Source organism: Cryobacterium sp. TMT2-15-1, assembly GCF_004402345.1.
In the GTDB taxonomy this organism is placed as follows: Bacteria; Actinomycetota; Actinomycetes; order Actinomycetales; family Microbacteriaceae; genus Cryobacterium; species Cryobacterium sandaracinum.
In genome coordinates, this window is record NZ_SOGD01000038.1 from 1 (window position 1) to 57671 (window position 57671).

Annotated in this window: 49 protein-coding genes, 1 tRNA gene, 1 other RNA gene and 1 pseudogene (1 of these 52 running past the window's edge); 33 read left to right on the forward strand and 19 right to left on the reverse strand. The window is 67.6% G+C overall.

Annotation, left to right across the window (positions count from 1 at the left end):
* The coding region (locus tag E3O62_RS16585) for a PxKF domain-containing protein (protein ID WP_194085921.1) at nucleotides 1–1141 on the forward strand (1141 nt) is incomplete at its 5' end.
* A 112-nt stretch (nucleotides 1142–1253) separates the two neighbouring features.
* Here the strand turns inward: E3O62_RS16585 and E3O62_RS10560 are convergent.
* From E3O62_RS10560 to E3O62_RS10575, 4 genes are all read right to left on the reverse strand, one after another.
* Nucleotides 1254–1928 carry a response regulator transcription factor gene (locus tag E3O62_RS10560; RefSeq protein ID WP_134394889.1) on the reverse strand — a complete coding sequence of 225 codons (675 nt, stop codon included), beginning with the start codon at nucleotides 1926–1928 and terminating at the stop codon, nucleotides 1254–1256.
* Complete coding sequence (locus E3O62_RS10565; protein ID WP_166786465.1) at nucleotides 1922–3439, reverse strand: ATP-binding protein; 1518 nt, start codon at nucleotides 3437–3439, stop codon at nucleotides 1922–1924. The genes E3O62_RS10560 and E3O62_RS10565 overlap by 7 nt, the downstream gene beginning before the upstream one ends.
* A gap of 166 nt (nucleotides 3440–3605) precedes the next feature.
* The gene (locus tag E3O62_RS10570) at nucleotides 3606–4448 is read right to left on the reverse strand and encodes a hypothetical protein (RefSeq protein ID WP_134398472.1); all 843 of its coding nucleotides are present in this window, start codon (nucleotides 4446–4448) and stop codon (nucleotides 3606–3608) included.
* Between the two features lie 349 nt (nucleotides 4449–4797).
* Nucleotides 4798–5688, reverse strand: coding sequence for a hypothetical protein (locus E3O62_RS10575; protein ID WP_134394892.1), 891 nt, complete (start codon nucleotides 5686–5688; stop codon nucleotides 4798–4800).
* 103 nt (nucleotides 5689–5791) lie between these two features.
* Between E3O62_RS10575 and E3O62_RS10580 the strand changes: the two genes are divergently transcribed.
* The gene (locus tag E3O62_RS10580) at nucleotides 5792–6262 is read left to right on the forward strand and encodes a universal stress protein (protein WP_134394893.1); all 471 of its coding nucleotides are present in this window, start codon (nucleotides 5792–5794) and stop codon (nucleotides 6260–6262) included.
* A gap of 28 nt (nucleotides 6263–6290) precedes the next feature.
* Here E3O62_RS10580 and E3O62_RS10585 read toward each other — a convergent pair whose 3' ends face one another.
* A complete protein-coding gene (locus E3O62_RS10585; protein WP_134394894.1) occupies nucleotides 6291–6518 on the reverse strand; it encodes a PLDc N-terminal domain-containing protein in 228 nt (75 codons plus the stop codon).
* A gap of 210 nt (nucleotides 6519–6728) precedes the next feature.
* Between E3O62_RS10585 and E3O62_RS10590 the strand changes: the two genes are divergently transcribed.
* A complete protein-coding gene (locus E3O62_RS10590) occupies nucleotides 6729–7421 on the forward strand; it encodes a ScbR family autoregulator-binding transcription factor (protein ID WP_134398473.1) in 693 nt (230 codons plus the stop codon).
* On the opposite strand, the gene E3O62_RS10595 is transcribed toward E3O62_RS10590, so the two are convergent.
* Nucleotides 7418–7777: a TIGR02611 family protein gene (locus E3O62_RS10595; RefSeq protein ID WP_134394896.1), complete on the reverse strand. Its 360-nt coding sequence runs from the start codon at nucleotides 7775–7777 to the stop codon at nucleotides 7418–7420. The two genes, E3O62_RS10590 and E3O62_RS10595, sit on opposite strands and share 4 nt — an antisense overlap.
* Nucleotides 7778–7957: 180 nt before the next feature.
* Between E3O62_RS10595 and E3O62_RS10600 the strand changes: the two genes are divergently transcribed.
* Together E3O62_RS10600 and E3O62_RS10605 are read left to right on the forward strand one after the other, a co-directional pair.
* The gene (locus E3O62_RS10600; protein WP_241973431.1) at nucleotides 7958–8335 is read left to right on the forward strand and encodes an Hsp20/alpha crystallin family protein; all 378 of its coding nucleotides are present in this window, start codon (nucleotides 7958–7960) and stop codon (nucleotides 8333–8335) included.
* 108 nt (nucleotides 8336–8443) lie between these two features.
* Nucleotides 8444–10579 (forward strand): hypothetical protein, encoded by a 2136-nt coding sequence (locus E3O62_RS10605; RefSeq protein ID WP_304990561.1) that lies wholly within the window; start codon nucleotides 8444–8446, stop codon nucleotides 10577–10579.
* A 73-nt stretch (nucleotides 10580–10652) separates the two neighbouring features.
* Here the strand turns inward: E3O62_RS10605 and E3O62_RS10610 are convergent, their stop codons facing one another.
* The 3 genes from E3O62_RS10610 to arsB are packed head-to-tail and all read right to left on the reverse strand — an operon-like array spanning nucleotide 10653 to nucleotide 13035.
* On the reverse strand, nucleotides 10653–11327 hold the full coding sequence (locus E3O62_RS10610) for a three-helix bundle dimerization domain-containing protein (protein ID WP_134398475.1): 675 nt from the start codon (nucleotides 11325–11327) through the stop codon (nucleotides 10653–10655).
* 12 nt (nucleotides 11328–11339) lie between these two features.
* On the reverse strand, nucleotides 11340–11750 hold the full coding sequence (locus E3O62_RS10615; protein WP_134398476.1) for an arsenate reductase ArsC: 411 nt from the start codon (nucleotides 11748–11750) through the stop codon (nucleotides 11340–11342).
* Between the two features lie 55 nt (nucleotides 11751–11805).
* Entirely contained in the window at nucleotides 11806–13035 is a 1230-nt protein-coding gene (gene arsB, locus E3O62_RS10620) for an ACR3 family arsenite efflux transporter (protein ID WP_134398477.1), read from the reverse strand.
* A gap of 180 nt (nucleotides 13036–13215) precedes the next feature.
* On the opposite strand from arsB, the gene E3O62_RS10625 reads away from it, so the two are divergent.
* Together E3O62_RS10625 and E3O62_RS10630 are read left to right on the forward strand one after the other, a co-directional pair.
* Nucleotides 13216–13596, forward strand: coding sequence for a metalloregulator ArsR/SmtB family transcription factor (locus E3O62_RS10625; protein ID WP_241973440.1), 381 nt, complete (start codon nucleotides 13216–13218; stop codon nucleotides 13594–13596).
* Between the two features lie 416 nt (nucleotides 13597–14012).
* On the forward strand, nucleotides 14013–14864 hold the full coding sequence (locus E3O62_RS10630; protein WP_134398478.1) for a M23 family metallopeptidase: 852 nt from the start codon (nucleotides 14013–14015) through the stop codon (nucleotides 14862–14864).
* 409 nt (nucleotides 14865–15273) lie between these two features.
* Here the strand turns inward: E3O62_RS10630 and E3O62_RS10635 are convergent, their stop codons facing one another.
* The 4 genes from E3O62_RS10635 to xylA all read right to left on the reverse strand — a co-directional run bounded on the left by E3O62_RS10635 (nucleotide 15274) and on the right by xylA (nucleotide 19665).
* Nucleotides 15274–15600 (reverse strand): CHY zinc finger protein, encoded by a 327-nt coding sequence (locus E3O62_RS10635; protein ID WP_134398479.1) that lies wholly within the window; start codon nucleotides 15598–15600, stop codon nucleotides 15274–15276.
* A 120-nt stretch (nucleotides 15601–15720) separates the two neighbouring features.
* A complete protein-coding gene (locus E3O62_RS10640) occupies nucleotides 15721–16593 on the reverse strand; it encodes a thioredoxin domain-containing protein (protein WP_134398480.1) in 873 nt (290 codons plus the stop codon).
* Nucleotides 16594–16729: 136 nt separating this feature from the next.
* On the reverse strand, nucleotides 16730–18154 hold the full coding sequence (xylB, locus tag E3O62_RS10645; RefSeq protein WP_134398481.1) for a xylulokinase: 1425 nt from the start codon (nucleotides 18152–18154) through the stop codon (nucleotides 16730–16732).
* A 305-nt stretch (nucleotides 18155–18459) separates the two neighbouring features.
* On the reverse strand, nucleotides 18460–19665 hold the full coding sequence (xylA, locus tag E3O62_RS10650) for a xylose isomerase (protein ID WP_104169416.1): 1206 nt from the start codon (nucleotides 19663–19665) through the stop codon (nucleotides 18460–18462).
* Nucleotides 19666–20156: 491 nt separating this feature from the next.
* Here xylA and E3O62_RS10655 point away from each other — a divergent pair, with 491 nt between their 5' ends.
* The 4 genes from E3O62_RS10655 to E3O62_RS10670 all read left to right on the forward strand — a co-directional run bounded on the left by E3O62_RS10655 (nucleotide 20157) and on the right by E3O62_RS10670 (nucleotide 25381).
* Nucleotides 20157–21275 (forward strand): sugar-binding protein, encoded by a 1119-nt coding sequence (locus E3O62_RS10655; protein WP_134394906.1) that lies wholly within the window; start codon nucleotides 20157–20159, stop codon nucleotides 21273–21275.
* Between the two features lie 127 nt (nucleotides 21276–21402).
* Nucleotides 21403–22911, forward strand: a complete 1509-nt coding sequence (mmsA, locus tag E3O62_RS10660) for a multiple monosaccharide ABC transporter ATP-binding protein (RefSeq protein ID WP_104169414.1) — start codon at nucleotides 21403–21405, stop codon at nucleotides 22909–22911.
* A gap of 5 nt (nucleotides 22912–22916) precedes the next feature.
* Nucleotides 22917–24104 carry a multiple monosaccharide ABC transporter permease gene (gene mmsB, locus E3O62_RS10665; protein ID WP_134398482.1) on the forward strand — a complete coding sequence of 396 codons (1188 nt, stop codon included), beginning with the start codon at nucleotides 22917–22919 and terminating at the stop codon, nucleotides 24102–24104.
* 59 nt (nucleotides 24105–24163) lie between these two features.
* Complete coding sequence (locus tag E3O62_RS10670; protein ID WP_241973433.1) at nucleotides 24164–25381, forward strand: ROK family transcriptional regulator; 1218 nt, start codon at nucleotides 24164–24166, stop codon at nucleotides 25379–25381.
* Between the two features lie 28 nt (nucleotides 25382–25409).
* Here the strand turns inward: E3O62_RS10670 and E3O62_RS10675 are convergent, their stop codons facing one another.
* A complete protein-coding gene (locus E3O62_RS10675; RefSeq protein ID WP_134398483.1) occupies nucleotides 25410–26684 on the reverse strand; it encodes an endo-1,4-beta-xylanase in 1275 nt (424 codons plus the stop codon).
* Between the two features lie 68 nt (nucleotides 26685–26752).
* Entirely contained in the window at nucleotides 26753–27748 is a 996-nt protein-coding gene (locus E3O62_RS10680) for a LacI family DNA-binding transcriptional regulator (protein WP_134398484.1), read from the reverse strand.
* 198 nt (nucleotides 27749–27946) lie between these two features.
* Between E3O62_RS10680 and E3O62_RS10685 the strand changes: the two genes are divergently transcribed.
* The 15 genes and pseudogenes from E3O62_RS10685 (at nucleotide 27947) to E3O62_RS10755 (ending at nucleotide 46714) form a co-directional block, all read left to right on the forward strand.
* Complete coding sequence (locus tag E3O62_RS10685) at nucleotides 27947–29239, forward strand: ABC transporter substrate-binding protein (protein WP_134394910.1); 1293 nt, start codon at nucleotides 27947–27949, stop codon at nucleotides 29237–29239.
* A 9-nt stretch (nucleotides 29240–29248) separates the two neighbouring features.
* The gene (locus tag E3O62_RS10690; protein WP_134394911.1) at nucleotides 29249–30277 is read left to right on the forward strand and encodes a carbohydrate ABC transporter permease; all 1029 of its coding nucleotides are present in this window, start codon (nucleotides 29249–29251) and stop codon (nucleotides 30275–30277) included.
* A complete protein-coding gene (locus E3O62_RS10695; protein ID WP_198410550.1) occupies nucleotides 30277–31164 on the forward strand; it encodes a carbohydrate ABC transporter permease in 888 nt (295 codons plus the stop codon). The genes E3O62_RS10690 and E3O62_RS10695 overlap by 1 nt, the downstream gene beginning before the upstream one ends.
* 108 nt (nucleotides 31165–31272) lie before the next feature.
* A complete protein-coding gene (locus E3O62_RS10700) occupies nucleotides 31273–33693 on the forward strand; it encodes a glycoside hydrolase family 3 N-terminal domain-containing protein (protein WP_134398525.1) in 2421 nt (806 codons plus the stop codon).
* A 72-nt stretch (nucleotides 33694–33765) separates the two neighbouring features.
* Nucleotides 33766–35271: an alpha-N-arabinofuranosidase gene (locus E3O62_RS10705; RefSeq protein ID WP_134398485.1), complete on the forward strand. Its 1506-nt coding sequence runs from the start codon at nucleotides 33766–33768 to the stop codon at nucleotides 35269–35271.
* The gene (locus E3O62_RS10710) at nucleotides 35268–36326 is read left to right on the forward strand and encodes an NAD-dependent epimerase/dehydratase family protein (RefSeq protein ID WP_134394914.1); all 1059 of its coding nucleotides are present in this window, start codon (nucleotides 35268–35270) and stop codon (nucleotides 36324–36326) included. The genes E3O62_RS10705 and E3O62_RS10710 overlap by 4 nt, the downstream gene beginning before the upstream one ends.
* A 63-nt stretch (nucleotides 36327–36389) precedes the next feature.
* Nucleotides 36390–37060: pseudogene (locus tag E3O62_RS10715) on the forward strand (ThuA domain-containing protein).
* A complete protein-coding gene (locus E3O62_RS10720) occupies nucleotides 37045–38142 on the forward strand; it encodes a Gfo/Idh/MocA family protein (RefSeq protein WP_134398486.1) in 1098 nt (365 codons plus the stop codon). The pseudogene E3O62_RS10715 and the gene E3O62_RS10720 overlap by 16 nt, the downstream one beginning before the upstream one ends.
* Nucleotides 38143–38212: 70 nt before the next feature.
* Nucleotides 38213–38857, forward strand: coding sequence for a sugar O-acetyltransferase (locus E3O62_RS10725; RefSeq protein ID WP_198410547.1), 645 nt, complete (start codon nucleotides 38213–38215; stop codon nucleotides 38855–38857).
* Nucleotides 38858–38923: 66 nt separating this feature from the next.
* Complete coding sequence (locus E3O62_RS10730; RefSeq protein ID WP_134394916.1) at nucleotides 38924–40096, forward strand: ROK family transcriptional regulator; 1173 nt, start codon at nucleotides 38924–38926, stop codon at nucleotides 40094–40096.
* A gap of 236 nt (nucleotides 40097–40332) precedes the next feature.
* Nucleotides 40333–41610 carry a multidrug effflux MFS transporter gene (locus E3O62_RS10735; protein ID WP_241973434.1) on the forward strand — a complete coding sequence of 426 codons (1278 nt, stop codon included), beginning with the start codon at nucleotides 40333–40335 and terminating at the stop codon, nucleotides 41608–41610.
* Between the two features lie 266 nt (nucleotides 41611–41876).
* A complete protein-coding gene (locus tag E3O62_RS10740; protein WP_241973435.1) occupies nucleotides 41877–42590 on the forward strand; it encodes a phosphatase PAP2 family protein in 714 nt (237 codons plus the stop codon).
* 259 nt (nucleotides 42591–42849) lie between these two features.
* Complete coding sequence (locus tag E3O62_RS10745) at nucleotides 42850–44127, forward strand: saccharopine dehydrogenase family protein (RefSeq protein WP_134398487.1); 1278 nt, start codon at nucleotides 42850–42852, stop codon at nucleotides 44125–44127.
* A 229-nt stretch (nucleotides 44128–44356) separates the two neighbouring features.
* Nucleotides 44357–45730 carry an FAD-binding oxidoreductase gene (locus tag E3O62_RS10750; protein WP_134398488.1) on the forward strand — a complete coding sequence of 458 codons (1374 nt, stop codon included), beginning with the start codon at nucleotides 44357–44359 and terminating at the stop codon, nucleotides 45728–45730.
* Nucleotides 45731–45910: 180 nt separating this feature from the next.
* Nucleotides 45911–46714, forward strand: coding sequence for a GNAT family N-acetyltransferase (locus E3O62_RS10755; RefSeq protein ID WP_134398489.1), 804 nt, complete (start codon nucleotides 45911–45913; stop codon nucleotides 46712–46714).
* A gap of 154 nt (nucleotides 46715–46868) precedes the next feature.
* Here the strand turns inward: E3O62_RS10755 and E3O62_RS10760 are convergent, their stop codons facing one another.
* Nucleotides 46869–47051 carry a hypothetical protein gene (locus E3O62_RS10760; protein ID WP_134398490.1) on the reverse strand — a complete coding sequence of 61 codons (183 nt, stop codon included), beginning with the start codon at nucleotides 47049–47051 and terminating at the stop codon, nucleotides 46869–46871.
* Between the two features lie 160 nt (nucleotides 47052–47211).
* A complete protein-coding gene (locus tag E3O62_RS10765) occupies nucleotides 47212–47769 on the reverse strand; it encodes a hypothetical protein (protein WP_134394921.1) in 558 nt (185 codons plus the stop codon).
* Nucleotides 47770–47899: 130 nt separating this feature from the next.
* On the opposite strand from E3O62_RS10765, the gene E3O62_RS10770 reads away from it, so the two are divergent.
* The 3 genes from E3O62_RS10770 to E3O62_RS10780 all read left to right on the forward strand — a co-directional run bounded on the left by E3O62_RS10770 (nucleotide 47900) and on the right by E3O62_RS10780 (nucleotide 50302).
* Complete coding sequence (locus E3O62_RS10770) at nucleotides 47900–49267, forward strand: TrkH family potassium uptake protein (RefSeq protein ID WP_370448914.1); 1368 nt, start codon at nucleotides 47900–47902, stop codon at nucleotides 49265–49267.
* On the forward strand, nucleotides 49260–49958 hold the full coding sequence (locus E3O62_RS10775) for a TrkA family potassium uptake protein (protein ID WP_241973436.1): 699 nt from the start codon (nucleotides 49260–49262) through the stop codon (nucleotides 49956–49958). Before E3O62_RS10770 ends, E3O62_RS10775 begins: the two co-directional genes overlap by 8 nt.
* A 101-nt stretch (nucleotides 49959–50059) precedes the next feature.
* Nucleotides 50060–50302: a ferrous iron transport protein A gene (locus tag E3O62_RS10780; RefSeq protein WP_134398493.1), complete on the forward strand. Its 243-nt coding sequence runs from the start codon at nucleotides 50060–50062 to the stop codon at nucleotides 50300–50302.
* A gap of 473 nt (nucleotides 50303–50775) precedes the next feature.
* Here E3O62_RS10780 and E3O62_RS10785 read toward each other — a convergent pair.
* Nucleotides 50776–50863 (reverse strand) — tRNA-Ser (locus tag E3O62_RS10785).
* Between the two features lie 151 nt (nucleotides 50864–51014).
* Between E3O62_RS10785 and ffs the strand changes: the two genes are divergently transcribed.
* From ffs to E3O62_RS10805, 4 genes are all read left to right on the forward strand, one after another.
* An RNA gene (gene ffs / locus E3O62_RS10790) (signal recognition particle sRNA small type) lies at nucleotides 51015–51111 on the forward strand.
* Between the two features lie 138 nt (nucleotides 51112–51249).
* Complete coding sequence (locus E3O62_RS10795; protein WP_134398494.1) at nucleotides 51250–53718, forward strand: phosphoketolase; 2469 nt, start codon at nucleotides 51250–51252, stop codon at nucleotides 53716–53718.
* A gap of 3 nt (nucleotides 53719–53721) precedes the next feature.
* Entirely contained in the window at nucleotides 53722–55983 is a 2262-nt protein-coding gene (gene pta, locus E3O62_RS10800) for a phosphate acetyltransferase (RefSeq protein WP_134398495.1), read from the forward strand.
* Entirely contained in the window at nucleotides 55980–57194 is a 1215-nt protein-coding gene (locus E3O62_RS10805; RefSeq protein WP_134394925.1) for an acetate/propionate family kinase, read from the forward strand. Before pta ends, E3O62_RS10805 begins: the two co-directional genes overlap by 4 nt.
* Before the next feature lie 425 nt (nucleotides 57195–57619).
* Here E3O62_RS10805 and E3O62_RS10810 read toward each other — a convergent pair whose 3' ends face one another.
* Nucleotides 57620–57671 carry the 3' portion of a type IV toxin-antitoxin system AbiEi family antitoxin domain-containing protein gene (locus E3O62_RS10810; protein ID WP_134398496.1) on the reverse strand. It continues 851 nt past the right edge of the window, so 52 of the gene's 903 nt are visible here — the last part of the coding sequence; its start codon lies beyond the right edge, outside the window — the gene reads right to left on this strand; it ends in the stop codon at nucleotides 57620–57622.

Consider the following 57671-nt stretch of genomic DNA (forward strand, 5'->3'; position numbering starts at 1 on the left):
CCTGACCGACGGTGTGAACAACGTGACCGGCACCGCGACGGACAACGCCGGCAACACCGCCGACGCGACCGCAGCGGTGGTCAACATCGACACCGTCGACCCGACGATTTCGTACACGCTCAACCCGGTCGCCCCCGAGGGCAACGACGGCTGGTACACAACGGACGCGGGCGTCATCGTCCACTTCACGTGTGAGGACGTGGGAGGGTCCGGAATCGCCACGTGCCCAGGCGACACAACCCTGCACGACGGCGCAAACCGGTCGGTGACGGGTACCGTGACCGACAAGGCCGGCAACACGACGACCGTGACGACGACCGGGATCAACATCGACTCCGTCGACCCGACCATCTCGTCCACCCTCGACCCGGCCGCTCCCAACGCCGCCGGCTGGTACGCGGCGGACGTCGTCGTCGACTTCACCTGCCGTGATGCGGGATCCGGCATCGCCACCTGTGCGGGCGACGTGACCCTGGTCGAGGGGGCGGGCCAGTCAGTGACGGGCGCCGCGACCGACCGGGCCGGCAACACCGCGACCGCGAGCGTGTCGGGGATCGACATCGACACGACCGCACCCACCGTTGCTCTCCTGGGCGGCCCCACCGGCAGTTACCAGTACGGAAGCAACCCGGCCGCGCCCAGCTGTTACGCGACCGACGCCCTGTCCGGAATTGCCTCCTGCGTCGTGACCGGCGGCGGCACCACAGTCGGGGATCACTCGTACCTGGCGACCGCCACCGACACGGCCGGCAATACGAGCACGTCGAGGAGCGCGTACACGGTGCTGGCCTGGACCCTGAAGGGCTTCTACGCCCCAGTCGATATGGGAGCCAACGTCTGGAACACGGTGAAGGGCGGCAGCTCCGTCCCACTGAAGTTCGAGATCTTCTCCGGTGCCGAACTCACCAGCGTCTCGGCCGTCAAGAGCTTCACCGCCACGGCCGTGACCTGCCCCGGTTCGTCCGCGGTGACGGATGCGATCGAACTCACCACCACGGGCGGCACGAGCCTGCGGTATGACTCGACGTCGGGGCAGTTCATCCAGAACTGGCAGACCCCCAAGAAGCCGGGTACCTGCGCCGTGGTCACCATGACCGCCCAGGACGGTTCCACGATCAGTGCCAACTTCATGCTGAAGTAAGCACCGAGCGCAAGCGCAAGCGGAACACGGAAGGCCCCGAGCGGAACTCGGGGCCTTCCGTCCTGCGCCCCCAGACACGGGAATTGTGCCGGCCACCGCGGACCGCCAGGCACTACGACCGAGGTGAGCCCCGCTCGCCGCGTTCGTCACGGAGCAGCTCGAAGGCGCTCTCGCGGTCCGTGAGGGCGAGCTTGCGGAGCACAGCCGAGACGTGCACCCGCACCGTCGTCGGCGACACGAACAACCGGGCGGCTACCGCCTTGGTGGAGTTTCCCTCCGCGAGCAACTCCATCACCTCCCACTCCCGCGCGCTGAGCTTGCCCGCGGCCACGGAGCGGCGCAGGAAGCGGCGCCGCGCGGGCGCCCGGAACTCGCCGAGCACCCGCAGCACGAGCTCCGGCGCCATGGCCGCCTCGCCCGCCAGCACGGCCCGCAGGGCACCCGGCAGGGCGCCGGGATCGGTGTCCTTGAGCAAGTAGCCCGAGGCGCCCGCGCGCAGGGAATCGAAGAGGTCGTCGTCGTCCTTCGACATCGTGAGCATCACGATGGGCGTCTCCGGCAGGCTTCGGCCGATCTCCCGGGCTGCGTGGATCCCGTTCCCCGGCATGTTGATATCGAGCAGCACCACGTCGGGGCGGTGATCGAGGGCGAGCCGGATCGCATCCGCTGCGCTTGCCCCCTCGCCGCAGATTTCGCAACCACCGGCCTCGAGGGCCTGGCGGATCAGCGATCGTATCGGGGCATGGTCGTCGGCGATGACGACGCGGATGCCGGTGCCGTCTACCACTGGACCGTCACCACGCTTCCGCCCGCGGGTCGTGCCTCCACCTTGAACGTGCCCGGAAGCGCCCGCGCCCGAGCCTGCATGCTGACCAGGCCGTAACCGGTGGAGACCACGCCGGCCGGCACATCGAACCCCACCCCGTCGTCCGCAATCGCGAGGCGCCGACGGCCCCCGGCCTCGCTGAGCCGGATGTGCACCCCCATGGCTTTGCCGTGGTGCACCGCGTTGGACACCGCCTCCCGGGTGATGCGCATCAGCGCGTGCTGCTGCTCCGAATCGACGGTGATGGCCTCATCGAGGTCGACCCGCAGGTCGATTCCGTACCTCGCGGCCAGCTCCGTGGCCGCCCGGTGAACGGTGAAACTCAGCGGCTCATCGCTCGTGCGTCCGAGCGCCTGCACGGCCGCCCGCGCCTCGTCGAGTGCGCGATCACAGGCGTTGACGATACGGATACCGGATGCGACATCCACGGGAATGGCGTGGCTTTCCGCGCGGATATAGGCGAGCTCCTGGATCACTCCGTCGTGCAGCTCGCGGGCGAGCCGCCGCCGATCATCGAGCACCGCCGCGGTGACCTGCGCCCGCCAGTAGGTGCGGATCTCCCGCGCCGCGCCGACCAGCAGCAGCAGGTAGCAGCCGGTGCGGAGAAGATCCCCGGTGTAGAGCCAGTCCGTGTACAGGGATGGGAAGAGCACGTAGTTCAGGCGGGCGAACGCCCCGAGCGCACAGGCCGGGCCGAGCCAGCGGAGCAGTTCGTCGTCCCGTTTGGCCGACTGTGACGCAAAGGCCACCGAGGCGATGAAGAAACTCACGGCCGCCGCGCCCTGGGCGAGGAGCAGCACGGGATGGCCCGTCAGGAGCGCGTTCTCCGCGGACACCGGGGCGGAACCCGGGTCGAACGCCACGGGGAGCCGGTCCCGGCCGGTCCAGAGGGCGAGGTAGACCGCGGCCACCAGGGGGAGGGGGGCCAGCGCCAGCAGTCGGCGCCGGAGCATCCGTTTCGCCGGTCGCGTGTGCGCCAGGGCGGCGGCCAGGATCAGCAGGGCGCCCACGACTCGGATGGCCAGCGGAAGCCAGATGTCGAGCGTTCCCGCGCGGATTCCGCCGAGCACCTCGGTCAGGTAGGTCAGGCCCAGGCCCGCCGCGGCCAGCAGCACGAGACCCTGGAAGAGCAGCAGATCCTGCAGCCGCCCGTGCCGCAGGAACCGACCGAACACGAGGGACGCCACCAGCAACGCCACGCAGGCGTCGACCGAGTCGAGGACGAGGTGAGCCGAGGGATTGCGGAACCCGAAGACTACGGCGGGGCTCCACAGCAGGGCGCTGGTGACGGCCAGCCCGACGAGCCAGGCGGCGATGGTGAGTCGTGAGCGAGCCGCCCACGCCCCGAGCGCGTGCATCCGCCGGTCAGGCTCTGCGCCGCGGGAGTCGGCCTGCGGATGCCCGGCCGGGGACAGCGGCGGGGCAGCGAAAACCGCGGGGAAGCGAAAACTTCGGGGTCCTGTGGTGCCCATGAGAATTGCCTTGGGAACGCGTTGCCGGAGCTGTCGGGTCAGCCGCTCGGGTGAGGCGAGCATAGCCGCGCCACCTCCGGGCGGCCAGTCCCCGAGTGGGGGATAAGGCAGAACGGATGCCCGAACGCGCACTGCGCGTCCGGGCATCCGTTCTGCTGCGGCGGTGCTAGTTTCCGGCGTGAATGTCCGCGTCGGCACCGGCACCGGCGTCAGCCTCGGCAGCCACGTGCGCCTGGACCCGCTCGGCGATCTTCTGGACCACGCTGCCGTAGTCGCCGCTGAGGGCGGATCCTTCGAGCTTCTGCGCGGAGGCCTCCTGCTCGGCGGCGGGCGCGTTCTTCAGCTCGGCCAGGTCGGCCTGCAGGTCGGCCGGCAGCTCGTCGAGGAGCGCGGGGTTGTCCGCCAGCTTGAGGGCCAGTTCCGTCACCGAGGATCCGGCGTCCGCGGTCGGGTCGGTGTCCGCGGTGCCCGGCGCGGTGCCGAGGTCACTGCCCAGGGCGGCCTCCACGGCGGCGGCCAACGGGTGCTCCGGGTTGTCCCGCACGGCCTCGGCGATCTTCGTGACCTCCTCGCCGTAGCCGCCGGCCAGCGCGGTGGTGCGCACGGTGGCGGCGGCGGCGGCCCGGTCGGTCGCCCCGGTAGCGTCCGTGAGCGCGGTCAGGTCAGCCTGCAGGTTCGCCGGCAGGGTGTCGAACAGCTCGGCGTGCTCGGAGAGGGTGGTGGCCACCTTCTGGGCCTTCACATTGCCGCTCTGCCCGTGGGAAAGGTCTGCGCGAAGTTCGGCCGAAAGCGACGCCAGGAATTCGCCGTGCGCCGTGGCGCCGGAATCCCCGCTCGTGCCGGCACTCGCGCTGAAACTCGTTGTGGGCTCGGCGCTGAGAGGGGCGGCGGTGGCGCCCTGCGCGCCGACGCCGAGAAGGGCCCCGGCGGTCAGCACGGAGGCGGCGCCGAGGGCGACGCGCTTGGTGCGGGAGGTGTCGGCTGTCGGGGAGATCGTGTGCTTGTTCAAAGTGGATCCTTTCGATTGCGGCGGCCGGTCGGCGAAAAACCCGATCGATCGTTCGTAGTCATCGGAGGAGTTTAGGTACCGGGAGTGGGGGGCCGGTCCGTGCGGGCTGGGAATCGGGTTGGCTGCCCAGCCGTTCCGGTCGGGTGTGTCACCGGGCCCCGTCGCCGTCCGGTGCGCGCACATTCAGGCCAGGAATGCCGCCTGACCAGGAGTTGAGAGTGCCAGGTCACGGGTGTTCGCCCGGCCGGGCGACCGGACTCGGCGGAGCCCCGGGGCCTCGGGGCGATTACGCTCTGCGCGGAGAAACCGGCGGAGAAGCCAGCACGGAAACGCGAACCGTCGGGACCGCTCAGGGCGTCGGCAACAGCCCGTGCTTGCGGCAGGGCTGGCCGCCGACGAGGTTCAGGCACGAGTTGAACGCCGTGGGATAGCCCACGGCCTCCGACGCACCGAACCACTGGTTGTAGAACCGCCAGAAGTTCAGGTTGCCGTGCGTCGAGCATCCGTCGCCGTCGGTGCCCGGGCGTGCCAGCGCGGCGGAATTGGGCTGGTACGGCGTGTAGTTGTAGAGGTTCGCGGTGGCCTGGTTCTCGATGGTGATGGAGGACGCCCCGCAACTCGCATCCGGATTGAAACCCACGCGCACGGTTCCGATCTTGTAGGCGCGCTCGGGCTCCTGGGTGTATTGCCGGAACTGCCAGGCGGCACGGTAAACCTGGTTGAATAAGCCGAAGTACGCCGTGTCGCAGTCGGCCGTGTCGGGGCAGCCGTAGCCGGTGGCGCGCAGATAACCGGATGCGCTCGGCCGGGTGAGCAGGGACTGCTCCTTCTGCAGCAGCACGAGCAGCACCTTCGGGCTGATGGAGCAGGCCGCGGATACCTTCGCGATGATGCGGGCGGCCGACTCGTTGCGGCCCCCGGGGTATGTGGTGCAGTGCCCCTCGCCGTGGGCCGGCTGGGAGATCGTGTTCTCCTCGTAGTCGGCCAGGCACGGAGAGCCGTCGCGGGGGATGCAGGAGCGCTCCCTCAGGAACGACTGGATCTCGCCCTCGTTCAGAGAGTCGGCGTTGTAGAAGTTGTAGTCGCTGATGATCGCACCGGGGGCGAATCCGGTAGGCGCGGCGGCTTCGTCGGCGGTGTGCACCGACGCGGCCAGCGCCAGGCCACCGCCCAGCACGGCCAGAGTGACGACCATCGCCAGTGCGGTCAGTCGTCGACGCGGCGTGCCCGGGTACGTCATAGGGGAGACCTTACCGGGGCACTGCGGGAAGGGGCTGGGAGTCGACGGCCGACACGCAGCAGCGCGCGCGTCGCGACCCGGGCCCCCGGAGTAGTTTGGGGTCATGCCTGACACACAGCCAGAACAGACTCCCGTTTCCAGCGACAGCATCGTCGTCGGACACGACGGATCGGGTCACGCCGATCACGCCGTGACCGTGGCGCTCGACCTCGCCGAGCAGCTGCACGCCCCGGTCGTGCTGGTGCGCGCGTGGTCCATCGACACGGCGCCGCGCCCGGCCAACTGGGAATTCGGCTATGTCTCGTCGATCGAGGAGTATGCCGACGCGGTGCGCGTTGAGCTCGGCGAGGCCGTGATGGCCGAGGTGGCCAAGCATCCCGACGTGAAGGTCACCTACCGGGCCATCTACGCCAGTCCGTTGAAGTCCCTGATCGACGTGTCCCGAGGCGCACGGATGCTCGTGGTCGGCTCCCGAGGTCGCGGCGGCCTTAGCGGCATGCTGCTGGGTTCCGTGAGCGAGCAGTGCGTGCGGCACGCCAAGTGCCCGGTCCTGGTCGTGCGCCCGAACACCTGAGCCGACCGCTGGCGGCGGTCGGCTCCAGTCAGCTCTGGTCGGCGTCGATCCGGTTGCCGACCGCGAACCAGGCGACCGCCCCGAAGACCGGCGCGCAGACGACGGCCAGCACCCAGCTCGCCCGCGCTGCCTGCCGAAGGTGGATGGCCCGGCTGATCTGTATCAGGGCGGCGGCGATCAGCGCCGCGCTGCCCAGAACGGCGAGACCGCCGAGTCCGAGTGCTGCCATCTGCACCATGCTTGCACTGTCGATCATTGCGACCTCCCCTGTTGAACCCCCTGAGACGCTATTTTTCCCCTGTCACAGCGTCTCGTCCCTAAACCATACCAAACGGTATCTTCTGTGGGGCCAATTGAGGCGGAGTGGGGCCGATTGAGGCAGAGACGATACAACGGATGCGCGGGGCCGTGTGCGACCCGGTTCGGGCAGTCGCTACGCTGGAAGCCGGAATAACCGAGGAGTGGAATGGCGCAGCAACAACGGGCGATCGGAACGCGGGCCGCGATCATCCGAGGTGCGGCGGTCGCCTTCCGGGAGCACGGGTACGGCAGTACGACCCTGGCCGGACTGGAAGTCGCCGCCGGGGTGAGCAAGGGCGCACTCTATTTTCATTTCGCGTCCAAGGAGGCGCTCGCGCTCGCCGTGATCGAGGCGCAGCACGAGGCCTCGATCGGCTTGGGTCAGAGGCTGCTGGACGGCACGATGCCCGGGTTGCAAGCCCTCATCCTGATGACCTTTGAGCTGGCGGCGCAGGTGCAGGACGAGCCGGTGGTGAGTGCCGGCATCCGTCTCACCATGGAGGCCTCCAATTTCTCGGTGCCGGTGGTCGGTCCGTTCCATGACTGGATCGATGTCTGCGGGAAGGTGCTGCGACGCGCGATCGATGAAGGTGACGTTTCGGCCGATCTGAACGTAGAGGCCGCCGCGCACTTCATCAGCCCCGCCTTCACGGGCGTGCAGACCGTCTCCCAGGTGCTCACCGGGCGGGCGGACCTCTTCCAGCGCGTGGAGGAGATGTGGGCGCTGCTCCTGCCGGGTCTGCTGCCGGCCGGGCTTACGGACGAGCGGCGGGCGAAGCTGACCGCACTGCCGGCCCAGGTGCGAGCGAACTGCGCCGCGGGCCCGGGCGCTGCGGGCGGGGTAGCGGATCGGGCCTAGGACCCAGCCGAAGCGGTCGACCCTCCGGCGGACGCGCGCGCCCGCCGGGAGCGCCACCACGCCCAGACCGTAGTCAGGATGCGCTTGAGGGCCACGGAGATGCGGTGCGCGGTGGGGAATTCCGTGCCCAGGATCGCGATGCCGAGGAAGACGACGAGCCAGCCGGGCCCCGGGAGGGGCACCAGGATGAGCCCGATGACGGCCACCGTGGAGCCGAGTACGCCGACCACAGTGCGGTAGAGCCAACGCAGCCGAGGGTGCTGATCCACCCAGGCGCGGCTCCGGCGCAGGAAGCGCCGGATCGGGTGGGCGGAGCTGCGTCCTTCGTCGATTTCGCGCTGGAGGATGACGGTCATGCGTTCAGGTTAAGCGGGGTCGCTGGGAACCTGCTGCGCGGGCATCCGTCGCCGCTGTCGCCGCCTCTGACCGGAGCGTGACTGCGGCCCCGGGGGTACTGTGTGCGGCATCTGGATCAACATTCGGTATCACGGAGGAGACGAATCATGGCTGCACTTGCAAAACGCGAGCGTTTCGAAATGCCGGAGCCGGTGCGGCGCTTTTTCGAGGGCGACTGGGACGCTCCGGCCCTGCGGGTGGAGGAATTCCGCGACGGCGGCAACTTGGTTGTGAGGGCGGAATTGCCCGGAATCGACCCGGAAAAGGATGTCGGTGTGTCGGTCAGCGACGGCGTGCTGCACATTCAGGCCGAGCGGCAGGAAAAGACCGAGCACAAGGACAAGGACGGCTACCGGACCGAGTTCCGGTACGGCTCGTTCACGCGCGACATCGCGCTGCCCCGCGGAATCAAGGAAGAGGATGTGACGGCGTCCTACCGGGACGGCGTGCTCGAGGTGCGCGTGCCGGTGCCCGAGGGTGCCGAGGAACCGAAGAAGGTGCCGATCGCGCGAAGCTGAGCCGGCCCCGAATGGGGGACGCAATGTGCCAATTCTCTTGACTCACGTCGCCTTAACCGGTTTAGTTGGCTGTACCAAACCGGTTCAGTCTGAACCAGGAGAGAAGAAATGACGTACAACGCTGTTCGCTCACAGTCCCCCCGCCCGCGATCTCTGAAAGCCGTGGCCCTCACCGCCGCGGTCTCGCTGCTCCTACTCGGAGCCGGCACCGCCGCGGCCGCCGCGGCACCGCCACCCGGCGCATCCGCCGCATCCGCCGCATCCGGTGCACCGGCCGGAGCCGTCTCCACCCGGCCCGCCCCCGCGGCGTCCGCGCCGCTGACCAACCTGTCCCACCTCACATTCCTGCTCGACACCGTGCCGCTGACCGCGGTCGACGGGCACACCACCTACGAGATCGACCAGCAGCCCACCGCGCAGGCGCCGTGGACCTACGCCGACAAGAAGGCGGACGGCAGTTACGGCCGGGCCGGCGGCGGGTCGCTCGACCCCGCGACCGGGCACTGGAGCCAGGGCGCCTACAACGCCGACGACATCGCCCGCACCGCGGTCGTCTACCTGCGCCACTGGCAGCAGACCGGTGACGAGACCAGCCGCGAGCACGCCGTGCAGACGCTGCGCTCCCTCACCTACCTGCAGACCGCGACCGGCCCGAACGCGGGGAACGTGGTGCTCTGGCAGCAGGCCGACGGCACCCTGACCCCCAGCGCCACCCCGGTGGAACTGCCCGACCCGAGCGACTCGGCCGAGTCCTATTGGGTGGCCCGCACCGTGTGGGCCCTCGGCGAGGGCTACGCCGCGTTCCAGGCTGCCGACCCCGACTTCGCCGCGTTCCTGCAGGACCGCCTGCACCTCTCGCTCGACTCCCTCGAGCGTCAGTCGCTCGCAAAATACGGCACCTTCGACGTGGCCGACGGCGTGAACGTTCCGGCCTGGCTCATCGCGGGCGGGGCGGATGCCTCCGCCGAGGCCGCGCTCGGCCTCGCCGCCTACGTCACGGCCGTCCCGGACGACGACACCGCCCGCACCGCGCTGACCCGGCTCACCGAGGGTGTCGCCGCGATGTCCTCCGGCTCCGCCACCGAGTGGCCTTTCGGCGCGATCATGCCGTGGAACAAGTCGCAGACCCTCTGGCACGCTTGGGGCGGACTGGCCCCGGCCGCTGTCGCCACCGCGTCCACGGTGATCGGACGCTCCGACCTGCTCGGCGCCGCCGTCAAGGACGCCGCCCAGTTCACCCCGCAGCTACTGGCCGCCGGCGGACCGGACAACGCCTGGAGCCCCACCCCGGGTGAGGCACAGATCGCCTACGGCGTCGACTCCCGCGTGCAGGGGCTCGTCGCCACCGCCGCGGCCGCGAACGCCCCGGGGCTGCTCGACCTCGCCGCCGTGACCGCCGCCTGGTTCTTCGGCGCCAACCCGAACGGCGCCCCGGCCTACAACCCGGCAACCGGTACGGCCATCGACGGCATCGAACCTGACGGCCGGATCAACCCCAACTCCGGCGCGGAATCCACCATCCACGCCCTGATGACCATGCTGACCCTGGACGCGAATCCGTCGCTGAAGGTCAAGGCCCTCGGCATCGACGCGACCGTCTCCACCGTGGGGCTGAGCGTCGTCGAGGCCGAGTCCGGCACCATCACGGGCGGCGGGTCCGTGGTCACGCCGCCGTCGTCCTGGACCGGCGAGGCCAACCTCTCCGGCGGCGCCTACGTGGCGCTGGGTACGGGCGACTCGCTGAGCATCCCGGTTCCCGCCACCGACCAGGCTCGCAACGTGTTCCCGATCGTGAACCAGGGCGAGGCCGACTCCGGGTCGACGGCCTGGTCGTCCGCGACGTCGACGCTGGGCAGCACGAGCAACGGCGGCGCGGGCGCGCAGGGCATCACGGATGCCCTGGGACGCCTGTTCCCGCTTACGCTCCAGCAGGCCCTGCCCGGGGCGGACACCGCGGTCGTCGGCATGGCCGATGGGGCGGCATCCGTAGACGCGCTGCTGATCCAACCGCTGATCTCGACGATCACGGTGACCGGTTCGGCGGGGGAGTCCACGGTGTACGTCAGCGCGGCGACCGAGTCAAGCGTGCGCACGGTGGCCGTGCCGCGCGGCTACCGGCTGGCGCAGCAGGCGTTCGATGCGACCGGCACGCCCGTCGCATCCGTTGACAAGAAGGCTCCGAAGACGGGGGCCGTGACGGTCGTCGCCGGCGGGTTCACCGTGGCGAAGCTGGTGCGCAAGTAGGGCCGGCGCCCTCGGGCCTGCCCGCGCGCGCCCACGTGCGATGGCGGTGGCGGTGGGGTGGCAGGGGCAGTGGCTAGGGGAGCGGCAGCGGCTGCGGGTCGACTCCGAGGGTCGTGAGCATGGCCTCGACCTGATGCCGGATCTGGTCCCGGATGCGACGCACTTCCGGGGTCGGCTGACCGGCCGGGTCGGCCAGTTCCCAGTCCTGGTAGAGCTTGCCCGGATAGACCGGGCAGGCGTCGCCGCAGCCCATGGTGACGACGACGTCGGCGGCCTGCACGACGTCATCCGTCAGCGGTTTCGGGAACTCCTCGTCCAGGTTGAGGCCGAGTTCGGTCATCACCGCCATCACCGTGGGGTTCAGTCCCCTGGCCGGAGCCGAACCGGCCGAACGCACGTGCACCCGACCGCCAGACAGGGCCTGGGTCAGCACCGCCGCCATCTGGGACCGCCCCGCGTTCTGCTCGCAGACGAACAGGACCTCGGGGACGTCCTTGGCGATCGTGCCCTTTGCCTGGGCCAGAGCGGTCAGGCGGTCGGTGGCGTAGCGCCCCGTGTTGGTCACGAGGAACGCCGTGACCGTCGACGTGCGCAGGAGCGACGTGTACGACTCGAGCACGTACCGTTCGATCGTCTCGGCGCCGAACACGCCCGAGAACCGGTCGGTGAGGTGCGCGGCCAGCCGTCGCAACGACTCCTCGGAGAAGGCCAGTCCGGGCAGTGACCGGCGCACGCTCAGATCGCTCATGGCGGGTCGGACCTAGACCTGGGCGGGGAGGATCTCGGCGAGCAGGGCCTGGATGCGGGCCTTGATCTCGTCGCGGATCGGACGCACGGACTCGATGCCTTGGCCGGCCGGGTCGGCGAGTTCCCAGTCCTCGTAGCGCTTGCCGGGGAAGATCGGGCAGGTGTCGCCGCAGCCCATGGTGATGACGACGTCCGACTCCTTCACGGCCTCGGTGGTGAGGATCTTGGGCACGTTGTTCGCGATGTCGATGCCCTCCTCCGCCATGGCCTCGATCGCGATCGGGTTGATCTGGTCCTTCGGCGCGGAGCCGGCAGAGAGCACCTCGACACGGCCCTCGGACAGGGCGGTCATGTAGCCGGCGGCCATCTGAGAGCGGCCCGCGTTGTGCACACAGACGAAGAGAACGGTGGGCTTTGCGGTCATGATCGGTGGTTCCTTCTTGATTTTCGGGGGTGGACGGCGGGGCGGTATGCAGAGATCAGACCGGGTCGGGAAGCGGGTCGGCGTCGGCGGCGGTGACGGCGGCGGCGTCGGTGTCGTCGGTGTCGTCGGTGTCGGTTACGGCGGTGTCGGCTGCGACGGATGCCGGTGCCCCGGCGCCCGGGAAAAGCCGCGGTCGCAGCCACAGCGCCACGTAGACGAGGGCGACGAGCGCCGGCACCTCGATCAGGGGGCCCACGATACCCGCCAGGGCCTGGCCGCTGGTGGCGCCGAAGGTGCCGATGGCCACCGCGATCGCCAGCTCGAAGTTGTTGCCGGCGGCGGTGAACGCCAGGGTCGTGGTGCGCTCGTAGGAGAGCCCGGTGAGCTTGCCGGTGGCGAATCCGGCGGCGAACATGACTGCGAAGTAAACGAGGAGCGGCAGGGCGATCAGGGCCACGTCGAAGGGGCGGTCGATCACCTGGCGGCCCTGCAGGGCGAAGAGCAGCACGATCGTGAACAGCAGCCCGTAGAGGGCGAACGGGCTGATTTTCGGCAGGAACCGGCTCTCGTACCAGTCGCGGCCGCGGGTGGCCTCGCCGACTCGGCGGGACAGGTAGCCGGCCAGCAGGGGAATGCCGAGGAAGACGAGCACGCTGACGGTGATCGCCCAGATCGAGAACTCCGCACTCGTGGTGGAGAGGCCGAGCCAGGCGGGGAGCACCTGGAGGTAGAACCAGCCCAGGGCGGCGAACGCGATGACCTGGAAGACGGAGTTGAGGGCCACCAGGAAGGCGGCGGCCTCGCGGTCGCCGCAGGCCAGATCGTTCCAGATCAGCACCATGGCGATGCAGCGGGCAAGGCCCACGATAATGAGGCCGGTGCGGTATTCGGGCAGGTCCGGCAGGAAGATCCAGGCAAGGGCGAACATCAGGGCGGGCCCCAGCAGCCAGTTCAGCACCAGCGAGGAGACCAGGAGGCGGCGGTCGCGGGCGACTGCGCGGGCATCCGTGTAGCGAACCTTGGCCAGCACCGGGTACATCATCACGAGTAGCCCGATCGCGATGGGCACGCTGACCGAGCCGATCGTGAACGCAGCGAGCAGGTCGCCGACGCCGGGCGCGACGACCGCCAGCAGCAGGCCCAGGGCCATTGCCGCGAGGATCCAGACTGGCAGGAGACGGTCGACGGCCCCGAGCCGCGCCGGGGCGATGGTGTTGTGCGCGGCAGCCGGCTGCACGGTTGGCGGGGCGGAGGGCCGGGCGGTGGTCGATTCGGGGAAGGGCATGTGGCTCCGTGAGCAGGTAAGACAAAAATCGGCGGGTGGGACATAAAATCAGGGGTGTCGATAGGGAGTCTTCCCCAATGCATCGATGGATGTCAATTTATGGGAGATACTGTTCAGATGCCGTTCACCGAGACCCGTGCCGTGCCTGAGGCGTCGACCGCTGCGGTCGCCCTGGATTTCGTGACGAATGCCACGGGTGTTTCGGATGTCGCAGATGGCGCGACGGATGCCGCCGCCGCGGCCGCTGCTGCCTGCTGCGCCCCTGCCGCGCGAGAGGCGATCGGCGCCGATGAAGCGGAGCGGCTCGCCCGGCTGCTGAAGGCCGTGGCCGACCCGGCCCGGTTGCGTCTGGTCTCGCTGGTGGCCGCGCACGACGATATGGAGGCCTGCGTCTGCGACCTGACCGAACCCCTCGGGCTCAGTCAGCCCACCGTGTCACACCACCTCAAAGTGCTGGTGGACGCCGGTATCCTGACCCGCGACAAGCGTGGCACCTGGGCGTACTACCGGCTCGTGCCGGGAGCGCTTGGGACGCTGGCGGATCGGGTGCTCGGGCTCTGAATTCGCGGCTCCGAGTTTGCTGTGCTGAGTTTGCGGTGCTGCGCGAGCGGGCTAGGCTGTAAGGCTGAGCTTTTGGGCGATCGCGCGTGGCGTCGATCCTGGGCAGCCGGCCGGAACATTTGTCACCGATTTGCGCAATCCCATTGCTTTTTCAGGATACCGAGATATCCTCATTACTTGTGCGCGAAGCCCCACGTCGTGCGGCGCACCTGGACACTTCCTCTGAGGGAGCGTCGTTCCCCGTGGGATTTGATCTGCGCTGTGAGCGCATTCTCCGTCTGAGTGAGGTTCCGGCTCCCCCTCACCCGACCGCGTAACCGCGCCGACGAGAGCTTTCACCATGCCCAATTTTCCCCTGTTCCCTTACTGCCGCGTTTCGGCGGAAGGTGCCTATGCAGACGCCTAGGCTCACCAGGTTGCCCAGACTCACCAGATTCACCCTGATCCCGCGTCAGGCCGCCGCCGGCGGCTTCGCGATGCTTTTCGCCGGACTGCTCACGGTGATCCTCGGCATTCCCGCGCAGGCCTCGGAACTCGACGTCTACAGCTGGCGGCCGCCGGCCGCCGTGGAAGCATCGGTGCGGGCCTCCGCGGTTGCCTCCGCGGACGCCTCAGCGAATGCCGACGCGCCCGATCCCACCGCGCGTGCTGCCGCCGCCTCTGATGCCTCCGCCGCCGAAGCGACGCTACAGAGCCTGATGCCGAGTGCGGCGGCCACCGCCACCGTGCAGCGCGACGGTTTCACGGTCACCGACGCGCCGAAGCCCGAGCCCGTGCCTGCCGCCCCTGCTGCGGTTCCGACCGCCGACGATGCGGCCGCTCCGGCCGCCGCTAATGCAGCCGTGCAGTGGCCATTCCCGGGCTCGGTTCGCCTCTCCGGTCCCTATGGTCCGCGCGATGCCCCCTGCGGGGGCTGCTCGACGTTCCACAAGGGGCTCGATATGCTTCCCGGCGAGGGTGCACCTGCTCTGGCGGTTGCGGACGGCGTCGTGCGTGAGGTCTCCGCCACGGACAACGGCGGCTTCGGCGTCTACGCGATCGTCGACCACACCATCGACGGACAGCTCGTCAGCAGCGTCTATGCGCACTTCCAGGCCGGCTCGCTGCAGGTTTCCGCGGGAGAGTCCGTGGGCGTAGGCACGCACCTGGGCAACGTGGGCAGCACCGGCCAGAGCACCGGCCCGCACCTGCATTTCGAGATCCTGATCGACGGGATCACCCCGACGGATCCGTACGCCTGGCTGTCGCAGCGCGCTGGCCCGATGTAGTCGCGAGGGCCGCGCGAATTCCTCGGGGTGCTCGGGTTGCGCGGTCTGCGCGGGGGTCGCTGCGTGCCGGCGGGAGCCTGTGCGCGGGTGGGCGCCGGTGGAAGGCCCGGCTCAGGCCGGCAAGTGCCCGGCTCAGGCCGACTCTCCGGTTCAGTTCTGCGGATGCCGCGCTCGGCGTCGCGCCCCTCGCGGCATTGTGCTGTTTGGCCCGCAGCATCCGCCCTGAACGAATTCGACGGAGATTTTGCCGATTCACCCCCGAAATCGTCGAAACCGGCCTTCGGGCAGCAAAATCTCCGTCGAATTGGTTCCCACCCGGGATCCTGGATGCCGAAGTGGGCGGCGGCGGCGGCGGCGGTTGCGGTGGTGGTGGGGGCTGCCGTGGGTTGTGGGCTCGTGCGGCAGCGGCTCAGGCCGGCGTTGCCGGGAGGTCGAAGTAGAGATGGGCGTGAGCGCGGCATCCGTCGTTGAAGGCGGCGCCGCACGCAGGGCACGCGGTGGTTGCCCGGTAGTCGGCGATCGAGAGTGTGCCTCGGCAGACTCCGCAGAGGATGGCCTGCTCGGCCCAGAGGGCGGCCGGCCAGAGCCGGGCGGCATGGGTTTCACCGGCGGCGTGGCACTGGTAGCACGGGTAGAAGCGCCCGCAGCAGAAGAACTTGATCGCCACGATGTCGAGCTCGGAACGGTAGTGCACGCAGCGGGTCTGGGCGTCGACGGTCTGTCCGTGGATCTGCATGGTGGTCCTTCGTGCGAGAGGCGATCGCGACCGCACGTGGGGGTGGGGCGGTGTCGGGGGTGAGGACGCGGCGTCGGGAATGGGGTTCGGGGCGCCTCGCGGTGCCCCGAACCCCAGCCGCTACTCGGCGGTGGCCTGCGCTGTGACGAAGGCCTCGAAGGCGGCCGGGTCGTCGAGGGCGCCGGGGTAGGAGACGCCGTTGACGAGCACGGTGGGCGTGCCCTTGACCTGCTCGATGTCGGCGTTGGGGAGCGGGCCGTCGAGGGCGCGCTGAGTGGCGGTGCCGACCCAGTCGGCGAAGGTGTTCTCCGTGATGCAGGTGGCGACCTTCTCGTCGCTGACGCCCGCACTCGTGGCCAGGCTGACCAGGTCTTCGTTGGTCAGGCCCTCGGTGTTCTCCGCCGGCTGGTTTGCGAACAGGGCCGCGTTCAGGGCGAGCACGTTCTCGGGCTCATAGTTGGCGACGCACGCGACGGTGGCGGCGGCCCGGGTCGGGTACTTGCTACCGGCCGAAACCGGATCAAGGATCGAGATCGGGTGCAGCTCGAGCGTGGCGGTGCCCGCGGCGACCCAGCCGGCGATCTGCTCGCCGTTCGTGGTTTCAAACTGGCCGCAGAAGGGGCAGAGGTAGTCCGCGTAGACCACGATGTTGGCGGTGTCGCCGAGGGTTGTCGGGTCGGTGGCGATGGGGTCCTCGTCGGCGGCAACGGAGACGGTCTCGACCGGGACGATGTTGGTGCCGTCGCCGCCGAGCAGCACGCCGTCGCTGGCCATGTTGAGCGGGCCCGGCGCCGCAGGTCCTTGGCTGCCGACCACGACGAGGGCCACGACCACAGCAGCCGCGATCAGGCCGGCGCCGATGCCGCCGCGCAGAAGCCAGCGGTTGCGCTTCTCCTTTTTCTGCTGCTCCTCGCGGAGCTGGCGGGCGCTTTCACGCGCCATCTCGCGGCGGTCCTTCTTGGGGGGGACAGGCTTGCCGTAGACATTACTCATGAACTAATGCACCGTTTCGTTGCGACTGGCAGGTAGTTCCAAGGTTAGAGGGTCCGTCTCCGGAGGAGGTGCAGCGGGGCTGTGAGGGGGCTGTGAGCGCGGAGTCCCAGCTTCGGGCGCCGTGGGCGGAGCCGGCTCAGGCCTGGGCGCGGTGGACTTCGTACTGGGCCCGGATGAGCGGGCGGCAGTCCGGTTCCGGCGCGGCGGCGAGGGATATCGGCCAAACCGGGCGGCTGCCGGTCAGCGCCCACGCGGCCTGGACGGCGGCGCCGTCGGCAACGTACTCGCCCGGGGTCGGAACCACGACCGGGCAGTCGAAGACCTGCGCCGCGATGGCCGCGACGACCGGGCTCTGCGCGGCGCCGCCGATCAGCAGCACCCGGTCGGCCACCACCCCCTGCGCCCGTACGGCGTCGAGGCCGTCGGCGAGGCCGCAGAGCATCCCCTCGATGGCTGCGCGTGCGAGGTTGGGCCGGGTGCTCGAGGTGAGGGTGAGTCCGAAGAGGCTGGCCGTCGCGTCCGGCAAGTTGGGCGTGCGTTCGCCTTCGAAGTAGGGCTGGAGGACGAGCCCTTGGGCGCCGGGTTCTGCGCTGAGCGCGAGGCTCCCGAGCTCGTCGTGCTCAACCCCGAGGAGCAGCCGCACCGCGTCGAGCACCCGGGCGGCGTTGAGCGTGGCCACGAGAGGCAGGGACAGTCCGCTGGCGTCGGCGAAGCCGGCGACGGTGCCCGTGGCATCCGTCGTCGGCTGATTGGTGACGGCGAAGACCGTGCCGCTGGTGCCGATGGAGACGATGACGTCCCCGTCGCCCGCGCCGAGTCCCAGTGCGGCGCCGGCGTTGTCGCCCGCGCCGACGCCGATCACGATTCCCGCGGGGAACGAATCCGACAGAGGGGCCGTGGTGCCGGCGGTGTCGCCGGGGCCGAGTACGCGGGGGAGGATGGCGCGGTGCCCGAGGGCGCGTTCGAAGAGGTCGAGGTCGTAGGTGCCCGTGGTGGGTGACCAGTAGCCGGTCCCGCTCGCGTCGGAACGGTCGGTGGTCAGCTCGTCCAGTTCCGGCCCGAGGGGGCTCGCGTCGGCCGGGCCGTAGCCGCGCAGCCGCCAGGTGAGCCAGTCGTGGGGGAGGGCGACCGCGGCGACGCGGGCGGCGTTGAGCGGTTCGGCGTCGCGGAGCCAGCGCAGCTTCGGGGCGGTGAACGAGGCCACCGGCACGAGGCCCGTGCGCCGGGCGTACTCTTCGGCGCCGATCTCGGCGATCAGGTCGGACGCGGCACCGGCGCTGCGGGTGTCGTTCCAGAGCAGTGCCGGGCGGATCACGCGGCCTTCGGCGTCGAGCGCGACCATGCCGTGCTGCTGGGCGGCGACGGAGATCGCGGCGACATCCGCGAGCCCGCCGGCGTCGGCGAGGGCGGCGTGCAGCGCCTCCCACCAGCGCTCGGGGTCGACCTCGGTGCCGTTCGGATGCGACGCACGACCGCTGCGCACCAGGGCGCCGGTGTCGGCATCCCTGATCACGATCTTGCAGCTCTGGGTCGAGGAATCTATTCCGGCAACCAGTGTCATGGCTTCATTCTCCGCTCGGGGGTCGTGCGTCGTGGGGCGTGGGGCGTGGGCGTGGAGATTGGGCGTGGAGTTTGGGCGTGAGGAGGGGGTGCAACGAGGGGGTGCGAGGAGTGGGCAACTCAGGAGAAACGGATGCCGCGGGCCTGGGTACCGCGGGCCCGGTGCGGGATCCGCGGGCCCGGCCGCCGCATCCGGAGGATCTCCCGCGTCAGCTACAGGATCGGACTCCTGAGTGAGCCATGGGGCCAGCCGGAGCCCGGCACAGGGCCGGCCACCGTGGCCGGCCCTGCGCATCGGGATCCCGGTTAGCGGGCGCCGAGCAGGTGCTCCAGCGCCAGCTGCTGCAGCCGTACGAAGCCGAAGCCCTTGCCGCCGAAGTAGGCATCCGTGTCGAAGTCCTCGTAGGAGGCGCGGTCGGCGAGCAGGTCGTCGTAGCTTTCGCCGGCTGCCAGGGTGGGCGCGGAGAGCTCCGGCACGCGTGCCGCTTCGAGCATCTGCTGCACCTCGGGGTCGGCGCGGAAGGCCTGGGTGCGCTCCTTGAGCAGCAGGTAGGTGCGCATGTTCGCGGCGGCCGAGTCCCACACGCCGGTGATGTCCTCGGTGCGGCTGGGCTTGTAGTCGAAGTGGCGGGGGCCTTCGTAGGACGGGCCGCCGTTCAGGCCGCCGTTCTCGAGCAGGTCGACGAGCGCGAACGCGTTGTGCAGGTCGCCGTGGCCGAAGACCAGGTCCTGGTCGTACTTGATGCCGCGCTGGCCGTTCAGGTCGATGTGGAACAGCTTGCCCTGGTACAGCGCCTGGGCGATGCCGGCGGCGAAGTTGAGCCCGGCCATCTGCTCGTGGCCGACCTCGGGGTTCACGCCGACCAGCTCGGGCCGGTCGAGAGTGGTGATGAACGCCATCGCGTGACCGACCGTGGGCAGCAGGATGTCGCCACGCGGTTCGTTCGGCTTCGGCTCGATCGCGAAACGGATGTCGTAGCCCTTATCGGTGACGTAGTCGCCGAGCAGGTTGACGGCCTCGCGGTAGCGATTCAGGGCCGCACGGATGTCCTTGGCCGAGTCGTACTCGGCGCCCTCGCGGCCGCCCCACATTACGAACGTCTTCGCGCCGAGCTCGGCGGCGAGGTCGATGTTGCGCAACACCTTGCGCAGCGCGAAGCGGCGCACGCTGCGGTCGTTCGAGGTGAAGCCGCCGTCCTTGAAGACCGGGGCGCTGAACAGGTTGGTGGTGATCATCGGGATGATCAGGCCGGTGTCGGCGCAGACCTGCTTGACCCGGTCGATCTGGGACTGGCGCTCGGCATCCGTGGAGCCGAAGGCGAACAGGTCGTCATCGTGGAAGGTCAGGCCGTATGCGCCGAGACGGGCGAGGTTCTCGACCGCGTCGACGACGTCGAGTGGCGGCCGGGTGGGGCCGCCGAACGGGTCGCTGCCGTTGTAGCCGACGGTCCAGAGCCCGAAGGAGAACTTGTCGTCGCGGGTGGGGGTCAGGCTCACATCACTCAATGTCATTTCACTACTTCCGATTCAGCTGCGTCGATGATTTGTTGATTACCCAAACATATATCAATCGTGACCAGAACGGGACGGTTTGCCGGAAATGATCCGAATTTGCCTCCGGCGGGAACTATTAGCCTGTGTTGCGGCGCTCGATCCGGGCACAAGGGTATGGCGTGGATAGTGAATCCACCTCGATTGCGCACAAATAGCGGAATGTCGGGATAACAGTTGGCAATTGGCTCTCCAATTAGATATGTTTTGGTCACAAACAAAGTCGTCCGCGACTGAGTGGAGGCTCACCCGCAGAGTGGTCCGAACAGCTTGGCCCTGCACCGGATTTCACACCTGACCGTGTGAGTCCACATCGCATCACGCTTTACAACGAGGTAACCGTCCGTCCCCGTTTCGCGTTACGCAAAATGGTCGGTCGGAGTGCACCTCGTTGCAGCAGGAGTCGGAATCTCCGCCCCTGCGCCTGGCAGCATTCAGAGAGGAAAGCACCAATGTCCCTGACCAAGAGGATCATCGCCGTAGCGGCGACCGGAGCCGTGGCCTTGTCGCTCGCGGCATGTTCCGGCACGGGCGCACCGGCCGGCGACGGCGTGGAGGCCATTGCCGACTGCAACGTCGGCATTTCCATGCCGACCCGCGCCCTTGAGCGCTGGATCAACGATGGTGAGCAGCTCAAGACGCTGCTCGAAAAGGCCGGCTGCACCGCCGACCTGCAGTACGCCGACAACAAGACCGACCAGCAGATCAGCCAGATCCAGAACCAGATTGCCGGCGGGGCCAACATCCTCGTCGTCGCTGCCATCGACGGCCTCCTGCTGGGCCCGGCGCTGGAAGAGGCCAAGACGCAGGACGCCACGGTCATCGCCTACGACCGCCTGATCGTCGGCACCGAGAACGTCGATTACTACGCGACCTTCGACAACTACGAGGTCGGTACCCTGCAGGGGGAGTACATCGTCGACCAGCTCGGCCTGGCCGACGGCGCCGGCCCGTTCAACCTCGAGCCCTTCGCCGGCAGCCCCGACGACAACAACGCGAAATTCTTCTTCTCCGGCGCCTGGGACGTTCTGCTGCCCTACGTCGAGAACGGTCAGCTCGTCGTTCCCAGCGGTCGCTCGCCCGAGTCCAACGCGGACTGGGCCTCGATCGGCATCCAAGGCTGGGCTTCCACCCTCTCCCAGGCCGAGATGGACAACCGCCTGTCGTCCTTCTACTCCGGATCCGAGAAGGTCGACGTTGTGCTCTCGCCCAATGACAGCCTCGCCATCGGCATCCTGGCGTCCCTGAAGTCGGCGGGCTACGCACCCGGTGAGGACTACCCGATCATCAGCGGGCAGGACGCCGACAAGGCCAACATCAAGGCGATTCTCAAAGACGAGCAGTCCATGAGCGTGTGGAAGGACACCCGCACGCTCGGCGAGCAGGTCTACAACATGGTTCTGCAGATCGCCGCGGACGAAGAAGTGACCGTCAACGACACCGAGACCTACGACAACGGCAAGAAGATCGTGCCGTCGTTCCTGCTCGACCCCGAGGTCGTCGTCAAGGAGGACATCCAGGTCAAGCTGATCGACTCCGGCTTCATCAAGGCATCCGACGTGGGACTGTAACCGGTCCCACACCCCGGTCGGCCCCGCGCGAGCGGGGCCGACCACCTCGGCCCTCATTGGGGCCGGCAGATCTACACACGCGCTATCGATCAGGAGGCTGCCCTTGGAGCACACGACCATCCTCAGGATGCACAACATTGTGAAGGATTTCAGCGGAGTGAAGGCACTCGACGGGGTGTCCATCGACGTCGTTCGCGGGGAGGTGCACGCGATCTGCGGCGAGAACGGCGCCGGCAAGTCAACGCTCATGAAGGTGCTCAGCGGTGTGTATCCCGCCGGCAGTTTCGAGGGCACCATCGAGTTCGAGAACAAGCCGGTCTCCTACAAAACGATCAATGACAGCGAAGCCGACGGCATCGTCATCATCCACCAGGAACTGGCCCTCAGCCCCTACCTGTCGATCGCCGAGAACATCTTCCTCGGAAACGAGAATTCCAACCGGGGCATCATCGACTGGAACAAGACCAACCGCGAAGCGTCCCTGCTGCTCAGCCGGGTCGGCCTCGCTGAAAGCCCGGCCACCCGGGTGCTCGAACTCGGCGTCGGCAAGCAGCAGCTCGTGGAGATCGCCAAGGCGCTCTCCAAACAGGTGAAACTGCTCATCCTCGATGAGCCGACCGCCGCCCTTAACGATGAGGACTCGGCGCACCTGCTCGGCCTGATCGAACACCTGCGCGGGCAGGGCATCACCTGCATCATCATCAGCCACAAGCTCAAAGAGATCAAACGGATCGCCGACAAGGTCACCGTCATCCGGGACGGCAAGACCATCGAAACCATCTCGATGGACGGACCGGACGCCACCGAGGCGCGCATCATCCGTTCGATGGTCGGCCGGGAACTCAACAACCTGTTTCCGCCGCGTGAACCCAAGATCGGCGCCGAACTGCTGCGCGTCGAAGACTGGACCGTGTACCACCCGGTCGATACCGCGCGCAAGGTCGTCGACGGGGCGTCCTTCAGCGTGCGCGCCGGCGAGATCGTCGGGTTTGCCGGGCTGATGGGCGCCGGCCGAACCGAACTGGCCATGAGCATCTTCGGCCGCTCGTACGGTACCAAGATCACCGGCAGCGTCTTCAAGAACGGCGACGAGATTCAGATGCGCACCGTCGACGAGGCAATCCGCCACGGCTTCGCCTACGCCACCGAAGACCGGAAGCTCTACGGCCTCAACCTCATCGGTGACATCACGGTGAACGTTTCGGCGGCGGCCCTCGGCAAACTCGCCAAGTGGGGTGTCATCGACCGGCACCGCGAATACAAGGTCGCCAACTCCTATCGCGAGAAGATGAACATCAAGGCGCCGAGCGTCACATCGATCACCGGCAAGCTCTCCGGCGGCAACCAGCAGAAGGTCGTGCTCTCGAAGTGGATCTTCGCCGGCCCCGACATTCTCATTCTCGACGAACCGACCCGCGGCATCGACGTGGGCGCCAAGTATGAGATCTACGGAATCATCAACGAGCTCGCCGCCCAGGGCAAAGCCGTTGTGGTGATCTCCTCGGAGCTGCCCGAACTCATCGGGCTCTCCGACCGGATCTACGTCATCTCCGAGGGCAAGCTCACCGGTGAAGTCACCGCGGCGGAAGCCTCCCAGGAAACACTCATGCACTACATGACCGCGGGAAAGGACTGACCCCGATGAGTACCACCACCCCTATGAAGCGCACGAAACCCAAGTTCGCGGTCAGCCTCAGACAGTATGGAATCCTCGCCGCACTGGTGATCATCATCATGCTGTTCCAGATTCTCACCGACGGTCGCCTGCTTCTGCCCGGCAACGTCAACAACCTGATCCAGCAGAACGCCTATGTTCTGATCCTCGCCATCGGCATGGTGATCGTCATCATCGCGGGCCACATCGACCTCTCGGCCGGGTCCGTGGTGGCCATGGTCGGTGCCGTCGCCGCGATCAGTATGAATTCCTGGGGCTTCGCCTGGTGGGCCGCCGTCATTCTCGCCCTGGTGGTCGGCGCCGTCGTCGGCGCGTGGCAGGGCTATTGGGTGGCCTTCGTCGGCATCCCGGCGTTCATCGTCACCCTGGCCGGCATGCTGATCTTCCGCGGGCTCACTCTGGTGCTGCTCACCGGCGGCACCATTGGCGGCCTGCCGTCCGAGTTCACCGCCATCGGTGCGGGCTGGCTGCCCGCCTGGCTCGGCGAGGTCGGCGGCCGGGACGTGCTCACCATCGCCCTCGGTGTGCTCACCGCGCTCGCCCTGATCGTGCAGCAGCTGCGTACCCGCGCCACCCTGCGCAAGCTCGACCTGCCCCGCGAGCCGATCGCCACCCTGTGGATCAAGAGCGGCATCGCCGGCGTGGCCATCATCGTCTTCGCCTGGTTGCTCTCCGGCTACAGCGGCACACCGCTCATCCTGATTGTGCTAGCCGCCCTCATTCTCGGCTACACCTTCCTGCTCAACCAGACCGTGTTCGGCCGCCACGTGTACGCGATGGGTGGCAACCTGTTCGCCGCCAAGATGAGCGGCGTCAAGACCCGCTGGGTCAACTTCTTCATCTTCGTCAACATGGGAGTGCTCGCCGGCCTGGCCGGCGTGGTCTCCACGGCTCGGGCCGGGGGCGCCGTCGCCTCGGCCGGCCAGAACTACGAACTCGATGCCATCGCGGCCGTCTTCATCGGTGGCGCGGCCGTGACGGGTGGCGTCGGCACGGTCATCGGCGCCGTCATCGGCGCGTTGGTGATGGGCGTGCTCAACATGGGCCTGTCCATCCTCACGGTCGACGCGGCCTGGCAGATGACCATCAAGGGCGTCGTGCTCCTGCTCGCGGTCGCGTTCGACATCTTCAACAAGAGCCGCGGCGGCCGCTAGCTTCGCCCCGCGCCTGCAGGGCCCTGTCAGGTGTCTTCCAACCGTAGAGGTGGTGTGTCGTGACCCGGCTGACCACGACCACCCTCTCCGCACGGGGTGGTTCGAGCAACGACCAGTTGCGCCGGTTCAATCTGTCGATGATTCTCACCATGATTCATCATTCGAGCGGATGCTCTCGGGCTGAACTGACCAGACGCACCGGCCTGAATCGGTCCACCATTTCGGCGCTCGTGGCCGAACTGGTCGAGCTCGGAATGGCGTTCGAGGGCGAGCCCGAAGATGTGCCCGGCCGGGTGGGGCGCCCGAGCCTGCAGGTGTTTCCGAGCCCGAAGATCGCCGCGATCGCCGTGAGCCCCGATGTCGATGCGATCACGGTGGGGCTGGTGGGGCTCGGCGGCGAGGTGATTCGCCGCATCCGCTTCGACACGGCCCGTATTCCCACCGTGTCCGAAACCGTGAACGCGGTCAAGGCCATCGTCGACGGTATGCGCGGCGAGATCGAGCAGAACTATCGCATCGCCGGGGTCGGCGTGGCCGTTCCCGGCCTGGTCGACACGGTCGACGGCCGCGTGCTGATCGCGCCGCACCTCGGCTGGCGGGACTGCGCCCTCACCAGCACCCTCGCCAGGGTGCTGCGCTTCCCGGTGTACGCCGGCAACGACGCAAGCCTGGCCGCCATCGCCGAGAGTCTGTTCGGAGCGGCCCGTGGCGCGAAGGACCTCGTCTACCTCAACGGCAGTGCGAGCGGCATCGGGGGCGGCCTCATCATCGGCGGCAGCCCGTTGCGCGGTACGAGTGGCTACGCGGGTGAGCTTGGACACACACTGGTCAACTCGAACGGGGTGCGATGCCACTGCGGCCGCATCGGATGCCTGGAGACCGAGGTGAGCATGTCGCGCCTGCTCCGGGTGCTGGGCCTGCCGCGCGCGGATCTGGACGACCTCGACGTCGCCCTCGGCGTCTCGCGCGACCCTCAGGTGCTCCGGGAGGTAATGAGGCAGATCGACTTTCTCTCGGTGGCGATCTCAGACTTCGTGAACATGTTCGACCCGAAGATGGTGGTGCTCGGCGGCTTTCTCGGTTCGCTGCTGTCGGTGGGCCGAGAGCGCCTGGCCGAGGCGGTGAGCGTGAGTTCAATCGGAAGCCTCGGGCACGCCGTGCTACTCGAACGGGCGCAGCTGCGCTCCCGGCTGATGATTGTCGGGGCGGCCGAGCTGGCCTTCGCCGGGCTGCTCGACGACCCTGCCGGGTTTGTGCGCGGACGCATCGGTGTCTGACGCGTGACCGGACTTCGCGTCTGCCGGGTCAGGTGATCGAGGGGAGGGTGACGCGAGTGTGCCGATCCTCAGGACTCAGCGTGAATCGGGTTGACTGTTCACTCGCGGCGAACCTGGCGCTGGTGCCGAGCTGGTATTCGCCGGCGAATCCTTCGACCGAGACCCTGCCCCGCGCGTCGGTGAGCGCGGTCGTCGGTGCAAGCCACCATTCGCCCTTGACGAGCCCGCGCAACGCGTCGTAGGACGGCTTCGGAGTGCCGTCGGCGCGCACCAGCCCGATCGGTGCGCCGAGCCAGGCGCCTGCGTCGGTGATGCCCCAGTAGGTGACGGCCTCGACCGAGGGATGCGCCATGAGCGAGCGGTAGTGTCGCTCGAGGTCGTCCGCCTGGCGGGCCTCTCCTTCCGGAGTCGACGGCCACTCGGAGACGCGGTAGTCGTTCAGGTCCACGATGTCGGCCGGCATGAGGTCGCCGGAAACGAGAGATGACTCGGTCAGGTGCAACGGCAGGCCGTATCGGGCGAACCGGTCGACCATCCCGAGCATGGCGTCCTCACCCCAGTACCCCTGGTGCATGTGGGTTTGCAGCCCGAGGGCATCGATCTCGACGCCGGACTCGAGGACCCCTTCGATGAGGCACTCGAAGGCGCTCGAGAGATCGAAGTCATTGAGCAGCAGCGTGGCGCGAGGATTCACCGCGCGGGCCTCTTCGAACGCCAGGCGGATCATCGGGATGCGCCCCCTGGCGCGAGCCAGCGGGGTGATGCCGTTGTCCCCGTTTTCGAATACCGGCATGATGACGGCCTCGTTGATGGCGTCCCAGGTGTCGACGAGCCCCTCAAAGTCGGCGACGTCGCGGCGGATGCGTTCGCGCTGCAGCCGTTCGACCTCGTCGACGGGCAGGCCGAGCAGCCAATCGGGCTGCACGGTGTGCCAGACGAGCGGATGACCCTTGAGCTTCACGCCGCGGCCGCGGAACCACCTTGCGGCCTGTTGCAGCCGGGCCGTGTCCGGTGCGCCGCGGGTGGGCTCGAAGCGGCCCCAATAGAACGGCAGCGTTGCCGTGTTGAAGACGTCAGCGTAGAGCGTGGCGAGGCTCTCGGTGCCGATCTCGTCAGGCTCGCCGTTCGCGAGGCCGAGGAAATCGAAGCCGATGTTGCCGAAGCCGAAGGCGTGGTCCAGCTGGGCGACGACGACCTCCGTGTTTGGCAGGACCTCACCGGACGCATCCGTCACGGTCACGACGGTGGTACAGAGCCGATGGGCGGGTGCCGAGGCGGAGGAGAGGGCCGCGGAGTGCATCATTGCAGAGTCACTTTCCAGACTGGAGTGTTGATCCAGCCGACGAATCGGGGTGCTGGGCGAATGGGAAGTCAGGATTCGACCGGCACGGGGCCGGTGCTCGCCCGGACCACGAGCTTGGCAGGGAGTTGGACATGGTGAGGGACGTCTTCCCCGTCGAGCAGCTTCACCAGCATCTGCAGGGCCTGTGCCCCCAGGTCGTGCAGTGGCTGGGCCATGGTCGTCAACGGCGGTGTCGAGCTCGCGGCCTCGGGGATGTCGTCGAATCCGATGACGGAAACGTCTTCCGGCACCCGCAGTCCGAGTTCGCGGGCGACTTTCAGGACGCCGAGCGCGGACATGTCGTTTGCGGCGAACACCGCGGTCGGTCGATCCGGCCGCGTCAGCAGTTCACGAGCCGCGTCGGCCGTCAGGGCGGCCTGGTATCCACCGTCGCGAACGAGGGTCGGGTCGAATGGGATGCCGGCGTTCTCGAGCGATTCACGGTAACCGGCCTCACGCAACTGGGCCGAAGCCAGGTCGCTACGCCCTCGGATATGTGCGATGCGGCGGTGTCCCAGTTCGATGAGGTGCCGGGTCGCCACCCGGGCGCCGCCGATGTTGTCCGAGTCGATTGTCGCGGGTCCGCCCGGCCCCGTGTGCGGGTCGATCGCGACGACGGGGATCGAAGTCGTCGGCATGAGCAACGTGGGCGTGACGATGATGGCGCCGTCGATGAGCGTGCCGGCCAGGCGCGAGAGGGATCGGCGTTCCCAGCCCGCGCTGATGCCGCCCGGCGCGAGGGCCGAATACGCGAGCAACTCATAACCGGTCCCGGTGGCAGCGGTGGATATGCCCTTGAGCAGCTCGACCGAGAACGACTCGAATTCAGAGACGAGGATGCCGATCACATTGCTGCGCTGTCGACGCAGACTCGAAGCCACAAGCGAGGGCTCATAGCCGAGTGCGGCGACGACTTCCGTCACTCGCTTGAAGGTCGCCGGAGCGACGCCGTAACGCAGATTGACGACCTTCGACACCGTCGGCACCGAAACGCCGGCTTCGCGCGCGACGTCGGCGATCGTCACTCGCCCAAGCGGGGGGGATGGGTTGACATCAAGGGTCACACTACTCACAGTACAGCGCCGGGCAACAGATCAAGAGCCGAATCACCCCGTTAGAAATCGTTATCGATATCGATTGACAAGATGGATGCCGTGCTGGGAAGCTCTGGGTGTGGCGGACGAATGTCGTGTGTCACCGATGACTACCAAGGAGCTTCCACAATGAAGAGGAAAAACCGAACCGCGGGAATTCTCGCGCTGGCCGTGAGCACCGCCATGCTCGCTTCCGGGTGCGCCAGTGGCGGCGACAGCGGTTCGAGCGACACGGTCGCCCTGACCTTCTGGCAGAACTCAACGACAGGAGAAGGCAAGGCCTACTGGGAGAAGACGGTCGCCGAGTTCGAGGCGGCCAACCCGAAGGTCACAATCGAAATGCAGTCCATCCAGAACGAGGAGATGGACGGAAAGCTTCAGACCGCGCTGAACTCCGGCGATGCACCGGACATCTTCATGGCACGGGGCGGCGGCAAGCTGGTGGATGTCGTGGCGGCCGGACAGGCCATGGACATCACAGACTTCATCGACGAGGCTACGAGTGCCGCGGTGCCCGAGGGCGTGCTCAGTGCCTTCGCGGTCGAGGGCAAGATCTACGGAATGCCGACCGCAGTGCTTCCTGGCGGCATCTACTACAGCAAGGACCTCTTCGCGGAGGCCGGCATCGACACCGTGCCGGCGACGATGGCCGAGCTGGGCACCGCGGTGGACAAGCTCAAGGCCGCCGGTATCGCGCCGATCGCCGTGGGTGCCAAGGACGCCTGGCCCGCCGCGCACTGGTACTACTTCTTCGCTCAGCGGGCCTGCTCGCAGGACGCCATGGACAAGGCAGCCGAGTCCAAGACGTTCGACGACGCCTGCTGGCTGAACGCGAGCGAGCAGATGGAAGAGTTCATTGAGACCGAGCCGTTCAACGATGGCTTCCTCACCACGTCCGCACAGCAGGGAGCAGGCAGTTCGGCCGGCCTTCTGGCGAACCACCAGGCGGCCATGGAACTCATGGGTGCGTGGAACCCCGGCGTGATCGCATCGCTGACCCCCGACGAGAAGCCGCTGGCTGACCTCGGCTGGTTCCCCTTCCCGGAGATCGACGGCGGCGAAGGTGCGGCCGGCGCGATGATGGGCGGCGTGGACGGCTTCACCTGCTCGGCTCAGGCGCCGCAGGAGGAGTGCACCGACTTCCTCAACTTCTTCATGCAGAAGGAGCAGCAGGAAGGGTACGCGAACGCGTTCCACACGCTTCCGGCCAATACGGAGGCTCAGGACGTCGTGACCGATGATGCATTGAAGTCCATCCTGGAGGCCTACAACGAGGCACCGTACGTGACCGTCTGGCTGGACACCCTGTTCGGCCAGAACGTCGGCAACGCGCTGAACACCGGCGTCGTCGACATGCTGGCCGGCAAGAGCGGCGCAGCGGACCTCGTCGCGGGCGTCAACGCGGCAGCGGCTAAGGGTTAGCTCGCAACCATGAGAAAAGAGTCCGCAGGCGCTGCGTCGTTGACCGACGCGCGGCCGCTGCCGGGCACGCAGAAAGCTGGGGACGGTGCACCTCGTGCATCGTCCCCGGCCGGGACGCGCCCCACCCGAAGAACTGCAGACTGGCGGAAGCGCCTGGAGATAGCGGTCCTCTCCGGACCGGCGATCCTCGTCTTCGTCGGCTTCGTGATCCTCCCGGTCATTCTGGCCGCCTACTACGGCTTCTTCCGTTGGAAGGGTTACGGGCCGGCAACCGATTTCGTCGGCTGGGGCAACTACGTGATCATCTTCGCGGACAGCGCGTTCCACGAGGTGCTGATGCACAACGGCATCATCCTCGTGCTGTCGCTGGTCATCCAGCTGCCGATCGCACTCATTCTGGCTCTGCTCATCAACCAGAAGATCCGGGGACGCTCCCTCATCCGCGTTCTGATTTTCGTTCCGTACATCATCTCCGAGGTCATCGTCGGCATCGGCTGGGGTCTGATGCTCCAGACCAATGGCGCGGTGAACGACCTGCTGGAGAGTGTCGGTCTGGGCGCGTTCCAGGCCGACTGGCTCTCAGATCCCAAGATCGCCATCTGGTCGCTGATGCTGATCATCTCCTGGAAGTACATCGGCTTCGCCGTCATCCTCTTCCTCGCCGGGCTTCAGGGAATCCCGGAGGAGCTCTTCGAGGCGGCGTCGATCGACGGCGCGAGTTACTGGCAGGTGCAGCGCAGCATCACGCTGCCGCTGCTCGGCCCGACCCTGCGCACCTGGGCGTTCCTGTCCATCATCGGGTCACTTCAATTGTTCGACCTTGTCTTCATCATCTGGGGCCAGTACGTCGCTTCGACGGCGGGTACCTCGACCATGGCGACCTACATGGTCGCGAACGGGCGTACCTCGGGCAACTTCGGCTACGGCAGCGCCGTCGCGGTTGTCATGTTCCTGATCTCGCTTGTCATCGCGCTGACCTACCAGCGCTTCGTCTTGCGACGTGACACGGCCGGCGCGCTCACAGAGGGGAAGAAATGATGTCGGTTCTGACCAGTGAGAGGGCCTCACGCACGGAGGCCCCACGGGTTCAGCATGGCTCGAAAGGTCGTGACAAGTGGGGCAGCCCCGTCACGTACTTCATCGCATTCCTGTTCATCGCCCTGTGCCTCGGGCCGGTCCTCTACATCATCGTCGGGGGCTTCCGCGACAATTCCCAGATCACCTCGTCGCCTGCCGGGCTCCCGGGTCCGTGGCGCTTCGACAACTATCTCGACGTCCTGACCGCTCCGACTTTCTGGCAGCAGATCGGCAACTCGGCAATCGTCAGCGGCTTCACGACGATCGGTGTCGTCGTGCTCGGGGTGATGGTGAGCTTCGTCCTGGCCCGCTATGACTTCCACGGGCGCGGGCTGATGTATGCCCTGTTCGCAGCCGGACTCATGTTCCCGATGACCGTTGCGATCACGCCGCTCTACATCCTGGTCAAGCAACTGGGTCTGATGAACAGCCTGGCGGGCGTGATCCTGCCGCAGATCGCCTTCGGCCTGCCGGTGACCGTTATCATCCTGGTGCCGTTCCTCAAGGCGATTCCCAAGGAGATCGAGGAAGCCGCGTCGATCGACGGGGCGAGCCGACTCGGGTTCTTCTTCCGCATGGTGGTGCCGTTGTCGGTTCCTGGCGTGGTGACCACCGGCATCCTGGCCTTCGTCGCCAGCTGGAACAGCTACCTGCTGCCGCTGTTCATCCTGAGCGATCAGGCGATGTACACGCTGCCACTGGGCGTGCAGGCATTCGCGTCGCAGTATTCGGTGGACACGGCACAGGTTCTGGCCTTCACCTCCCTGTCGATGATTCCGGCGCTCATCTTCTTCACGCTGTTCGAGCGCCGCATCGTCGGCGGATTGACCGGCGCCGTCAAGGGATAGGCGTTCACGCGGTGCGCGGCCGTGAGGCGTCGCACCGCGCGCTGTCCCAACTGCATATCTGATCCTCTGAAGGAAAGTGTTGAACCCGTGACCCATGCCATCTCAGCCATGCCGGAGGTCTCGGAGCGCGTACTGGCGCTCCATGCCCGAATGACCCTCGAGGAGAAGCTCGCCCAGATTGTCGGCTACTGGCTCGATCAGAGCGGCGTCGTCGCGCCCATGCAGGGCGAGATGGCGGCAGGTCAGAAGGCTCCTGGCGACCTGTCCGAGGTGACCCGCCACGGCCTCGGGCACTACACCCGTGTCTACGGCACGCGGCCGGTGGATCCGGCGGAACGCGCCGCGTGGCTGTGGGGCGAGCAGCGCCGCCTCAAGCGGGAGACGCGCCTCGGAATCCCCGCGCTCGTGCACGAAGAGTGCCTGACCGGACTCGCCGCCTGGAAGGCGGCCGCGTTCCCGACTCCGCTCGCGTGGGGAGCCTCCTTCGACCCGGCGCTGGTCGAGGAGATGGCCGGCGTCATCGGCGACTCGATGAAGCAGCTGGGCATCCACCAGGGGCTCGCCCCGGTGCTCGACGTCATCCGGGACCCGCGCTGGGGCCGGGTGGATGAGTGCATCGGCGAGGACCCCTATCTGGTCGCCACCGTCGGCACGGCCTACGTGCGCGGGCTCCAGGGCGCAGGGGTGCACGCGACGCTGAAACACTTTCTCGGATACTCCGCGTCGCGCGCCGGACGCAACCACGCACCGGTGCACGCGGGTCCGAGGGAGATCGCCGATGTCTTCCTGCCACCGTTCGAGATGGCGATCCTCGACGGCGGTGCGAAGTCAGTGATGAACTCATACACCGACATCGACGGAATCCCGATGGCCGCCAACGCCGACTACCTGACCGGTGTCCTGCGGCAGAAACTCGGCTTCGACGGTGTCGTCGTCGCCGACTACTTCGCTGTGGCGTTCCTCGAAGTCATGCACGCCGTCGCGGCCGACCGGGGCGAGGCGGCGGCGCTCGCGCTGGAAGCGGGCATCGACATCGAACTGCCCACCGGCGACGCCTACCTGCAGCCCCTGGCCGACCGCATCCGCGCCGGTCTGTTCGACGAGGCCTATGTCGACCGTGCGGTCTTGCGCGCTCTCGCGCAGAAGGAGGAGCTGGGGCTTCTCGACGAGGACGCCTACGAGGATGAGCCGCCGACGGACATCGACCTCGACTCGCCGCGCCACCGGGAGCTGGCCCGCCGACTGGCCGAGGAATCCATCGTGCTGTTGTCGAATGACGGGGTGCTGCCGCTGGAGCGAAGGGCGCGGCCGCTCTCGACGGTGGCGGTCATCGGCCCCAACGCTCACCGTGCGACGGCGCTTCAGGGGTGCTACTCCTTCGCGAACCATGTTCTCGCCGGCTATCCCGATCTCCCGCTCGGCTTCGAGATCCCGACGGTACTCGAGTCGCTCCCCGGTGCCTTCCACACGGCCGGTCTCGCCATGCCGGCGTTCGTGTACGCCGAGGGGTGCGCCGTCGAAGGCGACGACGAGTCCGGCTTCGCCGCCGCCGTGGACGCTGCGTCGGCGAGCGAACTGGCTATTGTCGTCGTGGGCGACCAAGCGGGCCTCTTCGGTCGCGGCACCGTCGGCGAGGGCAATGACTCCGAATCTCTTGAGCTGCCAGGTCTGCAACGCCGACTCGTCAAGGCCGTGATCGCGACCGGAACGCCCGTCATCATGGTGCTGATGACCGGGCGGCCGTACGCGATCGGTTGGGCCGTCGAGGGCGGGAGCGCAGCCCCGGCTGCCGTACTCCTGGCATTCTTTCCCGGAGAGGGCGGCGGCCTCGCGATTGCCGACATCCTCACGGGCCGGGTCAATCCATCAGGACGCCTTCCCGTCTCCATGCCGCGGTCGGCCGGTGCACAGCCGTATTCCTACCTGCACCCGGTTCTCGGCGGGCCGTCCGACGTCACCGCCACCGATTCGACACCGGTGTTCCCCTTCGGGTTCGGTCTGTCCTACACCTCCTTCGACTACTCCGACTACGTAGTCGATCCCGCCGCGCCTGCCACTGGCGGCTTCACCGCCACGGTGACGGTGACCAACACGGGCGCCGTTCGCGGAACCGACATCGTGCAGCTCTACGGCCACGACGTGCACGGCACGGTAGCCCGGCCGGTGGCGCAACTGCTCGGCTATTCCCGGGTCGAACTCGATGCGGGCGAGTCCCGCCGGCTGACCTTCTCGGTGCCGGCGAGCCGATTCGCCTTCAGCGACCGACGCATGGTCAAGATCGTCGAGCCCGGCAACGTCGAGGTGTGGTTCGCCTCCCACGTGGCCGTCTCAGACGGCGTGCCTGCCGAGGAGGCCGCCATCAGTGCCATCGTCAGCGAGAAGCTCATACCGGTGAGACGGATACCCGGTGTGTCGACCGCCCGCGCAATCGTTTCGATCACCGGCGACGTCCATGAAATCACCGCGGCGGATCTCCGCACGGTGGCCGTTCGACAGGACGCGCTGGTCCGGGAACAGGTGTCCGCCTGAACGCGCCACACCTGAGCCGAACAGCCTCCCTCCCGCTTCCCTGCACATCAAGAACCAAAGGAATACGCACCAGTGACAAACGCGTGCATTGCCATCGACCGCACGGCGGTCGTTGCCCCCGTCAACCGTCGTATCTTCGGCTCCTTCGTGGAACATCTGGGTCGGTGTGTCTACGACGGCATCTACGAGCCGGGACACGCGACGGCCGACGAGGACGGTTTTCGGCTGGATGTCGTCGACCTGGTCAGGGAATTGGGCTCGTCGACCATCCGCTATCCCGGCGGCAATTTTGTCTCCGGTTATCGCTGGGAAGACGGGGTCGGTCCCAAGGAGCAACGCCCGGTGCGCCGCGACCTGGCGTGGCATTCACTCGAGACCAATCAGGTCGGCCTGGACGAGTTCGCACGGTGGTGTGATCTGACGGGCTCCGAATTGATGATGGCGGTGAATCTCGGCACGCGGGGCATCGAAAACGCTCTCGATCTGCTGGAGTATGCCAATCACCCGTCTGGCACGGCGCTCAGCGACCAACGCATTGCCAACGGCACGGCCGCACCTCACGACATTCGGATGTGGTGCCTGGGCAATGAGATGGATGGTCCGTGGCAGACCGGCTACATGTCGGCCGATGATTACGGCAAGCTGGCCGCTCGAACGGCGCAGGCGTTGAAGGCCGCCGACAAGAATCTGGAGCTGGTCGTCTGCGGGTCCTCGAGTTCGTCGATGCCGACGTTCGGCGATTGGGAGCGCACCGTCCTCGAGCACAGCTATGAGCACGTCGACTACATATCCGCCCACGCGTACTACCAGGAGCGCAAAGGGGATTTGGGATCGTATCTCGCGTCGTCGCTGGACATGCAGTACTTCATCGACACCGTCGTCTCGACGGCCGATCACGTGAAGAACAAATTGCACAGCAAGAAGACGATCAAGATCTCGTTCGACGAGTGGAACATCTGGTACCTCGACGAGCACCGGGCGTCAGAGGAGGTCAATGAGCAGTGGTGCGTGGCACCGCGTCAGCTGGAGGACACCTATTCGGTGGCGGATGCCGTGGTGCTGGGCAATCTGCTGATCACCCTGTTGAAGAATCACGACCGGGTGGGGTCGGCGTCACTGGCCCAGCTGGTGAATGTGATCGCGCCCATCATGACGGAGCCGGGTGGGGCGTCCTGGCGTCAGACGACATTCTTCCCGTTCTCGGTGACATCGCGGCTAGCTCGCGGCGAGGTGTTGCGACCGCGAATCGACGTCGGCACCTATGAGACGGCCGTCTACGGCGCCGCGCCTCTGGTGGATTCGGTGGCGACCCACGACCCGGAGAGCCGAGTGTCTGCGGTGTTTCTGGTGAACCGCAGCCAAACCGAGTCGTTGGACGTGACCATCGAAGTGGCCGATCTGGGCGCATCCGTCATCGACGAGGCTGTCAGCGTGCACGATTCCGATGTCTACGCGCAGAACACGCTGGCAGATCAAACGCGGGTGGCATTGAAGTCGCTCACCCACGCCGTGCTCACCGACGGCGTGCTCACCGTGACGCTGCCTCCGGTCTCCTGGTCAGCGATTGCCCTGCGATGACGATGACTGCCACGCCGCGAAAAGTTCTGTACATCGGTGGTACCGGCACGATCAGCTCGTCGTCCGTTCATTTGTCTGTCGCCCAGGGTATGCAGGTGTTCGTGCTCAACCGTGGACACAACGCCAGGGGGCGACAGCTGCCCGGCTCGGTCACCTGGTTGACCGGTGACATCACGGATCGTGATTCCGTCACTGCGGCGCTCGGCGACTTGCGGTTCGACGTTGTCGTCAATTTTCTCTGTTTCAACGCCGCCGACGCGGCACAGGCGATCGAGATATTCCGCGATCGCACCCGCCACTACGTCCACATCAGCACCGCGTCGATGTATCGCAAGCCGATCCTTCAGGTTCCGATCGTGGAATCGAACCTGCGTCAGAATGGCTTTCTGCGGTACGCGCGGGAGAAGATCGCCGCCGAGGACACCCTGATGCGTGCGCATGTGGATGACGGGTTCCCGGTCACCATCGTGCGACCGTCTCACACCTACGACGAGGCGAACCCACCTCTCGCCGGCGGTTGGACGGTCTTCGATCGAATCGAGCGTGGAGCCGAAATCGTCGTCCACGGTGACGGCACGTCGTTGTGGACTCTGACCCACGCGGCCGACCTGGCGCAGGGCCTGGTGGGGCTGCTCGGGAATCAGCGGGCGATCGGCGAGGCGTTCCACATCACGTCAGATGACGTCTACACCTGGGATCAGATCTACTCGCTCGTCGGTGCCTCGCTGGGCGTGCCGGCGAAACTCGTCCATGTTCCGTCGGAGTTCTTCCCCGTTGCTGCACCCGATTGGGGCTGGTCCGAATTGTTCGTCGGAGACCTGGGCCACAGTGCGATCTTCGATACTTCCAAGATTCGCCGGTATGTTCCGGGATATGCGCCCAGCCGGACGTTCGTCGAAACGGTCGTGGAGATGGCGCGCTGGCGAAGCGGGCATCCGGCTGAAGCGGCAGGGGATCCGACTGCCGAAGCCGTGATCGACCGCATGGCGCTGGGGTATCACGAAGCGCGGACGATCTTCGAACGGCTCGCGCCTGACATTCACGTCCCTATTTGAGTTTCGAAGGGTTATCCATGACCACCGCACCACCTTAGGCATCCGCCCCGTCACGCACTCGTCGTGCGTGGCGGATAGGACGGCCACCAGCCCGTCGAGACGACGAATCTGTTCATTCCATTTCTGGAGGAGAACGGTTTCACGGTGCGCATCGAAGGCTCACCGGCGCCGTATGCCGATTCCGAGTACATGGCCCTGATCGATCTCGTCCTGCAGACCAACACCATGGCCTCGATCGAAAAGGACGAATTCACGGGGCTGAAGGCGGCCATCGAAAGCGGCACGGGGTCGGCGGCTGGCACGGCGGCATCGCCGATTCGTACCGCACCAACGTTGACTACCTGCAACTCATCGGTGGTCAATTCGCGGCTCACCCCGGCAAGGAACCCACCGACCACACCGGGGAACAATCTGACAACTACGTTCCCCACCGCATCAACATGCTTCCCGCCGCCGCGGATCACCCGATCACCCGGGGCATCGACGATTTCGATCTGGTCAGCGAGCAGTACTGGGTGCTCCATGACGACTACAACGATGTGCTGGCCACGACCACGCAGGCTGTTCGCCCCTGGGACCCGTGGCACCGCCCGGTCACCTCGCCGGCCATCTGGACCCGACAGTGGGGACAGGGGCGCATCTTCGTGTCCACCCCCGGGCATCGGGTCGACATTCTGCAGAACGCCAGCGTGCGCACCATGATCGAAAGGGGACTGCTATGGGCAGCCCGTTGAGAATAGGAGTAGTCGGCGTCGGAAAGATCAGCGAGCAGTATTTCGCCGAGTTTCCCAAGCTCCCCGGACTCAAGCTCGTGGCGGTCGCCGATCTGGATGCTTCTCGCGCGGCCGCCGTGGCGGCGGAGCAGGGTGTGCCGGCACTGACCGTCGACGAGCTGATCGCCTCGCCCGACGTGGACGCGGTGCTGAATCTCACCATTCCGGCAGCCCACGCCGAGGTGGCGCTGCGCGCGCTGGCAGCCGGTAAACACGTTTACGGGGAGAAGCCCCTCGCATTGAATCCGGACGAGGCGACACCTGTTCTCAGGTTGGCCGTCGAACGCGGTCTGCGGGTGGGGTCCGCTCCGGACACTGTGCTGGGTACGGGGGTGCAGACTGCCCGTGCGCTGCTCGATGACGGCCGCATCGGAACGCCGGTGGCGGCATCCGCTTTCTGGACGGCGCCGGGGCACGAACTCTGGCACCCTGCCCCGCAGTTCTACTATTCGGAGGGTGGCGGGCCGCTGTTCGACATGGGCCCGTACTACCTGAGCGCCCTCGTCACGCTGCTCGGACCGGTCGTGCGCGTATCGGGCAGCGTCGGACGCTCGGGGCGGGAGCGCACGGTGGCGACCGGGCCGCTCGAGGGAACGAGCCTCAGGGTCGAGATCGACACACACGTTTCCGCTTTGCTGGAGCATGCATCGGGCGTCACCTCGACGGTCATGATGAGCTTCGATGTGTGGGCGGCCCGGTTGCCGCGCATCGAGATCTACGGCACTCTCGGAACGATCGCGGTGCCTGACCCGAACCGTTTCAGCGATGCGACTGAGCTCTACACGAGTGACGACCGTCGTTGGCGCGAGGTGGAGCCCGAGGCCGGGTATGCGGATGCCGGGCGCGGCTACGGCCTGGCCGACATGGCGAGGGCCATTGAAACCGATCGCCCGCACCGGGCCTCTGCAGAATTGGCCTTCCACGTGTTGGAGATCATGGACGCCATCCTGCGCGCCGCCCATGATCGCTCTGTCATGGAACTGACCAGCACCGTGGAACGGCCGGCCATCGTGCCCGAGGGCGCCCTGCCGAGCCGCTGGTAGCAGGAAGGTCCCGCAGGGCCGGTCGCAGTGCTGCAGGGTCACAGGCCGACTAGGGAATAGGATTATGTTTATGCTTCAAACAAATAGCCCGTTGCCGGATCCCGAGCCCACGGAGTACGACAAGATGGTCGCCGGGGACTGGTACCGATACCGCTCCGGCCCAGAGCTCGCCGAGATGACGATCGCCACCCAACGCACCTGCCGGCGCATCACCGCTCTCTTCGATGAGGACCGGGACGCAGCCCAGGAGCTGTTCGTCGGCATGCTCGGCACGGCCGGAGAGGGCCTGGACTTCCGGCCGCCCCTGTACCTGGACTACGGTTCAAGGCTGCACGTGGGTGCCCACACCTTCATCAATGCCGACCTCCTGGCCCTCGGCGGCGGGGAGATCACGATCGGGCGGAACGTCCTGATCGGCCCGAGCGTTCGACTGTACACACCGGTCCACGCCCTCGACATCGACGAGCGACGGGCCGGCTACGAGAGGGTGTCGCCGATCAACATCGGCGACGATGTGTGGCTCGGCGGCAACGTCGTGGTCTGCCCCGGCGTCACGATCGGTGCCGGCAGCGTGATCGGCGCCGGCTCCGTCGTCACCCGCGATGTGCCGCCGGGAGTGATCGCCGTCGGCAACCCGGCTCGCGTCGTCCGCACGCTCGACGAGGGTGAGACCGCGGCCGAGGGCCAGTCGTCACCGACCGGCCCGTCGCTGTAGCACGTCCGGAACGGGCACAGCCGGGCGGCGGTAGCCTTGGATTGATTACCTGATGGGAAGGCACTGATGCAGGGAACCAACAACGACGACGTGCGACGGCACAACCTGTCGGTCGTCCTCCGCCTGGTGCACCGGGACGGACCGACGCCGCGCGCGGCGCTGACGCGTCGGACCGGCCTGAACCGGTCGACCATCGCCGCTCTCGTCGCCGAACTCGAGTCGCTCGGGCTCGTCGGGGAGCGCGACCCGGAATCCACCAACCAGGTGGGCCGGCCCAGTCCGGTCGTCTTCTGCGCCGAACGGGTGGTCGCCCTCGCGGTGAACCCCGAGATCGACGCCGTCACGATCGGGATCGTCGGGCTCGACGGCACCGTGCACCGCCGCATCCGTTACCCGACCGAACGGCCGCCGACCGCCAGCGAGGCCGTGAACATCTCCGCCGCCGTGATCGAGGGGATGCGAGGCGAACTCGAGACCCGCTTCCGCGTGGTCGGAATCGGCGTCGCTGTTCCGGGACTCGTGCGCGCCCCCGACGGCCTGGTGCGCCAGGCCCCCCACCTCGGCTGGGTGGACGAGCCGTTCAAGGACATGCTCGAGCAGGCCACGGGCTATCCCGTGGCCGCCGCCAACGATGCGATCCTCGGCGCGATGGCCGAGCACCATTTCGGTGCGGGGAAGGGCTTCACCGACCTGATCTACCTCAACGGCGGCGCCAGCGGCATCGGCGGCGGCATGATCATCGGCGGCACCGTGGTGGACGGCATCGCCGGCTACGCGGGGGAGTTCGGCCACATCCGGGTCAGCGACAGCGCCCGCACGGACACGGCCGGGATCGCCGGAACCCTCGAAGCCGAGGTCACCCGCGAGGAACTCCTCGAACCCCTCGGCCTGGCCGGCGCGGATGCCGACGAACTCGAGCAGGCACTGCTCGCCTCCGACGCGCCCGCCGTGCGGGCCGAGGTCAACCGTCAGGTCGACTTCCTGGCGGTGGCCCTGGCCGGGGCGATCAACATCCTGAACCCGCAGCTGGTCGTGCTCGGCGGATTCCTGGCGGCCCTGTTCTCGGTCGACCCGGAGCGCCTGAGGCTGGCCGTGGCCTCGATGACCCTGAGCTCCTCCTTCGACCTCGTGCGGGTCAGCGCGGCCGAACTCGGCTCGAATCTGCTGATGATCGGCGCTGCCGAGCTTGCCTTCGAGCAGCTGCTCGACGACCCGAGCGGATTGCCCGCCGTGGGCTGAACGCCGAGGGCGCCGAAGCGGCGGGCGCCCGGTGCACGATCGGGCCGATATCTGCAACTTCCGCGGTGTTCCCCGCATGGGGGAATAGGCGCCGGCGTGGCTGCCTTGTCTCCAAGAGCGGTTCCGTATTCCGCTGCTGGTACTGACGCCCGTGATGCGGTGCCTCGAACACCTTTTCAGACCAGCACGCCTGCGCCCCATCGGGCCGGCCCCATCGATACGAGGATCAACACCACGTGACTACCGCCGCCATCACCGTCATCACCGCCGCCGACCTGAGGTCGGCCGCGAAGCATCCCGGCGACGCTCTCTCCCGCGGCCAGCGCCTGGTCTACATCCTCGTGCTCGGTGCGCTCACCGCTCTCGGCCCGTTCACGATCGACCTGTACCTGCCCGCGTTCCCCACCCTGGAGGGTGAGTTCGGTGTCTCGGCGGCCGCCATCCAGCTGACCCTCACCGGCACCATGATCGGGTTCGGGTTCGGCCAGCTTGTGGTCGGCCCGTGGAGTGACAAGGTCGGGCGCCGCCTGCCGCTGATGCTCGCGACCGGCTTCCACATTCTGGCGAGTGTCGGCGCCGCCCTCTCGCAGGACATCGTCTGGCTCGGGGTCTTCCGTCTGCTGCAGGGCTTCGGCGCCGCGGCCGGCGCGGTCGTCGCCCTGGCGATGGTGCGCGACCTGTTCGGCGGCAAGCCGCTCGTGAAGATGCTTTCCCGCCTTGCGCTGATCAGCGGCCTGGCCCCCGTGCTGGCCCCGGTCATCGGCTCGCAGCTGCTGCTGGTGATGAGCTGGCGCGGCATCTTCTGGGTGCTCGCCGCCTACGGTGCGGTCGTGATCCTGGCCGTCGCGTTCTGGATCGTCGAGACGCTGCCGGATGCCGAGCGCCACACCAAGGGGCACAGTTCCCTCGGTCAGCGCTACCGTGCGGTGCTCAGCGACCGGATCTTCGTCGGCGTCGCGATTATCGGGGCGATGACCTTCACGGGTCTGTTCTCCTACCTTTCGGCGTCGTCGTTCCTGTTCCAGCAGGTCTACGATTTCAGCCCGCAGCAGTACGGCGTGCTCTTCGCCGTCAACTCGCTCGGCATCGTGATGGGTGTGCAGCTCAGCTCCCGACTCATGCACCGCTTCAACATCGGCCCGCAGTGGATCATCTCGGTGTCCACCGTGGTGCTCCTGATCACGGCCGCGGCCATCGTGCTGCTCGACCTCGCCGGCGCGGGACTCTGGGGCACCCTGGTGCCGCTGTGGTTCTTCATCGCGGCTTGCGGTTTCACCCTCCCCAGCGTGCAGGTCATCGCCCTGAACGCGCACGCGCATGAGGCCGGAACCGCCGCGTCGCTGCTCGGCGCCGCGAACTTCGGCGTCGCCGGACTGATCTCCCCGGTCGTCGGCGTGCTCGGCGTCGGGACAGCGGTTCCGATGGGCGCCGTGATGGGCGTCACCGCCATCGTGTCGATCTTCGCCTTGTGGCTCATCGTGCGCCCCCGGTCAGTGCCCGCGCTGGGGTATTGAGGCCGGATGGGCGCCGGGTGGCGGCATCCGTCAGCCTCCGGTCAGTGGCCAGTGGCCAGTGACCAGTGGCCAGTCCTTAGGCGTCAGTTGCCGCCGGTGGCTAACTCAGGAGATTTCCGATGGCGAGGCCGAGGTGACGACGGATGCCGCGTGATTCCGGCATCCGTCGCCACCGGCTTCGCAGATCTCCTGAGTAAGCCCCCGGAGATGCGCGGCAAATGGCCAGGCCGAACAGTCGCACGCTCGCACCGATCTAGCATGGTCAGATGATGAGCGAGCGCGCCCCCGAGACCGCAGCCACTCCCGCCACCCGACGCATCGCCCGCCGGTGGCCTCTGGTCAGCGGGTCCGCGGCGCTGTTGCTGGCCGTGGGGCTCGGCGCCCTGATCGTGCTGCGCGGCAACGGCCGCCCGCTGAAGATCGACGCCGAGTGGATGGACGAGATCCTCGAGCACCGGGCGCCCGCCTGGGAGTATCTCTCGCTCACGATGAACTACCTCGGTGCCGGAATCGCCGGCGTGATCGTGATCCCGGTGCTGATTCTGGTGGCGCTGCTGCTGCTCAAACGGCCGTGGGCGGCCGGTTACTTCGTGGTTGCCACGATCGTGAGCTCGGGACTGGTGCAGGTACTCAAATCACTGTTCGGTCGGGCGAGGCCGGAAGACATGCTGGTCATGTCAGATTTCGGATCCTTTCCGTCCGGCCATGTCGCCAATGCGGCGACCATGGCGGGCTGTCTCGGCATCCTCTTCCCCCGCGTCTGGGTTTGGCTGGCCGGCGCCCTCTACACGGTTCTAATGATGGTCAGCCGCACCTATCTGGGTGCACACTGGCTCACGGATACGATCGGCGGGCTGCTGCTCGGTGCGTCCGTCGCCGTGCTGCTGTGGGCCCCGGTCGCCGCGAAGCTCCAGGGGGAGCGCGAACTGGCGGCGCAGCATCCGTCGCCCTTGCGAATTCGACGGAGAAATTCCGCGTAGAGCCCTAAGTCGGGGCAAAATCGCGCGTTTTGGGCAAAATCTCCGTCGAATTGGTTCGGGCAGGGCGCACGGGCGCGTCGGCAGTCGCATCGGTAACGGTGCCGAGGCATCCGTCGCCCCTAACGAATTCGACGGAGATTTTCCTCACGACAGCCCCACATCAGCCCGAAACGCGCGTTTTCCTCGAAATCTCTGTCGAATTGGTGAAGGGCGACGCGCGGGGCTGACGGCGACGGATGCCCCGGGGTAGCGTCGACGCATGAGAATCCTCCTTGTCGGGGCGGGCGGCGTCGGCGACGCGTTCGCGAAGATCATCGCCAGGCGCACGTTCTTCGAGCACGTCATCGTGTGCGACTACGACCGGGCCCGGGCGGAACGCACCATCGTCGCAATCGGCCTGAAGCACGGGCACGCGGTGGCAGCCCGGTTCTCCGCCGAGCAGATCGACGCCGGCGACCCGGACATGGTCGCCGGCGTCGCGCTCAGGCACGGCGCCACCCACGTGATGAACGCGGTCGAGCCGAAGTTCGTGCCCACGGTGTTCGCCGGGGCGCTCGCCGCCGGCTGCGACTACCTCGACATGGCCGTGAGCCTGTCCGAACCGCACCCCACGGACCCCTACCGCCAGACCGGGGTCATGCTCGGCGACGACCAGTTCGCGCAGGCCGCCGACTGGGAGACCGCCGGCCGCCTCGCCCTGGTGGGCATGGGCGTCGAGCCGGGACTCTCGGATGTCTTCGCCCGCTACGCCTCGGACCACCTGTTCCGGCAGATCGAGGAGCTCGGCACGCGCGACGGTGCGAACCTGGTCGTGCACGACGACGTCGGAAACGAGATCTTCGCGCCCTCGTTCAGCATCTGGACCACGATCGAGGAGTGCCTGAACCCGCCGCTGATCTTCGAGAAGGACCGCGGCTGGTTCACCACCGAGCCGTTCAGTGAACCGGAGATGTTCGACTTTCCGGAGGGCATCGGCCGGGTCGAATGCGTGAACGTGGAGCACGAGGAGGTGGTGCTGATGCCGCGCTGGCTCGACGCGAATCGGGTCACCTTCAAGTACGGCCTCGGCGAGGAATTCATCGGCGTGTTGAAGACCCTGCACCTGCTCGGCCTCGACAGGGTCGACCCGGTGCGGGTGCGCAGCGCCTCCGGCCCGGCGCTGGTCGCCCCACGCGATGTGGTGGCCGCCTGCCTGACTGACCCGGCCACGATCGGCCCGCGGATGACCGGCAAAACCTGCGCGGGCGTGTGGGTCACCGGCACGGGGCCGGGCGGCCTGCCGCGCGAGGTCTACCTCTACCACGTCGCAGACAACGAGTGGACGATGCGCGAATACGACACCCAGTGCGTGGTCTGGCAGACCGCCCTGAACCCGGTGATCGCCCTGGAACTGCTGGCCGCGGGCACCTGGGCCGGCATCGGCGTGCTCGGCCCGGAGGCCTTCGATGCGAAGGCGTTCCTCGACCTGATGAGCGCGCCCGAATCCGAGGGCGGTTACGGCCAGCCCTGGGGGATGGAGGACCGGCTGGCGTCCTGACGCGCACTCGACCCTGCGACGTGCCAGGCGGATGCCCGAGCGCATAGCTGCGGCCGCGGCGCGGGTGGTGCGCCACTACGCGCGTGGCGTGCTATCCGCGCAACGGCGCACCACCCGCGCGACGCGAATCCCGGCAGGGCGGGATCGGGATCACCGCCCGACCGAGCCGGATGCGAGATGATGCTGTGACTGAGCGCGAAACATCCGTCGGAACGAAAGCGGTGCGGGAATGATCAATGGTGATGTCTCCTTCTGGTGGAACCAGCTCGGCCGGCCGGCCAACCGCGACCCACTGCCCGGGCCGACGACGGCCGATGTGTGCATCGTGGGTGCCGGCTATACCGGGCTGTGGACGGCCTATTACCTGAAGAAGGCGGCCCCGGCGCTTCGGATCGTCATCGTGGAGCAGCGCTTCGCCGGCTACGGAGCGTCAGGGCGGAACGGGGGCTGGCTGACCAACTCGGTCACCGGCGGCCGTCAGCAGTACGTGAAGTCGCACGGCCGGGGCGCGGCGGCCCGGTTCCAGACCGGCATGAACGAGACCGTGGACGAGGTGATCCGGGTCGCCGAGGCCGAGGGCGTCGACGCCGACATCGTCAAGGGCGGTGAGTTCACCGTGGCCTACGACCAGCCGCAGCAACGAAGGCTGGAGGCATCCGCTCGGTCGGAGCAGGCCTGGGACATGACGGATGTCGAACTCCTCTCCCCGGCGGCTGCGCGCGCCCGTATCGACGTGGCCGGCGCCACCGGGGCGATGTGGCACCCGCACTGCGCGCGCATCAACCCCGCCAAACTCGCGGCCGGGCTTGCCCGGGTGGTGGAGGGTCTCGGCGTGGAGATCTTCGAGAATACCCGGGTCAGCGAGATCACGCCGCACCGGGCGATCACCGACCGCGGCGCCGTGCAGGCGGAGTTCGTGGTGCGTGCGACGGAGGGGTTCACGGCGGGCCTGAAGGGACTGCACCGGGCGTGGCTGCCGATGAACTCGTCGCTGATCGCGACCGCGCCGCTCAGCGCGGACGTCTGGCAGAGCATCGGCTGGGCAGGCCGGGAGACCCTCGGTGACATGGCGCACGCCTATATGTACGCGCAGCGCACCATTGACGACCGCATCGCGATCGGCGGTAGGGGCGTGCCGTACCGGTTCGGGTCGCAGACGGATTCCGACGGGCGGACCCCGGCGAGCACGGTGGAGGCGCTGCGAGGCATCCTGACCCGGTTCTTCCCGGCGACGGCTGGCGCGCAGATCGACCACGCCTGGTCGGGGGTGCTCGGCGTGCCGCGCGACTGGGCGGCGACCGTGGGGCTGGACCCGGCGACCGGGCTGGCCTGGGCCGGTGGCTATGTGGGCACCGGGGTGGCCACGACGAACCTGGCCGGGCGCACGCTGACCGACCTGATCCTCGGCAACGACACCGGCCTCACCCGGCTGCCATGGGTGAACCACCGGGTGCGTAACTGGGAGCCGGAGCCGCTGCGCTGGCTCGCCGTGCACGCGCTCTACCGCGCATACTCGCTGGCCGACCACGCCGAGCTGACCCGGCGGCGGACGACGTCGCCGATCGCGTCCGTCGCCGACGTGGTCTCGGGTCGAGGACACTAGCGGGGGCGCTCGTGCCGCGCGGCTGCTCCGGTGTGTGCGCGGTGCGTGAACGAATTCGACGGCGGTTTTGCCGATAACAGCTGGTTTGGGGCCGAAAATCTGGCTTTCGGGCAAAATCTCCGACGAATTGCCACGGTGGCCGGCTGCCGGGGACCGGGCCTGGTGTGATCTACTCGACGCATGAGCGTTGAGCCGGGGGTTTCGCAGCACGCCGTGCGGCAGGCGGAGGCCGCCGCGGATTCAGCCGCCGCGGCTGCCGGGGTGACCGTGCGGCAGGCTGAACCCCGCGACCTCGCCGCGGTGATCGGCCTGTTCGAGCGCACTTGGGGCGTGGGCCACAGCCCCGACAGGTCGATGCTCCTGGCGCTCGACTTCGCCGGCAACACCGTGATGATGGCAACCAAGGCCGGCAAACCGGTCGGCGCGACGCTCGGCTTCCTCGGCTGGACCGACGGCATCCACCTGCACTCGCACATGGCAGCGGTCGTGCCGTGGCAGCGCGGCAGTGGGGTCGGCTACGCGCTCAAACTCTTCCAGCGGGCACTCTGCCTGCAGCACGGCATCGCAGACATGCGCTGGACTTTCGACCCGCTGATCCGCCGCAACGCGCACTTCAACCTGGTCAAGCTGGGCGCCGAGGTGGTGCGCTTCCTGCCGGATTTCTACGGTCGGCTCGACGACGTCATCACCGGCAGCGACCGGAGTGACCGGTTCGAGGTGCGCTGGCGCCTCGATTCTCCGCGCACCCTCCGGGCACTGGCCGGCGAACTCCCCCCAGTCTGGACGGGCAGCGACTCGCTGCCTCTTGACGTGGACTTCGAGCGGCTGCGCGCCGACGACCCGGCCGAGGCCGTCCGGCGCCGGGACGAGTCCCGGGCGCTGTTCCAGAACAACCTGTCTCGCGGGATGCGCCCCGAGCTCACTGAGAACAACGATTACATCTTCACACCGGATGTCCCCGACCGCCGACCGGCCCCTGACTGAGCCTCGCCCGCCCGCGGTGCGCGCTGCGCGCCCTGCCCGCGCCGCCACCCCGCGCCAGCCGCCACCCCGTCCCAGATCGAGATGGCGGTTTTGCCTCGGGTGCGTTCCTCGTCGAAGTGGGGCAGGGCGGCGGCGGTCTGGCTCAGCGGGTAGGTCATCTCGATCCGGGCGCGACCGTGTCCGGGTCGATGAGCTCGCGCATCACATCGAGATCGGTGACGCTGGCCGACGGCACGAGCGGGCGGAGGCTCTGCCGCGAAAAGATTCCCAGGGCCGATGCGGCGAGGATGTGCCCGATCGGGCCGAGGAGACGACCGCCGGCAGCGGAGGACAGCACCAGCGTTCCGCGTGGGGTGGACGCGCGGCGGCAGTCAAACAGGGAGCGATTGCCGGAGATCGAAAGTCACCTCGTTCTGCCGCCCCTTGGCTGTGAAATCCTCGGAGGTGTAATCGATCACGTGGTCTGATTCGCGGAGCGGCGAAGAACGGATGCCGCGCTACTCCCCGTGCCGGGTGAAGCGTCGCTCGAACCAGTAGAGCAGTTCGGGGCGCACCCGGTTCAGATCCTGCAGGGTCATCGGTTCGGGCACCCGCACCACGGGTACGCCGAGCTGATCGACCACCGTGTCCATGGCTCCGCGCGAGTAGTACTGCCCGCGCATGCGCACCAGCAGTCGGCCGTCGGTGCCGGTGACGAAGAGCTGCGGCTGCGTGTCGAGCGCCCCGCTCCGGTAGAGGTCGAGCAGCACGACGTTGCCGATCTCGTCCGCCGAGAAGTCCTTGACCAGGCCCATGAAGCCGCGTTCCGAGATGCCCTCGGAATCGACACGGATGATGGTGCGAGTGTAGGCGAGATAGGCAAGTGCGCAGATGCTCAGGAGTACAACCTGGGCGATGGCAACCGGACGCCAGGTGCCGTTAGGGATGCTGAGCCAGAAGAGCACGGCGGAGATGGGTGCGACAAGGGCCAGGACGGAAAGCCCCGACTGCACCAGCAACCGGCCGTGCGGCCGCAATGCGTGCGTGTGCATGCGCACACCCCCGTTGAATCTCACCCTTGGTTCCCCCTCGCCGGTGTACACAGATTATCTCGGATTTTGCGTGAGTGCGGCAGTCACCGATAGGGGGGGTGCCGTGTCGAAACCGGAACAGACGACGGATGCCCGCGAACCGTATAGTGAGCGGGTGCCATCCTTGTCTCTCCGTAGAAGCGGTCCGCGCGGTCCGCGCGCCCGACTGCATCCGGCGCAGGTCGTGGTCGCCGGATTCGCCGCCGCCATCCTGGTCGGCACGGTGCTGCTGATGATCCCGATCGCGACGCCCGGCCCCGGCGGCACCCCGTTCCTGATCGCGGCTTTCACGGCCACGTCGGCCGTTTGCGTGACCGGGCTGACCGTTGTCGATACCGCAACGTTCTGGTCGCCGTTCGGCCAGGTCATCATCCTGGCCCTGATCCAGGTCGGCGGCTTCGGGATCATGACGTTCGCCTCGGTCATCGGGCTCGCCGTGATCCGCAAGATGTCCCTTCGGTCCCGCATGACGGCGGCCGCCGAGGTCAAGAGTTTCGGGCTCGAGGATGTCCGCGGGCTGGTTCTCGGCGTCGTGCGCATCTCCCTGATCGTGGAGTGCATCGTGGCGGTGTTGCTGAGCCTGCGGTTTTGGATCGGATACGGCGAAGCGCCGGGCCGGGCCATCTGGCTCGGCGTGTTCCACTCCGTGTCCTCGTTCAACAACGCGGGCTTCGCCCTGTTCAGCGACAACCTCATCTCCTATGCGACGGACCCGTTCATCTGCCTGCCCATCGCCGCCGCCGTGATCCTCGGCGGCCTGGGCTTCCCGGTGATCATGCAGCTGCGCAAGCACCTCCGGAACCCGCTGAAGTGGTCGATGAACACCCGCATCGTGCTGGCAGGAACGATCACACTTCTGGTCGCGGGCACCGTCTTCATCACCGGCGTGGAGTGGAACAACCCGGGCACGCTCGGACCGCTGGACTGGCCGAGCAAGCTCCTGGTGGGCTTCTTCCAGTCGGTGCAGACGCGCACGGCCGGGTTCAACAGCCTCGACATCGGGGCGATGGATTCCGCGAGCCTGCTCGGCATGGACGTGCTCATGCTGATCGGCGGCGGCCCGGCCGGCACCGCCGGCGGCATCAAGATCACCACCTTCGCTGTGCTGTTCTTCATCCTGCTGACCGAAATCCGCGGCGAGGTGGCCGTGAACGTCTTCGGCAAGCGCCTCTCCCGGGCCGTGCACCGTCAGGCGATCACCATCGTGCTCCTGGCGGTTGCGGTGATCACGGTCTCCACGATCGCCCTGATGCTGATCACCGATATCGGCCTCGATGCGCTTCTGTTCGAAGTGATCTCCGCGTTCGGTACGGTGGGGCTCTCCACCGGGATCACCGCGGGTCTGCCCCCGGCCGGTCAGATCATCCTGATGCTGCTCATGTTCATCGGTCGGCTGGGCCCCATCGGGTTCGCCTCGGCGCTCGCCCTGCGGGACCGCCCCACCGGGTACGAATTACCGAAAGAGAGGCCCATCATTGGCTAAGTTTTCCCTGTTCGGGCACCAGCAGCCCGCACGCATGGCCGAAGCGGATGCGATCGTCGTGATCGGTCTGGGCCGTTTCGGCAGCGCCCTTGCACTCGAGCTGATGGCCAGCGGCAGCGAGGTGCTCGGCATCGACGGAGACGAGGAGATCGTGCAGGCGCACAACGGCCTGCTCACCCACGTCGTGCGCGCCGACTCGACGAAGGAGGAGACCCTCCGCCAGCTCTCGGTGCCGGACTTCAGCAGCGCGGTCGTCGCGATCGGCGGAGACATCCAGGCGAACATCCTCACCGCGAGCCTGCTGCTCAAGCTGGGCATCCCGAATATCTGGGCCAAGGCGGTCAGCGACCCGCACGGCGAGATCCTGCGTCAGATCGGCGTCACGCACGTCATCTACCCCGAGAAGGACATGGGCAAACGGGTGGCCCACCTCGTGCGCGGGGTGATGCAGGACTACATCGAGATCGACGAGAACTTCGCCCTCGTGAAGACGAACCCGCCGCAGGAGATCGTCGGCGTGCCGCTCGGCAAATCGAGCGTGCGCACCATCCACGGGGTCACGGTCACGGCATTCAACCGCCCCGGCAAGGGCTGGAGCTACACGACGCTTGACACGACGTTGGAGGCCGACGACGTCATTTTGATCGCCGGCGACGTGCGCAAGGTGGAGTCCTTCAGCCGCCTCAGGTAGCGGATGCCGTCGGCCTTCCCGGTCGGCGAGGAGCTGGGTGCGGCGGGGCTGGGTTGGGTGCGGCTGGGCTCGGCTCGGGCTCGAAGAGTAGGCTCAGCCGGATGAGCCTCGCCGCCGCCCAATTCGTCTCCAGTACCACCCTCGGAACCCGAATCGTGGTGCGCACCCGCATCGAGGGCGGGGTCACCGATGCCGTGGGTTACTTGCGGTCCGTCTCCGACACCGGGTGCATGGTTGAGACCAAACGCGGTCTGGTCGCCCTCGCGCTCGCCGATGTCGTGGCCGCGAAGCCGGTGCCGCCGCCGCCCGCGCCGCGTGCGCCGCGGCATCCGCTCGCCGACTAGTCCCCGATGCTCGCCGGTGGTCGCCGGTGCTCGCCGGACCTGCCCCGACACTCCCGTGGCTAACTCAGGAGATCCGTGAGCGGCCGCAGGCTGCTCCGCACTGGTCTGCGGCCACGGCAGAGCGGTCCGCCCGGATCTCCTGAATTGGCCCCATGCCGGGCGCAGTCGGAGCCTCGCGTCGTGCATAACTCCTGCCAATTCTCGGCGGGGGGCTGTTCCAGGCCTCTATTGGCCACATCCGGCAGAATGTGCGGGAGCTGTGCACGCGGGTCGGTGGCTAACTCAGGAGAACCTCGGCCAGTTGCGGTTTCTGCCCCGGCATCAGGCGGTGGATGTCCGCGTGCGGCTTGAATCTCCTGAGTTAGCCCCATCCGAGCAGGGAAGCAGCACTGCGGGGGCGGAAGATTCGCACCCCCGAGAGTTGATTGTCGAGGGCGTCGAGACTGGTACCGCGCACGTGCTGCAGTACGATTTGGCGGAGAATGGGGGATTCGAACCCCCGAGGGCTCTCACCCAACACGCTTTCCAAGCGTGCGCCATAGGCCACTAGGCGAATTCTCCTGGCCGAACGTTCCCTCAAGGAACGACCTAGAGAATCTTACCTGTTTCCGGCGGCCTCCGTGCACACTCACCCCGGCCGCCCGGTACAGGCTCGGAATCGACCCAGAATCGGCCCGTTTTCGGCCTCGTCGGCTTTGCGTCTAAACTGAGGGTCGGCTCCTCGTGTGGCGCCATCTCGGCCAACTCCCCCAGGACGGAAACGTAGCAAGGGTAACCGGGCTCTGGTGGGTGCGCGAGGAGTCTTTTTCATGCCCGCTCACCGGAGAAACAGCCCAGCCCAGCCCCGCCACAGCCGCAGGCCGTTAGCAATGATAACGATTTCGCCTCATCTCGTAAGATGAGATGGCGCAGTTAACGCCCCCGCCCCGATAGTGCCTGGAGGCACCATGGCTGAAATATTCGGTAAACCCTTTCTCTGGCCAGACCGGTCACCGCATCCGCTCAGCGCTGAAGCGCTCGCCAGCGTCGATGCCTGGTGGCGGGCCGCCAACTACCTGTCGGTAGGGCAGATCTACCTGCTCGACAACCCGCTATTGCGTGAGCCGCTCACGCGGGACCACATTAAGCCTCGTCTGCTCGGCCATTGGGGAACCACCCCGGGACTCAATTTCCTTTACGCACACCTGAACCGGGCCATCCAGGAACGGTCGATCAGCACCCTCTACGTCACCGGCCCCGGCCACGGCGGCCCCGGGATGGTGGCCAACGCCTACCTCGACGGCACGTACTCCGAGATCTACTCCGGCGTCGACCAGAGCGAGCAGGGCGTCAAGGCCCTGTTCCGCCAGTTCTCGTTCCCCGGCGGCATTCCGAGTCACGCGTCGCCCGAGACGCCCGGCTCGATCCACGAGGGCGGCGAGCTTGGTTACGCGCTCAGCCACGCCTACGGCGCCGCGTTCGACAACCCCGACCTGCTGGTCGCCGCGGTCGTCGGCGACGGCGAGGCCGAGACCGGCCCGCTGGCCACCAGCTGGCACTCGAACAAGTTCATCGATCCGCTTCAGGATGGCGTCGTGCTGCCGATCCTGCACCTCAACGGGTACAAGATCGCCAACCCCACCGTGCTCGCCCGCATCCCGGAAGAGGAGCTCCTCGACCTGATGCGCGGCTACGGCCACAAGCCCTACATCGTCGCCGGTGGCTTCGACGGCGAGGATCCCCTCCTCGTGCACCAGCGCATGGCGCTCACCCTCGACGAGGTGCTCAACGAGATCGCCGCGATCAAGGCGCGCGCCCTCGCCGGCGACACCGAGCGGCCGCGCTGGCCGATGATCATCCTGCGCACGCCCAAGGGCTGGACCTGCCCGCCCGTCATCGACGGGGTGCAGGTCGTCGACTCCTGGCGTTCGCACCAGGTGCCGCTGAGCAACGCCCGCGACACCGAGGCGCACACCCGACTGCTCGAAGAGTGGTTGTCCTCCTACCGGCCGGGCGAACTCTTCGATGCAAGCGGCGCCCCCGTGGCAGAGGTTTCGTCGCTGGCCCCCGCGGGCGACCTGCGAATGAGCGCGAACCCGGTCGCCAACGGCGGGCTGCTGCGCCGGGCGCTGAAGCTGCCCGACTTCCGGGAGTACGCGGTGGATGTCCCCTCCCCGGGCGCCACCACCGATGAGGCGACCAAGGTTCTCGGCACCTGGCTGGCCGACGTCATCCGTGACAACCCCGACAATTTCCGCATCTTCGGGCCCGACGAGACGGCCTCCAACCGCCTCGCCCCGGCCGTCTACGCGGCCACCGACAAGCAGTGGAACGCTGAATTCCACGAGGGTGACACGAACCTCGCCCGCGCCGGCCGGGTGATGGAGATGCTCAGCGAACACCAGTGCCAGGGCTGGCTGGAGGGCTACCTGCTCACCGGCCGTCACGGCCTGTTCAACTGCTACGAGGCCTTCATTCACATCGTCGACTCGATGTTCAACCAGCACGCGAAGTGGCTCAAGGTCACCCGCGAGATCCCGTGGCGCCGCTCCATCTCGAGCCTGAACTACCTGCTCAGCTCGCACGTCTGGCGCCAGGATCACAACGGGTTCTCGCATCAGGACCCCGGGTTCATCGACCACGTCGTGAACAAGAGTGCGGATGTCGTGCGCGTCTACCTGCCGTTCGACGCCAACACGCTGCTCGCCACCTACAGCCACTGCCTGCGCAGCGTGGACTACGTCAACGTGGTCGTCGCCGGCAAGCAGCCCGCGCCGAACTGGCTCACCATGGACCAGGCCGTCGCGCACTGCAAGCGGGGTCTGGGCATCTTCGACTGGGCCGGAACCGAGACGTTCGGCACCTCACCCGACGTCGTGCTGGCCGCCGCCGGCGAGGTGCCCACCCTCGAAGTACTGGCCGCGGCCGCCATCCTCCGGGAATGGCTGCCCGACCTGTCGGTGCGCGTCGTGAACGTCGTTGACCTGATGCGCCTGCAGTCCGAGGCGGACCACCCGCACGGCCTCAGCGACAACGAGTTCGACGCCATTTTCACGGCCGACAAGCCGATCGTGTTCGCCTACCACGGGTATCCGTGGCTGATCCATCGCCTGACCTACAAGCGCAACGGGCATGGCAACCTGCACGCCCGCGGCTACAAGGAGAACGGCACCACCACCACACCGTTCGACATGGTCATGCTCAACGACCTCGACCGGTACCACCTGGTGATGGACGTCATCGACCGGGTTCCCGGACTCGGCGCCCGCGCCGCCCTGCTTCGCCAGGAGATGCAGGATGCCCGCCTCCGGGCCCGCAATTACACCCGCGACCACGGGGAAGACATCCCCGCCGTCACCGAATGGGTCTGGGACGCCGATGGCGTCGGCGTGACCCCCGACAATGCCGGTGTCTCCACCGGCGGAGACAACGTATAAATCGTGGCTGACAGTATCTACATCACCTCTGCCGAGGGAAACACCGGCAAATCCACCATCGCCCTGGGCGTGCTCGACACCCTGCTCCGTTCGGTGCAGCGCGTCGGCGTGTTCCGGCCCGTGGCCCGCTCGGCGCACCACCCCGACTACGTGCTCGAGCTGCTGCTCTCGCACCTGTCCAGTGCGTCTGCGCTCACCGTGCAGCCCCCGCTGACCTACGATGACTGCGTCGGCGTCACTTACGACGAGGTGCACCTCGACCCCGACGCGGCCCTTGGCCGCATCGTGCAGCGCTTCAAGGCCGTCGAGGCCCAGTGTGACGCGGTGGTCGTGATCGGCTCCGATTACACGGATGTCGGCAGTCCCACCGAGCTCGCCTTCAACTTGCGCATCGCCGCCAACCTGGGGGTTCCGGTGCTGCTGGTCCTCGGCGGGCGGGTCGGTCCCGGCCAGCGCGACACGCTCAGCCAGGGTGACCGGCAGCTCGGGCAGAGCGACCCGCGCACGGCCGAGGACATCCGCCAGTTGACCGACGTGACCCTGGCCGAACTGCGCGACGAGCACGTCTCACTGCTCGGCGTGATCGTCAACCGCGCCGATCCGACTCGGCTCGATGAGCTCATCGACGCCGTGCGGAGCGTGATCGACGCCGTCGCGTTGCCCGGCAACGGGCGCCACGCGGTGCCGGTCTGGGCGCTGCCCGAAGACTCGTTCCTCGTGGCTCCGAGCATGAAGAGCATCCTCAAGGCCACCGACGGCACGCTCGTCAAGGGTGACCCCGCGTTGCTGTCCCGGGAGGCGCTCGGCGTGGTCGTGGCGGCCATGTCGATGGTCAACGTGCTGCCGCGCCTGTTCGAAGGCGCCGTGGTTGTGGTTCCCAGCGACCGCCCGCAGGTGCTGCTGGCCGTTCTGATGGCGAACTCGTCCGCGACGTTCCCGTCGATCGCCGGCATCGTGCTGGTCGGCGGCTTCGCCCTGCCCGAAGAGATCGGGCGGCTCGTCGAGGGGCTCGACGCCTCGGTTCCGATCATCAGCACCGAGCTGAACTCCTATGACGCCGCGCTGCGCATCACGCACACGCCCGGACGGATGGCCGCCGACTCGCAACGCAAACGCGACACGGCGCTGGCGCTCTTCGAAGGCCACGTGGAGGCATCCGTGCTGCTCGACCGGCTCAAGGTGAGCCGCGCCGACGTGGTGACGCCGCTGATGTTCGAGTACATGCTGCTCGAACGCGCACGCACCAACCAGAAGCGCATCGTGCTGCCCGAAGGGGACGACGACCGCGTGCTGCGCGCCGCCGCGACCCTGCTGGCCCGCGATGTGGCCGACATCACGATTCTCGGTGAGGAGTTCGAGGTGCGCTCGCGTGCCATCGGCCTCGGCCTGGACATCTCCAAGGCGCAGGTTCTGAGCCCCTTCGACGACGTGCTGCGGCGCAAGTTCGCGGAGGCGTACGCGAAGCTGCGCGCCCACAAGGGCGTCACGGTCGAGCAGGCCATGGAACTCGTCACCGACGTCTCCTACTTCGGCACCATGATGGTGCAGCTCGGGCTGGCGGACGGCATGGTGTCCGGGGCGACGCACACCACGGCGCACACCATCCGGCCGAGCCTGCAGATCATCAAGACGCGTCCGGGAGTCTCGGTCGTGTCCAGCGTGTTCCTGATGGCGCTGGCCGACAAGGTGCTCGTCTACGGCGACTGCGCGGTGAACCCCGACCCCACCGCGGAGCAGCTCGCCGACATCGCCATCTCGGCGTCGGAAACGGCCGTCGAGTTCGGTATCGAGCCGCGCATCGCCATGCTGAGCTACTCGACCGGCGAGTCCGGTCAGGGTGCCGACGTGGACAAGGTGCGGGCCGCCACCGCCCTCGTGCGGGAGCGTCGCCCCGACCTCCTGATCGAGGGTCCCATCCAGTACGACGCGGCAGCGGATGCCGCCGTCGCCGCCACGAAGATGCCCGGTTCGGCTGTTGCCGGCCGTGCCACCGTCTTCATCTTCCCCGACCTGAATACGGGCAACAACACGTACAAGGCCGTGCAGCGGAGCGCCGGAGCAGTGGCCATCGGCCCCGTCCTCCAGGGCCTGCGCAAACCCATCAATGACCTTTCTCGAGGAGCACTAGTGCAGGACATCGTCAACACCGTAGCCATCACCGCGATCCAGGCCGCGACGCTCGCAGCGTCCGAGTCCGGCGCCCCGGCAGCTTCGGCTTCCGGTGCGGCATCTTCCGCTTCGGCCGCAGCGGCGGTGTCCGCATGACCGCCATCCTGGTCGTCAACTCCGGATCGTCCTCGTTCAAGTACCAACTGATCGACATGGACACCGAAACCGAGCTCGCCAGCGGCCTGGTCGAGCGCATCGGCGAGCCGATCGGGCACTCACGGCACACCGCGGGCACGTCGAAGGACGGCCGCACCGAGCGCGACCTGCCGATCATGGACCACACCGCCGGCTTCGCCGTGATGATCGAGGCCTTCGCCGAGCACGGTCCGAAGCTGTCCGAGGCGAACCTGATCGCCGTCGGCCACCGCGTGGTGCAGGGCGGCAACCGGTTCTTCGAGCCGACCGAGATCACCCACCTGGTCGAGCTGAACATCGAGGACCTCTCCGAGATCGCTCCGCTGCACAACCCGGCCAACGTGCAGGGCATCCGTGCCGCCCGCGCCAGCTTCCCGAACGTGCCCCACGTCGCCGTGTTCGACACCGCGTTCCACCAGACGCTGCCGCCGGCCGCGTACACCTACGCGATCGACAAGGACATCGCGACGCGGTACCGCGTGCGCAAGTACGGCTTCCACGGCACCTCGCACAAGTTCGTCTCGGAGGCCGTGGCGGCCTACCTCGACCGACCCCTGGCCGAGCTCAAGACGATCGTGCTGCACCTGGGCAACGGGGCATCCGTGTGTGCCGTCGACGGCGGAGAATCGATCGACACCTCCATGGGTATGACCCCGCTGCAGGGGCTCGTGATGGGCACCCGCTCGGGCGACATCGACCCGGCCGTGATCTTCCACCTGCGCCGCCGGGCCGGGATGACCACCGCCGAGCTCGACGACCTGCTCAACCGCCGCGGCGGCATGCTGGCCCTGGCCGGCAACGGCGACATGCGCGACGTGGAGGATGCCGCGGTCGCGGGCGACCCGGTCGCCCAGGCTGCCCTCGACGTGTACTTCCACCGCATCAAAGGCTATGTCGGCAACTACTACGCGCAGCTCGGAACCGTGGACGTCATCGTCTTCACCGCGGGGGTCGGTGAGAACTCGCCGATCGTGCGCGCGGGCGCCCTGGCCGGACTCGAGGGCATGGGGATCGAAATCGACCCCGTGCGTAACGAAGCCAAGTCCCGCGCGCCGCGCGTGATCTCCACGGACAACTCCCGGGTAACCGTGCTCGTCATCCCGACGAACGAGGAGCTGGAGATCGCCCGGCAGACGCTGGGGACGATCAAGCGCACGCATCCGTCGGTGTAGGGGTTCACTGGCAGGGGTTTCGGCTCCTGTGTCTCGTTGATGCTTGGGTTGATGCTTTCGTTGATCGGCCGTTTCCGGGTTTCGGGGGCGGCCGATTGGCGTGTGGGGGATTGGGGCGCTCGGGATGCGGGGTGCGGGGTGCGGGGTTGCGTAACTTCGGAGTTTTTGGCGACACGCGGCATCCGTGGGTTGCGGATGCGGCGTGTCGCGATTTTCTCCGAGGTTACGTTCGTCATGGGTCGGGCTGGTCCGTGGGCGCGGCGGTTGCGGCGGGCCGGCCCCGCGACATCAGCATGGGCCCCGCGCGGCTGCTGCGCCGCTGCGCTCATGGCACGCCTGAGGCGGAGCGGCGCGGAGCGGCGCAGCGCCCGCGCTGCCCCAGCGCTCGCACCCGCGCAGCACTCGCGCCCGCGCTGCCCGACCGATCAGAGGGGGTCGTCGCGCCGCGTGAGGAGGCGGCCGAAGCGGCGGGACTGC

What these genes read in the sequence shown, in the direction of transcription:
- E3O62_RS10590 (WP_134398473.1), top strand. Translation starts at nt 6,729, where the DNA reads ATGGCGCAGCAACAACGGGCGATCGGAACGCGGGCCGCGATCATCCGA.
- E3O62_RS10635 (WP_134398479.1), bottom strand. Translation starts at nt 15,600, where the DNA reads ATGCAGATCCACGGACAGACCGTCGACGCCCAGACCCGCTGCGTGCAC.
- E3O62_RS10690 (WP_134394911.1), top strand. Translation starts at nt 29,249, where the DNA reads ATGAGAAAAGAGTCCGCAGGCGCTGCGTCGTTGACCGACGCGCGGCCG.
- xylA (WP_104169416.1), bottom strand. Translation starts at nt 19,665, where the DNA reads ATGACATTGAGTGATGTGAGCCTGACCCCCACCCGCGACGACAAGTTC.
- E3O62_RS10720 (WP_134398486.1), top strand. Translation starts at nt 37,045, where the DNA reads ATGGGCAGCCCGTTGAGAATAGGAGTAGTCGGCGTCGGAAAGATCAGC.
- E3O62_RS10750 (WP_134398488.1), top strand. Translation starts at nt 44,357, where the DNA reads ATGATCAATGGTGATGTCTCCTTCTGGTGGAACCAGCTCGGCCGGCCG.
- E3O62_RS10655 (WP_134394906.1), top strand. Translation starts at nt 20,157, where the DNA reads ATGTCCCTGACCAAGAGGATCATCGCCGTAGCGGCGACCGGAGCCGTG.
- E3O62_RS10580 (WP_134394893.1), top strand. Translation starts at nt 5,792, where the DNA reads ATGCCTGACACACAGCCAGAACAGACTCCCGTTTCCAGCGACAGCATC.
- E3O62_RS10745 (WP_134398487.1), top strand. Translation starts at nt 42,850, where the DNA reads ATGAGAATCCTCCTTGTCGGGGCGGGCGGCGTCGGCGACGCGTTCGCG.
- E3O62_RS10600 (WP_241973431.1), top strand. Translation starts at nt 7,958, where the DNA reads ATGCCGGAGCCGGTGCGGCGCTTTTTCGAGGGCGACTGGGACGCTCCG.
- mmsB (WP_134398482.1), top strand. Translation starts at nt 22,917, where the DNA reads ATGAGTACCACCACCCCTATGAAGCGCACGAAACCCAAGTTCGCGGTC.
- E3O62_RS10740 (WP_241973435.1), top strand. Translation starts at nt 41,877, where the DNA reads ATGATGAGCGAGCGCGCCCCCGAGACCGCAGCCACTCCCGCCACCCGA.
- E3O62_RS10605 (WP_304990561.1), top strand. Translation starts at nt 8,444, where the DNA reads ATGACGTACAACGCTGTTCGCTCACAGTCCCCCCGCCCGCGATCTCTG.
- E3O62_RS10615 (WP_134398476.1), bottom strand. Translation starts at nt 11,750, where the DNA reads ATGACCGCAAAGCCCACCGTTCTCTTCGTCTGTGTGCACAACGCGGGC.
- E3O62_RS10585 (WP_134394894.1), bottom strand. Translation starts at nt 6,518, where the DNA reads ATGATCGACAGTGCAAGCATGGTGCAGATGGCAGCACTCGGACTCGGC.
- E3O62_RS10710 (WP_134394914.1), top strand. Translation starts at nt 35,268, where the DNA reads ATGACGATGACTGCCACGCCGCGAAAAGTTCTGTACATCGGTGGTACC.
- E3O62_RS10685 (WP_134394910.1), top strand. Translation starts at nt 27,947, where the DNA reads ATGAAGAGGAAAAACCGAACCGCGGGAATTCTCGCGCTGGCCGTGAGC.
- E3O62_RS10695 (WP_198410550.1), top strand. Translation starts at nt 30,277, where the DNA reads ATGTCGGTTCTGACCAGTGAGAGGGCCTCACGCACGGAGGCCCCACGG.
- E3O62_RS10675 (WP_134398483.1), bottom strand. Translation starts at nt 26,684, where the DNA reads ATGATGCACTCCGCGGCCCTCTCCTCCGCCTCGGCACCCGCCCATCGG.
- E3O62_RS10755 (WP_134398489.1), top strand. Translation starts at nt 45,911, where the DNA reads ATGAGCGTTGAGCCGGGGGTTTCGCAGCACGCCGTGCGGCAGGCGGAG.
- E3O62_RS10700 (WP_134398525.1), top strand. Translation starts at nt 31,273, where the DNA reads ATGCCGGAGGTCTCGGAGCGCGTACTGGCGCTCCATGCCCGAATGACC.
- E3O62_RS10610 (WP_134398475.1), bottom strand. Translation starts at nt 11,327, where the DNA reads ATGAGCGATCTGAGCGTGCGCCGGTCACTGCCCGGACTGGCCTTCTCC.
- xylB (WP_134398481.1), bottom strand. Translation starts at nt 18,154, where the DNA reads ATGACACTGGTTGCCGGAATAGATTCCTCGACCCAGAGCTGCAAGATC.
- mmsA (WP_104169414.1), top strand. Translation starts at nt 21,403, where the DNA reads ATGCACAACATTGTGAAGGATTTCAGCGGAGTGAAGGCACTCGACGGG.
- E3O62_RS10780 (WP_134398493.1), top strand. Translation starts at nt 50,060, where the DNA reads ATGAGCCTCGCCGCCGCCCAATTCGTCTCCAGTACCACCCTCGGAACC.
- E3O62_RS10805 (WP_134394925.1), top strand. Translation starts at nt 55,980, where the DNA reads ATGACCGCCATCCTGGTCGTCAACTCCGGATCGTCCTCGTTCAAGTAC.
- E3O62_RS10795 (WP_134398494.1), top strand. Translation starts at nt 51,250, where the DNA reads ATGGCTGAAATATTCGGTAAACCCTTTCTCTGGCCAGACCGGTCACCG.
- E3O62_RS10575 (WP_134394892.1), bottom strand. Translation starts at nt 5,688, where the DNA reads ATGACGTACCCGGGCACGCCGCGTCGACGACTGACCGCACTGGCGATG.
- E3O62_RS10640 (WP_134398480.1), bottom strand. Translation starts at nt 16,593, where the DNA reads ATGAGTAATGTCTACGGCAAGCCTGTCCCCCCCAAGAAGGACCGCCGC.
- arsB (WP_134398477.1), bottom strand. Translation starts at nt 13,035, where the DNA reads ATGCCCTTCCCCGAATCGACCACCGCCCGGCCCTCCGCCCCGCCAACC.
- E3O62_RS10565 (WP_166786465.1), bottom strand. Translation starts at nt 3,439, where the DNA reads ATGGGCACCACAGGACCCCGAAGTTTTCGCTTCCCCGCGGTTTTCGCT.
- E3O62_RS10725 (WP_198410547.1), top strand. Translation starts at nt 38,213, where the DNA reads ATGCTTCAAACAAATAGCCCGTTGCCGGATCCCGAGCCCACGGAGTAC.
- E3O62_RS10595 (WP_134394896.1), bottom strand. Translation starts at nt 7,777, where the DNA reads ATGACCGTCATCCTCCAGCGCGAAATCGACGAAGGACGCAGCTCCGCC.
- E3O62_RS10730 (WP_134394916.1), top strand. Translation starts at nt 38,924, where the DNA reads ATGCAGGGAACCAACAACGACGACGTGCGACGGCACAACCTGTCGGTC.